51 protein-coding genes and 1 pseudogene (2 of these 52 cut by a window edge) are annotated in these 57,671 nt (G+C 56.2%); 17 read left to right on the forward strand and 35 right to left on the reverse strand.

Annotation, left to right across the window (positions count from 1 at the left end; translation table 11 throughout):
• From HP564_RS18645 to HP564_RS18655, 3 genes are all read left to right on the forward strand, one after another.
• A protein-coding gene (locus tag HP564_RS18645; RefSeq protein WP_371245327.1) for an MFS transporter crosses the window boundary here: on the forward strand, nt 1-1,068 show its 3' portion. 213 nt of this gene lie to the left of the window's left edge; only the last 1,068 of its 1,281 coding nucleotides appear in the window; its start codon lies off the left edge, out of view; its stop codon occupies nt 1,066-1,068.
• Between the two features lie 72 nt (nt 1,069-1,140).
• Complete coding sequence (ghrB, locus tag HP564_RS18650) at nt 1,141-2,112, forward strand: glyoxylate/hydroxypyruvate reductase GhrB (RefSeq protein WP_371245328.1); 972 nt, start codon at nt 1,141-1,143, stop codon at nt 2,110-2,112.
• Nucleotides 2,113-2,189: 77 nt separating this feature from the next.
• Complete coding sequence (locus tag HP564_RS18655; RefSeq protein ID WP_371245329.1) at nt 2,190-3,446, forward strand: valine--pyruvate transaminase; 1,257 nt, start codon at nt 2,190-2,192, stop codon at nt 3,444-3,446.
• A gap of 35 nt (nt 3,447-3,481) precedes the next feature.
• Here the strand turns inward: HP564_RS18655 and HP564_RS18660 are convergent, their stop codons facing one another.
• Nucleotides 3,482-4,906, reverse strand: coding sequence for a PLP-dependent aminotransferase family protein (locus HP564_RS18660; RefSeq protein WP_371245382.1), 1,425 nt, complete (start codon nt 4,904-4,906; stop codon nt 3,482-3,484).
• Between the two features lie 101 nt (nt 4,907-5,007).
• Here HP564_RS18660 and HP564_RS18665 point away from each other — a divergent pair, with 101 nt between their 5' ends.
• On the forward strand, nt 5,008-5,919 hold the full coding sequence (locus HP564_RS18665; protein WP_371245330.1) for an EamA family transporter: 912 nt from the start codon (nt 5,008-5,010) through the stop codon (nt 5,917-5,919).
• Between the two features lie 72 nt (nt 5,920-5,991).
• Here HP564_RS18665 and ibpA read toward each other — a convergent pair whose 3' ends face one another.
• A complete protein-coding gene (gene ibpA / locus HP564_RS18670) occupies nt 5,992-6,408 on the reverse strand; it encodes a small heat shock chaperone IbpA (protein ID WP_371245331.1) in 417 nt (138 codons plus the stop codon).
• 286 nt (nt 6,409-6,694) lie between these two features.
• On the opposite strand from ibpA, the gene HP564_RS18675 reads away from it, so the two are divergent.
• Nucleotides 6,695-7,060, forward strand: a complete 366-nt coding sequence (locus tag HP564_RS18675; protein ID WP_371245332.1) for a YceK/YidQ family lipoprotein — start codon at nt 6,695-6,697, stop codon at nt 7,058-7,060.
• On the opposite strand, the gene HP564_RS18680 is transcribed toward HP564_RS18675, so the two are convergent.
• The 6 genes from HP564_RS18680 to dnaA all read right to left on the reverse strand — a co-directional run bounded on the left by HP564_RS18680 (nt 7,044) and on the right by dnaA (nt 15,609).
• Nucleotides 7,044-8,294: a DUF3748 domain-containing protein gene (locus tag HP564_RS18680; RefSeq protein ID WP_371245333.1), complete on the reverse strand. Its 1,251-nt coding sequence runs from the start codon at nt 8,292-8,294 to the stop codon at nt 7,044-7,046. The two genes, HP564_RS18675 and HP564_RS18680, sit on opposite strands and share 17 nt — an antisense overlap.
• 67 nt (nt 8,295-8,361) lie before the next feature.
• Nucleotides 8,362-9,171, reverse strand: coding sequence for a sugar-phosphatase (gene yidA, locus HP564_RS18685; protein ID WP_371245334.1), 810 nt, complete (start codon nt 9,169-9,171; stop codon nt 8,362-8,364).
• Between the two features lie 239 nt (nt 9,172-9,410).
• The gene (gyrB, locus tag HP564_RS18690; RefSeq protein WP_371245335.1) at nt 9,411-11,819 is read right to left on the reverse strand and encodes a DNA topoisomerase (ATP-hydrolyzing) subunit B; all 2,409 of its coding nucleotides are present in this window, start codon (nt 11,817-11,819) and stop codon (nt 9,411-9,413) included.
• A gap of 17 nt (nt 11,820-11,836) precedes the next feature.
• On the reverse strand, nt 11,837-12,922 hold the full coding sequence (gene recF / locus HP564_RS18695; protein ID WP_371245336.1) for a DNA replication/repair protein RecF: 1,086 nt from the start codon (nt 12,920-12,922) through the stop codon (nt 11,837-11,839).
• 175 nt (nt 12,923-13,097) lie between these two features.
• On the reverse strand, nt 13,098-14,198 hold the full coding sequence (dnaN, locus tag HP564_RS18700) for a DNA polymerase III subunit beta (protein WP_371245337.1): 1,101 nt from the start codon (nt 14,196-14,198) through the stop codon (nt 13,098-13,100).
• A gap of 4 nt (nt 14,199-14,202) precedes the next feature.
• Nucleotides 14,203-15,609, reverse strand: a complete 1,407-nt coding sequence (dnaA, locus tag HP564_RS18705) for a chromosomal replication initiator protein DnaA (RefSeq protein ID WP_371245338.1) — start codon at nt 15,607-15,609, stop codon at nt 14,203-14,205.
• A 598-nt stretch (nt 15,610-16,207) separates the two neighbouring features.
• Between dnaA and rpmH the strand changes: the two genes are divergently transcribed.
• The 7 genes and pseudogenes from rpmH (at nt 16,208) to HP564_RS18740 (ending at nt 22,139) form a co-directional block, all read left to right on the forward strand.
• The gene (rpmH, locus tag HP564_RS18710) at nt 16,208-16,348 is read left to right on the forward strand and encodes a 50S ribosomal protein L34 (protein WP_003849659.1); all 141 of its coding nucleotides are present in this window, start codon (nt 16,208-16,210) and stop codon (nt 16,346-16,348) included.
• A 15-nt stretch (nt 16,349-16,363) separates the two neighbouring features.
• Entirely contained in the window at nt 16,364-16,723 is a 360-nt protein-coding gene (rnpA, locus tag HP564_RS18715; protein ID WP_123802169.1) for a ribonuclease P protein component, read from the forward strand.
• Nucleotides 16,687-16,945: pseudogene (gene yidD / locus HP564_RS18720) on the forward strand (membrane protein insertion efficiency factor YidD). Before rnpA ends, yidD begins: the two are co-directional and overlap by 37 nt.
• A gap of 2 nt (nt 16,946-16,947) precedes the next feature.
• Nucleotides 16,948-18,594 (forward strand): membrane protein insertase YidC, encoded by a 1,647-nt coding sequence (gene yidC, locus HP564_RS18725; RefSeq protein WP_371245339.1) that lies wholly within the window; start codon nt 16,948-16,950, stop codon nt 18,592-18,594.
• A gap of 81 nt (nt 18,595-18,675) precedes the next feature.
• Nucleotides 18,676-20,040, forward strand: a complete 1,365-nt coding sequence (gene mnmE / locus HP564_RS18730; protein ID WP_371245340.1) for a tRNA uridine-5-carboxymethylaminomethyl(34) synthesis GTPase MnmE — start codon at nt 18,676-18,678, stop codon at nt 20,038-20,040.
• Nucleotides 20,041-20,633: 593 nt separating this feature from the next.
• A complete protein-coding gene (locus HP564_RS18735; protein WP_371245341.1) occupies nt 20,634-21,224 on the forward strand; it encodes a malonic semialdehyde reductase in 591 nt (196 codons plus the stop codon).
• Nucleotides 21,225-21,389: 165 nt separating this feature from the next.
• Nucleotides 21,390-22,139, forward strand: a complete 750-nt coding sequence (locus HP564_RS18740) for a 4'-phosphopantetheinyl transferase superfamily protein (RefSeq protein ID WP_371245342.1) — start codon at nt 21,390-21,392, stop codon at nt 22,137-22,139.
• Nucleotides 22,140-22,164: 25 nt separating this feature from the next.
• Here HP564_RS18740 and HP564_RS18745 read toward each other — a convergent pair whose 3' ends face one another.
• Nucleotides 22,165-23,478, reverse strand: a complete 1,314-nt coding sequence (locus tag HP564_RS18745; RefSeq protein WP_371245343.1) for an NCS2 family permease — start codon at nt 23,476-23,478, stop codon at nt 22,165-22,167.
• A 148-nt stretch (nt 23,479-23,626) separates the two neighbouring features.
• Between HP564_RS18745 and yieH the strand changes: the two genes are divergently transcribed.
• Nucleotides 23,627-24,313: a 6-phosphogluconate phosphatase gene (yieH, locus tag HP564_RS18750; protein ID WP_371245344.1), complete on the forward strand. Its 687-nt coding sequence runs from the start codon at nt 23,627-23,629 to the stop codon at nt 24,311-24,313.
• Here the strand turns inward: yieH and HP564_RS18755 are convergent.
• The 24 genes from HP564_RS18755 to ravA form a co-directional block, all read right to left on the reverse strand.
• The gene (locus tag HP564_RS18755; protein WP_371245345.1) at nt 24,293-25,528 is read right to left on the reverse strand and encodes an MFS transporter; all 1,236 of its coding nucleotides are present in this window, start codon (nt 25,526-25,528) and stop codon (nt 24,293-24,295) included. The two genes, yieH and HP564_RS18755, sit on opposite strands and share 21 nt — an antisense overlap.
• A 108-nt stretch (nt 25,529-25,636) precedes the next feature.
• Nucleotides 25,637-26,371, reverse strand: coding sequence for a phosphate signaling complex protein PhoU (phoU, locus tag HP564_RS18760; RefSeq protein WP_371245346.1), 735 nt, complete (start codon nt 26,369-26,371; stop codon nt 25,637-25,639).
• A 17-nt stretch (nt 26,372-26,388) separates the two neighbouring features.
• Nucleotides 26,389-27,162, reverse strand: coding sequence for a phosphate ABC transporter ATP-binding protein PstB (gene pstB, locus HP564_RS18765; protein WP_371245347.1), 774 nt, complete (start codon nt 27,160-27,162; stop codon nt 26,389-26,391).
• Nucleotides 27,163-27,206: 44 nt separating this feature from the next.
• The gene (pstA, locus tag HP564_RS18770) at nt 27,207-28,097 is read right to left on the reverse strand and encodes a phosphate ABC transporter permease PstA (protein WP_371245348.1); all 891 of its coding nucleotides are present in this window, start codon (nt 28,095-28,097) and stop codon (nt 27,207-27,209) included.
• Nucleotides 28,094-29,056, reverse strand: coding sequence for a phosphate ABC transporter permease PstC (pstC, locus tag HP564_RS18775; protein WP_371245349.1), 963 nt, complete (start codon nt 29,054-29,056; stop codon nt 28,094-28,096). Before pstC ends, pstA begins: the two co-directional genes overlap by 4 nt.
• A gap of 83 nt (nt 29,057-29,139) precedes the next feature.
• The gene (gene pstS / locus HP564_RS18780; protein ID WP_371245350.1) at nt 29,140-30,183 is read right to left on the reverse strand and encodes a phosphate ABC transporter substrate-binding protein PstS; all 1,044 of its coding nucleotides are present in this window, start codon (nt 30,181-30,183) and stop codon (nt 29,140-29,142) included.
• A 231-nt stretch (nt 30,184-30,414) separates the two neighbouring features.
• A complete protein-coding gene (gene glmS / locus HP564_RS18785) occupies nt 30,415-32,244 on the reverse strand; it encodes a glutamine--fructose-6-phosphate transaminase (isomerizing) (protein ID WP_371245351.1) in 1,830 nt (609 codons plus the stop codon).
• Nucleotides 32,245-32,390: 146 nt separating this feature from the next.
• Nucleotides 32,391-33,761, reverse strand: coding sequence for a bifunctional UDP-N-acetylglucosamine diphosphorylase/glucosamine-1-phosphate N-acetyltransferase GlmU (gene glmU / locus HP564_RS18790; RefSeq protein ID WP_371245352.1), 1,371 nt, complete (start codon nt 33,759-33,761; stop codon nt 32,391-32,393).
• A 160-nt stretch (nt 33,762-33,921) separates the two neighbouring features.
• Nucleotides 33,922-34,341, reverse strand: coding sequence for a F0F1 ATP synthase subunit epsilon (locus HP564_RS18795; protein ID WP_371245353.1), 420 nt, complete (start codon nt 34,339-34,341; stop codon nt 33,922-33,924).
• A 24-nt stretch (nt 34,342-34,365) separates the two neighbouring features.
• Nucleotides 34,366-35,763 carry a F0F1 ATP synthase subunit beta gene (atpD, locus tag HP564_RS18800; protein ID WP_371245354.1) on the reverse strand — a complete coding sequence of 466 codons (1,398 nt, stop codon included), beginning with the start codon at nt 35,761-35,763 and terminating at the stop codon, nt 34,366-34,368.
• A gap of 29 nt (nt 35,764-35,792) precedes the next feature.
• The gene (atpG, locus tag HP564_RS18805) at nt 35,793-36,659 is read right to left on the reverse strand and encodes a F0F1 ATP synthase subunit gamma (RefSeq protein ID WP_371245355.1); all 867 of its coding nucleotides are present in this window, start codon (nt 36,657-36,659) and stop codon (nt 35,793-35,795) included.
• A gap of 52 nt (nt 36,660-36,711) precedes the next feature.
• Nucleotides 36,712-38,253 carry a F0F1 ATP synthase subunit alpha gene (gene atpA / locus HP564_RS18810; protein ID WP_371245356.1) on the reverse strand — a complete coding sequence of 514 codons (1,542 nt, stop codon included), beginning with the start codon at nt 38,251-38,253 and terminating at the stop codon, nt 36,712-36,714.
• A 14-nt stretch (nt 38,254-38,267) separates the two neighbouring features.
• Nucleotides 38,268-38,801, reverse strand: coding sequence for a F0F1 ATP synthase subunit delta (gene atpH / locus HP564_RS18815; RefSeq protein ID WP_371245357.1), 534 nt, complete (start codon nt 38,799-38,801; stop codon nt 38,268-38,270).
• A gap of 14 nt (nt 38,802-38,815) precedes the next feature.
• The gene (gene atpF, locus HP564_RS18820; protein WP_371245358.1) at nt 38,816-39,286 is read right to left on the reverse strand and encodes a F0F1 ATP synthase subunit B; all 471 of its coding nucleotides are present in this window, start codon (nt 39,284-39,286) and stop codon (nt 38,816-38,818) included.
• Between the two features lie 112 nt (nt 39,287-39,398).
• Nucleotides 39,399-39,638 (reverse strand): F0F1 ATP synthase subunit C, encoded by a 240-nt coding sequence (atpE, locus tag HP564_RS18825; protein WP_003849523.1) that lies wholly within the window; start codon nt 39,636-39,638, stop codon nt 39,399-39,401.
• A 48-nt stretch (nt 39,639-39,686) separates the two neighbouring features.
• Entirely contained in the window at nt 39,687-40,505 is an 819-nt protein-coding gene (gene atpB / locus HP564_RS18830) for a F0F1 ATP synthase subunit A (protein WP_371245359.1), read from the reverse strand.
• A gap of 8 nt (nt 40,506-40,513) precedes the next feature.
• Nucleotides 40,514-40,894: a F0F1 ATP synthase subunit I gene (gene atpI / locus HP564_RS18835; protein ID WP_371245360.1), complete on the reverse strand. Its 381-nt coding sequence runs from the start codon at nt 40,892-40,894 to the stop codon at nt 40,514-40,516.
• A 707-nt stretch (nt 40,895-41,601) separates the two neighbouring features.
• Entirely contained in the window at nt 41,602-42,225 is a 624-nt protein-coding gene (gene rsmG, locus HP564_RS18840) for a 16S rRNA (guanine(527)-N(7))-methyltransferase RsmG (protein WP_371245361.1), read from the reverse strand.
• Between the two features lie 48 nt (nt 42,226-42,273).
• The gene (gene mnmG, locus HP564_RS18845) at nt 42,274-44,163 is read right to left on the reverse strand and encodes a tRNA uridine-5-carboxymethylaminomethyl(34) synthesis enzyme MnmG (RefSeq protein WP_371245362.1); all 1,890 of its coding nucleotides are present in this window, start codon (nt 44,161-44,163) and stop codon (nt 42,274-42,276) included.
• A gap of 441 nt (nt 44,164-44,604) precedes the next feature.
• Nucleotides 44,605-45,045 (reverse strand): FMN-binding protein MioC, encoded by a 441-nt coding sequence (mioC, locus tag HP564_RS18850; protein WP_371245363.1) that lies wholly within the window; start codon nt 45,043-45,045, stop codon nt 44,605-44,607.
• A 153-nt stretch (nt 45,046-45,198) separates the two neighbouring features.
• Entirely contained in the window at nt 45,199-45,660 is a 462-nt protein-coding gene (gene asnC / locus HP564_RS18855; protein WP_033755376.1) for a transcriptional regulator AsnC, read from the reverse strand.
• 103 nt (nt 45,661-45,763) lie between these two features.
• A complete protein-coding gene (gene ovoA / locus HP564_RS18860) occupies nt 45,764-47,902 on the reverse strand; it encodes a 5-histidylcysteine sulfoxide synthase (protein ID WP_371245364.1) in 2,139 nt (712 codons plus the stop codon).
• Between the two features lie 70 nt (nt 47,903-47,972).
• Nucleotides 47,973-49,433 (reverse strand): ATPase RavA stimulator ViaA, encoded by a 1,461-nt coding sequence (gene viaA / locus HP564_RS18865; protein ID WP_371245365.1) that lies wholly within the window; start codon nt 49,431-49,433, stop codon nt 47,973-47,975.
• Nucleotides 49,430-50,926, reverse strand: coding sequence for an ATPase RavA (gene ravA, locus HP564_RS18870; RefSeq protein WP_371245366.1), 1,497 nt, complete (start codon nt 50,924-50,926; stop codon nt 49,430-49,432). The genes viaA and ravA overlap by 4 nt, the downstream gene beginning before the upstream one ends.
• Before the next feature lie 272 nt (nt 50,927-51,198).
• Here ravA and kup point away from each other — a divergent pair, with 272 nt between their 5' ends.
• Nucleotides 51,199-53,067, forward strand: coding sequence for a low affinity potassium transporter Kup (gene kup / locus HP564_RS18875; protein ID WP_371245367.1), 1,869 nt, complete (start codon nt 51,199-51,201; stop codon nt 53,065-53,067).
• 3 nt (nt 53,068-53,070) lie between these two features.
• Here the strand turns inward: kup and qseC are convergent, their stop codons facing one another.
• Together qseC and qseB are read right to left on the reverse strand one after the other, a co-directional pair.
• Nucleotides 53,071-54,402, reverse strand: coding sequence for a quorum sensing histidine kinase QseC (gene qseC, locus HP564_RS18880; protein ID WP_371245368.1), 1,332 nt, complete (start codon nt 54,400-54,402; stop codon nt 53,071-53,073).
• On the reverse strand, nt 54,399-55,061 hold the full coding sequence (gene qseB, locus HP564_RS18885; RefSeq protein WP_371245369.1) for a quorum sensing response regulator transcription factor QseB: 663 nt from the start codon (nt 55,059-55,061) through the stop codon (nt 54,399-54,401). The genes qseC and qseB overlap by 4 nt, the downstream gene beginning before the upstream one ends.
• Nucleotides 55,062-55,223: 162 nt before the next feature.
• Here qseB and HP564_RS18890 point away from each other — a divergent pair, with 162 nt between their 5' ends.
• From HP564_RS18890 to rbsA, 3 genes are all read left to right on the forward strand, one after another.
• Nucleotides 55,224-55,619: a YgiW/YdeI family stress tolerance OB fold protein gene (locus HP564_RS18890; RefSeq protein ID WP_371245370.1), complete on the forward strand. Its 396-nt coding sequence runs from the start codon at nt 55,224-55,226 to the stop codon at nt 55,617-55,619.
• A gap of 170 nt (nt 55,620-55,789) precedes the next feature.
• The gene (rbsD, locus tag HP564_RS18895; protein WP_371245371.1) at nt 55,790-56,209 is read left to right on the forward strand and encodes a D-ribose pyranase; all 420 of its coding nucleotides are present in this window, start codon (nt 55,790-55,792) and stop codon (nt 56,207-56,209) included.
• Nucleotides 56,210-56,216: 7 nt separating this feature from the next.
• On the forward strand, nt 56,217-57,671 hold the 5' portion of the coding sequence (gene rbsA / locus HP564_RS18900; RefSeq protein WP_371245372.1) for a ribose ABC transporter ATP-binding protein RbsA. It continues 54 nt past the right edge of the window; only the first 1,455 of its 1,509 coding nucleotides appear in the window; its start codon is at nt 56,217-56,219; its stop codon lies beyond the right edge, outside the window.

Genomic DNA, 57,671 nt, shown 5'->3' on the forward strand with positions numbered 1-57,671 from the left:
TACGCCGAACGCCGCAGCGTAAAAAAACTGATTTTCTGGTGCCTGATTTTATGGGGTGTTTGTGCCTCGCTGACCGGCGTGGTCAGCAATATTCCGATGCTGGCAGCCATCCGCTTTGCGCTTGGCGTGGTCGAAGCGGCCGTGATGCCCGCCATGCTGATCTACATCAGTAACTGGTTCACCAAATCAGAACGCTCACGCGCCAATACCTTTTTAATCCTCGGCAACCCGGTAACGGTCCTGTGGATGTCGGTGGTGTCGGGCTATCTGATTGACTCCTTTGGCTGGCGCGAGATGTTTATCATCGAAGGATTTCCGGCGGTGATCTGGGCCATCGCCTGGTGGTTCATGGTGCAGGATAAGCCAGAACAGTCGCGCTGGATGAGCACCGAAGAAAAAGCCGCGCTTGCTGCTCAGTTAAAAAAAGAGCAGGAGAATATCAAAGCCGTGCGTAACTACGGTGAGGCGTTCCGCAACCGCAATGTGATCCTGCTCTGTATGCAATATTTTGCCTGGAGCATCGGCGTATACGGTTTTGTACTGTGGCTGCCGTCGATTCTGCGTAACGGCACGCAGATGGGTATGGTAGAAGCAGGCTGGCTGTCGGCCGTGCCCTATCTGGTGGCGACCATTGCGATGATCGTGGTCTCCTGGGCGTCGGACAAAATGCAGAACCGTAAGCTGTTTGTCTGGCCACTGCTGCTGATTGGCGCACTGGCTTTCCTCGGCTCCTATCTGGTCGGCTCCAGCAACTTCTGGCTCTCCTATGGGCTGCTGGTGATTGCAGGGGGAGCGATGTATGCCCCTTATGGTCCCTTCTTCGCTATTATCCCGGAAATGCTGCCGCGCAACGTGTCGGGTGGCGCAATGGCGCTGATCAACAGCATGGGCGCGCTGGGTTCGTTCGTCGGCTCGTGGATTGTCGGCTATCTTAATGGAGCGACGGGCAGTCCGGCGGCCTCCTATATCTTTATGGGCACAGCGCTGCTGGTGTCGGTCTGGCTGACGTTGATCGTCAAGCCGGCTGAGAACAAAACGCCGCCGCTGCATGGCGCGAAACACGCCTGAAAGCGTAAGCGCTGACCCTCTTCTCCGGGCGACCTGTGTGTCGCCCGTCACACGTTTTACAGGGAGCGAACGATGAAACCATCCGTGATTCTGTATAAAAGCCTGCCGGACGATCTGCGTGCCCGGCTCGACGCGCAGTTTAACGTCACCGAAATTAAAGACCTGTCGCCGGAGAGCCAGCAGCAGCACGCTGACGCGCTGGCGCAGGCCGAAGGATTAATCGGTTCAGGCGGCAAGGTGGACGGGGATCTGCTGGCGAAAATGCCTAAATTGCGCGCCTGCTCTACCGTATCGGTGGGCTATGACAACTTCGACGTTGATGCGCTTAATCAGCGTCATGTGCTGCTGATGCATACGCCAACGGTGCTGACCGAAACGGTAGCGGATACCATGATGGCGCTGGTGCTGAGCAGCGCACGCCGCGTGACCGAGCTGGACGCCTGGGTCAAAGCGGGTCAGTGGAACAAGAGCATCGGGCCGGATAAGTTTGGCATCGACGTCCACCATAAGACGCTCGGCATTCTCGGTATGGGCCGCATCGGCATGGCGCTGGCGCAGCGCGCGCACTTCGGCTTCGGCATGAAGGTGCTCTATAACGCGCGCCGTGAACATGAAGAGGCGCAGTCGCGTTTTGGCGCACAGCGCTGCGATCTGGACACGCTGCTGAAAGAGAGTGATTTTGTCTGTATCAGCCTGCCGCTTACCGAGCAGACCCACCACCTGATTGGCGCGGCACAGCTTAAGCTGATGAAGCCGAGCGCTATTCTGATTAATGCCGGACGTGGCCCGGTGGTGGATGAAGAGGCGCTGATTGCGGCGCTGAAAGCGGGCACCATTCACGCCGCTGGCCTGGACGTGTTCGAGCAGGAGCCGCTGACTGAATCGCCGCTGTTCTCACTGCCAAACGTGGTGGCACTGCCCCATATCGGCTCTGCGACCCATGAAACGCGCTACGGCATGGCGCAGGATGCGGTAGAGAACCTGATTGCCGCGCTCACCGGTAAGGTAGAGAAGAACTGCGTTAACCCGGACATCCTTAAGTAATCCCCCCTTCCCATTGCGCCCGCCGCTGGCGGGCGTTATGGTTGATCTCCCATTCGTCACACGTTTTTAACTTTTATATGTCTTTTTCTCAGTTCGGCGACAAGTTTACCCAGCACACTGGCATCTCACGCCTGATGGAAGATATGGGCGCGGGCCTGCGCACGCCCGGCACCATTATGCTCGGCGGCGGCAATCCGGCGCAGATCCCGGCGATGAATGACTATTTTCAGCAGCTGCTACAGCAGATGCACAACGAAGGCAAGCTGAGCGAAGCGCTCTGCAACTATGACGGCCCGCGCGGCAAAGCCACGCTGCTTAACGCGCTATCGACGCTGCTCAGCAGTGAATTAGGCTGGCCGGTGACCGCGAAAAATATTGCCCTTACCAACGGTAGCCAGAGCGCCTTCTTCTATCTCTTCAATCTGTTCGCCGGGCGCCGCGCCGACGGCAGCAAAAAGCGCGTGCTGTTTCCGCTGGCCCCGGAGTATCTGGGCTATGCCGACGCCGGACTGGATGAAGAGCTCTTCGTTTCCGCTAAGCCGAATATTGAGCTGCTGCCGGAAGGCCAATTCAAATACCACGTCGATTTTGAGCATCTGCCGATGCATGAGGATATCGGCCTGATTTGCGTATCGCGCCCCACGAATCCTACCGGCAACGTGGTAACTGACGACGAGCTGATGCAGCTTGATGCGCTGGCGCAGCAGCACGATGTTCCGCTGTTGATCGATAATGCCTACGGTGTGCCTTTTCCCGGCATCATCTTTAGCGAAGCGCGTCCGCTGTGGAATCCCAACATTATTCTCTGCATGAGTTTGTCGAAGCTTGGCCTGCCGGGTGCGCGCTGCGGCATTATTGTTGCCGATGAGAAGATCATCAGCGCCATCAGCAATATGAACGGCATTATCAGCCTGGCGCCGGGCAGCATCGGCCCGGCCATCGCCGCCGAGATGATCCAGCGTGGCGACCTGCTGCGACTGTCGGAAGAGGTGATTAAGCCTTTTTACCAGGCGAAGGTCACTGAAACGATAGCGATTATTCGCCGCTATTTGTCGCAAGACCGCTGCCTGATCCACAAGCCGGAGGGCGCGATTTTTCTCTGGCTGTGGTTCCGTGAGCTGCCGATCACAACCGAAACGCTCTATCAGCGCCTTAAGGCGCGCGGCGTGTTAATGGTGCCGGGACACTTCTTTTTTCCTGGTCTGGAGCAGGCGTGGCCACACACCCACCAGTGCATGCGTATGAACTATGTGCCGGAGGCGGAGAATATTGAGCGTGCGGTGCAGATCCTGGCAGAAGAGGTCGAGAAGGCGTTTGCTGAACAGGCGCTGTAGTTTATGAGTCGGGCTCCATGCTGGAGCCCGATCGGCTAGAGCAGCGATTCCCGGCACCACTGCGCCAGCTGACGAATGGCCTGCGCAACCTCATCATTCCAGCCAAAACCCGCATTGAGCCGGAAACAGTGATCGTAGCGGTCATCGGTCGCAAAGATATGGCCTGGTGCAATACCGATCCCTGCCTCGCGCGCCTTCAAAAACAGCTCACGCACGTTAAGTGCCCCGCGCGGCATCTCGACCCACACCACATAGCCGCCTTCCGGCTCCGACACGCGCGTGCCTGGCGGAAATTCGCGCAGCAGTGCCTGACGCAAAGGCTGGATCTGAGCAGCCAGTTCGCGACGCAGCTTACGCAGGTGCGCGTCATAGCCGCCGCTGCGCAGCAGTTCAGCGACCGCTGCCTGAGACAACATGGAGGTGCCCATCGTGGAGGTATATTTGAGCGACGCGATCTTGCGCATAACGTTAACGCTGTGCACCCAACCGATGCGGATGCCGGGCGCAACGGTTTTGGAAAATCCGCTGCACAAAATGGCGTTTGGGCTGAAGGCGCGCAGGGGGAAAGGACGGCGCTCGCCAAAGGCGGTATCGCCAAAAATATCATCTTCAATCATGATCACATCGTTCTCATCCGCCTGACGAGCAATATGCGCCTTTTGCTCATTGGGAATCGATTTGCCAAGCGGATTATTAACGTTGCTGATGGTGAGAAATGCCTGCACAGCTTTACGGCGAAACAGCGCGGTAAGCTTTTCAACGTCAACATAGCCTTCGGGCCCGGCATCCACCTCAATCACGCGCAGATTAAGGTTATGCAGCATTTGCAGCAGCACAAAATAGCAGGGTGACTCAACGGCCACCACGTCGCCGGGCTTAAGGGTGGCTCGCAGCGACAGCGATACCGCTTCAATACAGCCGTTGGTGATCAGAATATCATCGGCGCGGATAGTGCAACCGTACGCTATCGCACGTCGCGCAATCTCCTGCTTTAGCGGCAGATAGCCCGTGCCTTTTACGGTCGTGCCCAGCAGCGCCGGTTTGCTGTATCCCATCTGACGCATCAGCAGCCCAATTTTTTTAACCGGATAGAGCGAACTGTCACCGTTCGCCAGATCGAGGCGTACCCGGCACTCCGAACCGAGGATCGCCAGATGCATCTCTGTCTGCTCATCCAGCGGGGCAATCAGACGCGGCTGAACCGCGCGCGGTGCCTGGATGTTTGCCTGACGCCGCGCAACAAAGAAGCCCGATTTTGGCTTTGCCACGGCAAAACGTTCATCTTCCAGCGTGCGTAGCGTTTTTAATGCCGTCGTCGGGCTGACGCTATACTGGACTGCCAGCGTGCGCACCGAGGGCAACCGGCTGTCTGGCAGCAGCGTGCCGTTGCGAATCGCCTGCTTAATCTGCTCAGCGATCTGGCGATAGCGACTGTGCTGATTTTCCCTTTCATCGGGCATCTGTTCCACCCCATATCCTGCCGATCTGTGCATATTCAAGAGAGTACATTCAAAGTAGTTTAGGGTGCAGCAGTTAATTGTGTCTGACACCGGGGAAATGTATGTCAGTCAAAGATATGTTGTTAGCGTTGTGCGTCGTGGTCGCCTGGGGCGTCAACTTTGTGGTCATTAAGCTCGGTTTACAGGGCATGCCACCCTTTCTGCTGGCGGGACTCCGCTTTGCGCTGGTTGCCTTTCCGGCGATCTTTTTTGTGCGTCGCCCCGCGATTCCGCTGCGCTGGCTGGTGGTCTATGCCATGACCATCAGCTTTGGCCAGTTTGCCTTTCTGTTCCTCGCCATTAAGCTGGGGATGCCCGCCGGGCTGGCGTCACTGGTGTTGCAGGCGCAGGCGTTTTTTACCCTGCTGCTGGGCGCACTGCTGCTGGAAGAAATGCTTCGCTGGAACCATATCGCCGGTATGCTGATTGCGACGCTCGGCCTGTTTACGCTGGCAACGGCAGGTATGGAGGGCCAGTCGGCGGCGGGTATTACGCTCACGACCATGATGCTGACGCTGGCGGCGGCGCTTTCCTGGGGAATGGGCAACATTACTAATAAAATTATTCTGCGTAACCGCAACGTGCCGGTGATGTCACTGGTGGTATGGAGCGCACTGGTGCCGGTGCTGCCATTTTTCGCCTGCTCGTGGCTGTTTGACGGCGGCAGCATCGTCGTTTCCAGCCTGGCGCATATCTCGCTGCAAACGGTACTGGCGCTGATCTATCTCGCCTTTTTTGCCACTATCATTGGCTACGGCATCTGGGGCAATTTACTCAGCCGCTATGAGACCTGGCGCGTGGCTCCGCTCTCGTTGCTGGTGCCGGTTGTCGGTATCCTTAGCGCCGTGCTGGTGCTGGATGAACGGCTGTCAGTTCAGCAGCTGCTGGGTGCGGTGGTGATCATCGCGGGATTGCTGGTTAACGTGTTTGGCGCGCGGTTAAGTCAACGCCTGACGATGCGCACGCCCTCTTAATGTGCGCAGGCTCCAGCCAGCGCACCCATAAAAAACGCCGCGACTGCGGCGTTTTCTTCTCGTTGATTCTGATTAGTTCAGAATTTCAATCCGACGTGGTTTCGCCTCTTCAGGGACGATACGCTCCAGATCGATGCTCAACAGGCCATTTTCCAGTTTCGCGTCGCGCACCACAATGTGATCCGCCAGCTGGAATTTACGCTCAAAGTTGCGTTCGGCAATGCCCTGATAGAGATATTTACGTTCGGTCTGCTCTTCAGGATGGGCACCGCGGACAATCAGTACGTTGTCGTGCGCCGTGATATCCAGTTCGCTCTGAGCAAAACCGGCCACCGCAATCGTGATGCGATAGTGGTTTTCGCTGACCAGTTCAACATTGTACGGAGGATAACCGCCGTTGCTCTGATTCTGGTTAGACTCCAGCAGGTTAAACAAGCGATCGAAACCGATAGCAGAACGATAAAGTGGAGCAAGATCAAAATTACGCATGGAATGACTCCTGATATTCAGCAAGTTTTGGCAACCTTCCACAATGGACAGGCTGTCGGACGTCCCGATGTCCCTGTCGGCGACAGCGGGTGCGTCCGTAGCTTAAAAATGGGTGCGCCTGCCTGGCTTTCAAGAGGAGGAACGCAATTTTTTTCACCAGTCTGCTGAAATGACATACACTCATGGGACCTTTCGTCTGGCATAGCTCACCTCGCCACAGAGTGAGGACGGTAACAGACGAGCCAACTCAGCTGGCGCAACGACGACAGCTGAAGGGATGATGAAGATGAAATTACTAAAGGCATTTCCTCTGGCAGGTGCGCTGGCATGCTGTTCCTTTATGACCACTGGATGTTCCAGCGTTATGTCGCATACGGGCCCCAGCCAGGGCTATTATCCTGGCACTCGCGCCAGTGCCAGTATCCTGGTCGATGAGCAGAGCAGCTGGGCGCTCAAACCGCTGGCATTAATCGATCTGCCCTTTTCCGCCGTTATGGATACGCTGCTGCTGCCGTGGGATTACGCGCGCAGCGACAACGACAAATCAGCGGACTCTCCGCGCGAGCGCATTCTCAGGAGCGAAAAGCTAAACCATACGCAGGAGAATCTGGCGCAGGCTACGCCCTATCCTGCCGCTACGCCAGCACCGTAAACAGCTGCCGCCAGCCGTTCACGTCGCGCATAAAGGCAACCTGTTTTCCGTCCGGCGACCAGACCACTGCATCGCCGCTCGGCGGCTGTGCGTGGCGCGCTGTCAGCGGCTGGCACGCGCCGCTGCTGATATCGCATCGCACTATCCGGTCGTCGCTCACAAAGGCGACCGCATCCCCCTGAGGATGCCAGCTAAAGGCCGACTGCACGGCGTGGGACAGCCGCGTAATCTGACGAGGTGTGCCGCCGTTGGGCGAGACCGTCCAGAGCTGAACCACACCCTGCTCATCCGCCATTAAGAAGGCAATCGCACTGCCGTCGGGCGAACTACGTAACCAGTGGCGCGGCTGCTGAGCGAGGCCGCGCGTAAAGGTGAGTCGACGCTGTTGCACGCCAGCGGGCGGCGCAGGCAGACGGTTTTCCGTGCCTTCCAGTGGTGCGTCACCTGGTCTGGCGTAATCCTCCAGTCTCTCGGGCAAATCAACAATGAAGACTTCCGGCTGCTTCTCGCCGTCAGCGGAAAGGGTGTCGCCGATAAAGGCGATGGCCCAGCGCTGCCAGCTACCATCGGGTTTCTGATAGCCGCGCGTGCCGATCCAGCCCTCTTCGTAAGCGCGATTAATCTCGTCGCTGCCGGGTCGTGGCGACACGGTGGTCTGGCTGATTAGCACACAGAAGTGGCTGCCGCTGTATTCACGCGGATGCGCTAATGCTGGCGTAACGGCGCGCAGCGGCACGGCGATGCCGACATTGCGCAAATCCTCGCTAACGTTTTTTTCGTGCATGACGTGATCGTTGTAGGTAAAGCTAACGCGCGAGCCATCAGGGCTAAAGAGATGCACATGCGACCCGCCGCGCAGCGCGCCGGGCGTAAAAGGGGGCGTGATGTCGCAGGCGTCGAGGTTTTGCGCACGGCCGTTCTGCACGATGACGCCGCGTCGATGATGAAAATCGTAATGCCATGTCTCATCAGGATGCTCCGGACCGTGAATGCACAGATAGCGCGGCGGCAGATCGGGGCTGACCGTGACGACGCCAACGTGCGCGCCGTCGGTAGCCCGATACAGCACGTCAACCTCACCGGTTATAACGTTTACGCGCTCAATGGTTTCGCTGGTAAAGGAGGCGCCGGACGGACGCACGTCAAACGCCAGCCACTGGCTGTCGGCCGTCCAGACCTGGCTGTTGGTAAGCTGATGATGACGCGGAGCAAAAGTCAGTTGTTTTTCGCGCATAGGGCAACCTGGCTAAATATGTTGCCCCACACGCTACGCCAAAAGCGTTAAAGATGCATCTCTGGTCTTACAGCACCAGCTCTTCAATGGCATGTGCAACGCCATCTTCCATATTAGTTTTGGTGACGAACTGCGCGATTTTCTTCACCGAGTCGATGGCGTTGCCCATCGCGACACCCATTCCGGCATACTCGATCATCGCCAGGTCATTCTCCTGATCGCCAATCGCCATTACCTCATCGCGCGCCAGCCCAAGCTTTTCCGCCAGCATTTTAACGCCCTGGCCCTTGTTAACGCGGCTATCGAGGATTTCCAGGTAATAAGGCGCGCTCTTGAGGATGGTGTAGCTCTGCTGCGCTCTGGCGGGCAGGCGCTGGATAGCCGCATCCAGTTTCTCAGGTTTGTCGATCATCATGAGCTTAGGAAAGCGCGTAGCGCGATCCATCTCCTCCACCGCGCGATAGCGTACCGGGATCCCGGTCAGGCTCGCCTCGTGAATGGTGTATTCGCTGATGTCTTTGTTTGGGGTGTAGAGAGAAGATTTATCGAACGCCTGAAAATGTACGCCCAGCTCGCGCGACAGCTGTTCGATATAGAGGTAGTCGTCAAAACCCAGCGTAATCTCCGCCACGCACTCGCCATCCCCCGCGCGCTGCACCAGCGCACCGTTGTAGCTGATGCAGTATTGCCCTTCATCGACCAGGCCAAGCTCCATCAGGTAGCGCTGGATCCCGATGTAGGGCCGTCCCGTTGCCAGCACCACGGCAACGCCTTTTTTATGCGCCCGATCGATAGCGGATTTTACGCCAGCCGTGATTTCGTGCTGCGGGTTAAGCAGCGTGCCATCCATATCAATGGCTACCAGTTTTATCGCCATAGCTTCCTCGTTGAGTCAGGGTGTGGTTTAAATGCTAGCGCGATCCTGCTCACAATGACCAGTTTCCCGCTGCTACAGGCATAAAAAAACCCTTCCGCACAGGAAGGGTCTGAAGCCACAGAGGACTAAAGAGGTGAAGGGCAGAAAGCAGTGGCAAAAGCCTCCCACGCCACAGATGACGCGGGACACAGGAGCTGCCCTGAACGACAATGCGGTTGGCCCCTGCCATTCAGCCCTGTTTAGATATCGATGTTCGCCGCTTTTAGCGCGTTCTCTTCGATAAAGGCGCGGCGCGGTTCAACCGCATCGCCCATCAGCGTAGTGAACAGCTGGTCGGCTGCGATCGCATCTTTGATAGTAACGCGCAGCATGCGGCGGCTGTCTGGATCCATGGTGGTTTCCCACAGCTGCTCGGCGTTCATCTCACCCAGGCCTTTATAGCGCTGAACAGACAAACCACGGCGTGACTCTTTCACCAGCCATTCGATAGCCTGCTCAAAGCTGGTTACCGGCTGACGGCGCTCACCGCGCTCAATGTAGGCGTCTTCTTCAATCAGGCCGCGCAGCTTCTCACCCAACGCGTTGATTTTGCGATACTCCGGCCCCTGAATGAAATCGGCATCCAGCACGTAATCCGTATCCACACCGTGCGTGCGCACGCGCAGTACAGGCTCGAAGATGTTCTCTTCGCGGTTGGCGCGAACCTGGGCAACGTAGGTGCTGCCGTGTGCTTCGCGCTCGCTCAGATAGGCCACCAGCCCTTCCAGCCAGCCTTGTACTTCCGCTTCCTCACTCAGATCACCCAGCGTCGGATGGTAAATCAGTCCGCGTAGCAGGGCGACCGGATAGCGACGCTCCATACGCTTGATCATCTTCTGCGTGCTGTTGAACTCAGCGACCAGGTTTTCCAGCGGCTCGCCACCCAGCGCAGGCGCGCTGGCGTTGGTGTGCAGCGTTGCGCCATCCAGTGCGATAGCGATCTGGTACTGATCCATCGCCTCATCGTCTTTGATGTACTGCTCCTGCTTACCCTTCTTCACCTTATAGAGTGGCGGCTGAGCGATATAAACATGCCCGCGTTCAATGATCTCTGGCATCTGGCGATAGAAGAAGGTCAACAGCAGCGTACGAATGTGCGAGCCATCGACGTCCGCATCGGTCATGATGATGATGCTGTGGTAGCGCAGCTTGTCCGGGTTATATTCGTCGCGGCCGATACCGCAGCCCAGTGCCGTAATCAGCGTGGCCACTTCCTGCGAAGAGAGCATCTTGTCGAAGCGCGCCTTCTCCACGTTAAGGATTTTACCTTTCAGTGGCAGAATCGCCTGATTCTTACGGTTACGCCCCTGCTTCGCTGACCCGCCTGCGGAGTCACCCTCCACCAGGTAAATTTCAGAGAGCGCCGGATCGCGCTCCTGGCAGTCAGCCAGCTTGCCAGGCAGACCGGCAAGATCAAGCGCGCCCTTACGGCGCGTCATTTCGCGTGCGCGACGCGCGGCTTCACGGGCACGTGCCGCATCGATGATCTTGCCCACAACGATTTTCGCGTCGCTCGGGTTTTCCAGCAGGTATTCGCTCAGCAGCTCGTTCATCTGCTGTTCGACCGCGGACTTCACCTCAGAGGAGACCAGCTTGTCTTTGGTCTGTGAGGAGAATTTCGGGTCCGGAACTTTCACCGAGACTACCGCTACCAGGCCTTCGCGTGCATCATCGCCGGTTGCGCTGACTTTCGCCTTCTTGCTGTAGCCTTCTTTATCCATATAGGCGTTCAGCGTACGCGTCATCGCCGCACGGAAACCAGCAAGGTGCGTGCCACCATCGCGCTGCGGAATGTTGTTGGTGAAGCAGTAGATGTTCTCCTGGAAGCCGTCATTCCACTGCAATGCAACCTCCACGCCGATGCCGTCTTTCTCAGTAGAGAAGTAGAACACGTTCGGATGGATCGGGGTTTTGTTCTTGTTAAGGTACTCAACAAACGCCTTGATGCCGCCTTCATAGTGGAAATGATCGGCTTTATCATCACGCTTGTCTTCCAGACGAATCGACACGCCTGAGTTGAGGAACGACAGTTCACGCAGGCGCTTCGCCAGGATGTCGTACTCAAACTCAACCACGTTGGTAAAGGTTTCATGGCTTGGCCAGAAACGCACGCGCGTACCGGTCAGCTCGGTTTCGCCCGTGACATTCAGCGGCGCCTGCGGCACGCCATGTACGTAGGTCTGCTGATGCACTTTGCCTTCGCGGCGAATGGTCAGCTCTAACTTCTGCGACAGGGCGTTGACTACCGATACGCCGACGCCGTGCAGACCACCCGACACTTTATAGGAGTTATCATCAAACTTACCGCCCGCGTGCAGCACGGTCATGATAACTTCCGCAGCAGAAACGCCCTCTTCTTCATGAATACCCGTGGGGATGCCACGGCCATCATCCTGAACAGAAACGGAATTATCGGCATGAATGGTCACGACAATATCACTACAGTGACCGGCGAGCGCTTCGTCGATTGCGTTATCCACGACCTCGAATACCATGTGGTGTAGACCGGTGCCGTCATCCGTATCGCCGATATACATACCCGGGCGTTTGCGTACCGCATCCAGCCCTTTCAATACTTTGATACTTGAGGAGTCATAAGAATTCGACATCAACGTTTCTCGCTCATTTAATCTTCAGGTTGAACCGCTATTTTACCCTGTTCCACGCGGAACATCTTGCCCTTTTCATCGCTCATGTCGATGACATGATCTACAGCAATGGCGCTGACAAACACCTGAGCCCGCGTGGCTTTCAGTCGCTGCGCCAGCAGGCGTCGGCGGCTGTCATCCAGCTCGGAGGCGAAGTCATCAATCAGGTAAAGACAGCGGCGTCCGCTCTGGCGCGTCAGGAATTCTCCCTGCGCCAGTCGCAATGCACACATCAATAGTTTTAACTGGCCGCGCGACAGCAAATCTTCGACCGGCGTGCCGTCGGCACGGATGCGAAAATCCGCTTTATGCGGGCCACTGGCGGTATAGGTTAACGCGCGGTCGCGTTCGAAATTACGTTCCAGTAATTCGGCATAAGCACTCTCTTTGTCCCAGCCGCGCTGGAAAGAGAAATTGAGCGCAAATTCAGGCAAAAACTGCGCGCAGGTCGCGACGATCTCGGCAGAAATGGCCGCGCTGTACTCGGCGCGCCACTGGCTAATTTGTTCGGCTAAAGGCACCAGCTCCTGATCCCAGGGACGGATCTGGCTGTAGCGTGTCACCTGGCGCAGCGCAGCGTTACGCTGCTTCAGCAGCCGCCGCAAGTTGCTCCAGGCGTTAAAGAAGCCGGGGGTATTATGAAAGCAGCCCCAGTCTACATAGGCTCTACGGTATTTGGGGCCGCCGTTGAGCAAAGTAAACCCCTCAGGCGTAATTAACTGCATCGGTAGCAGCTGCGCCAGTTCAGCCACTTTGTGACCGTCGCTGCCGTCGATGCGCACCTTGCTGTCCCCTGCGCGATTTTTCGTCAGGCCCACCGAGGTTTCACGCTCGCTGCCTTCAATACGGCCATGCAGCACAAAAGCCGCCTCATCGTGACGGATGACGCGTCCAGCCTGCAAACTACGAAACGCACGGCCGTGGCCCAGCGTATAGATCGCCTCCAGCACGCTGGTTTTGCCGCTGCCGTTTGCTCCTACCAGGAAATTAAAGCCCGGCGAGAGCGCCAGATCGGCCTGCTCGATATTACGAAAGTCTTTGATAAGGAGGCGGGTTAAAGCCATGAATCAGTCCAGCGTGAAGGGCAAAAGAGGTCTCGTTTTGCAACGATCCCGGCCGTCGGCATCTTCGCCACTCGGGTTCCGCCCGGCGCGCAGGCCCTGAACGCATACGGGAGTATGGGATCAGGGACGAGCACCGCCCGGAATCAGAGTGGCAAGTCAGCCAGACCGATACAGTCTACAGGCGCATAGGCATCACAACATAGGCCGCCGCAGGGCTGGCCAGATCTTCAATCTGCACGCTCGACACTGAATCCGTCAGCAGCAGGCGCACATTCTCGCACTTCAGCGCATTCAGCACGTCCAGCACATAGCTGACGTTGAAGCCGATCTCGAGTTCAGTGCCGCCGTAGGTAACATCCAGCATCTCTTCCGCCTCTTCCTGTTCCGGGTTATTGGCGGTGATCTTCAGCTGATTCTCGGTGATGTAGAGGCGAACACCGCGGAATTTCTCATTCGACAGAATAGCCGCACGTGCAAATGCCTGCTTCAGGATATCGCAGCCTGCCTCCAGCACTTTGTCCGGATTTTTCGGCAGTACGCGGCGATAGTCGGGGAAGCGGCCATCCACCAGCTTTGAGGTAAAAATAAAGTCGCCGACGTGCGCACGGATGTTGCTGCTGCCAATCTGCACCTGCAGCGGCGTTTCGCCACCGTCCAGCAGACGGAGCAGCTCGATGACGCCTTTACGCGGCACGATCACCGAATGGTTCGGCAGCGCCTGACCAACAGGCATCGAACAGACCGCCAGACGATGGCCGTCGGTTGCCACCGTGCGCAGCTCTTCGCCTTCGGTCTCAAACAGCATACCGTTGAGGTAGTAACGCACATCCTGATGCGCCATGGAGAACTGCGTCGCTTCGATCAGGCGTTTCAGCGTCGCCTGCGGCAGCGTGAATTCCACCTCGCTCTGCCAGTCATCCAGATTGGGGAAGTCGCTGGCCGGCAGCGTTGAAAGCGAGAAGCGGCTGCGACCGGAGCGCACCAGCATCCGCTCGCCTTCCAGCGTCACGTTGATCTCGGCCCCCTCCGGCAGCCCGCGACAGATGTCGAGGAACTTACGCGCCGGTACCGTGGTTGCGCCTGGCTCATGCGGCTGGGTCAGCGCAACGCGCGCCACCATCTCCATTTCCAGGTCGGTGCCGGTCAGCAACAGCGTGCCGTCATTAACCTGCATCAGCAGATTTCCCAGGATTGGCAGCGTCGGGCGACCGCCTAACGGACCGCTGACTTGCTGCAGCGGCTTTAGCAACTGTTCACGTTCAACAATAAATTTCATAGCGTCAGGAGGATAATGTTCGGATGAGATTAGAAAAATCTTCTTTTATGTCGTGGCTCTCTTCGCGCAGCTGCTCAATTTTCCGGCAGGCGTGAAGCACCGTGGTATGGTCGCGGCCGCCAAAGGCGTCGCCAATTTCCGGCAGACTGTGGTTCGTCAGCTCTTTCGCCATTGCCATCGCCATCTGGCGTGGGCGCGCGACAGAGCGCGAACGGCGCTTGGAGAGCAGATCCGCGACCTTAATTTTGTAGTACTCGGCTACCGTCTTCTGAATATTGTCGATAGTGACCAGCTTTTCCTGTAGCGCCAGCAGATCGCGCAGCGCTTCGCGCACGAAATCGATGGTAATTGCGCGACCGGTAAAGTTCGCGTTAGCGATAACGCGGTTCAGCGCTCCTTCCAGCTCGCGCACATTGGAGCGCAGACGCTTGGCAATAAAGAACGCCACTTCACCCGGCAGACGAATGTCATTCTCATCCGCCTTTTTCATCAGGATTGCCACGCGCGTTTCCAGCTCTGGCGGCTCGATGGCAACCGTCAGTCCCCAGCCGAAGCGCGATTTCAGGCGATCTTCAACGCCGTTAATCTCTTTCGGATAGCGATCTGATGTCAGGATGATTTGCTGATTACCTTCCAGCAACGCATTGAAGGTGTGAAAAAACTCCTCCTGCGAGCGCTCTTTGTTGGCAAAGAACTGAATATCATCGATCAGCAACGCATCGACGGAACGGTAGTAGCGCTTGAACTCTTCAATGGCGTTGTTTTGCAGGGCTTTCACCATGTCCTGCACAAAACGTTCGGAATGCATGTAGACCACTTTGGCATTGGGCTTGCGCGCAATAATGCCGTTGCCGACCGCATGCAGCAGGTGCGTTTTACCCAGGCCGGTGCCGCCATAGAGAAAGAGCGGGTTATACGCGCCGCCAGGGTTATCCGCCACCTGACGCGCCGCCGCGCGCGCCAGCTGGTTAGACTTACCTTCAACGAAGTTATCGAAGTTATGGCGGTTATTGACATTGGAGCGGTAGGTCACATCTGCCGGTGCCGGAACGTTGTCCCAGCTTGGGCGCAAAGGCTGGGCGGGCGCAGGACGACTCTCTACCGGCGCAGGCGCATTGAAGCTCGCCATCGCTGGCTGGCTCATGGCAACCGGCTGCTGCTGCACGGGACGCGTCCCCACTTCAAAACGCAGCAAAGGCACATCCACCCCGCAGAACTCGTTCAACAGGCCATTAATATTGTTGATGTATTTATCTCGTACCCAGTCGAGCACAAACCGATTCGGAGCATACAAGGCCAGCGTATTGTCGTTTAACTCCGCCTGGAGCGGTCGAATCCACATGCTGAATTCGGTGGCAGGAAGCTCATCCTGCAAACGGGCAAGACACTGTTGCCAGAGCGTAAGTGACACGGCGGACTCCACTTGTACAAAATCGATAAGAAATAGTAGGCGCTAATAAAGAAACGTTCATTTTTGACACAGACGGTAGAAAGCGCCTGCGACCGCTATCAGCGGTTTCCGTCCTTACGATCGCGACCGGATCGTCAGAGGAAGGGCGGATCATAGCGCAAAGCGAGGCAGAGATCTTCACTTTCTACACAGTTTTGATCCTTTTTATCCACAGGCCGTGGACAGGTAAAACAGTTTACGCCTGCTGACGAAAAAAGATGCAGGGATCGTCCGGAAAAGGGTGATTTTTCAGGCGACCTCTCGTTTTGCCTGTGAATAAAGGCCTGGCGATCGCAATAAGATCCCGAACGATCCTTGCGCTTTAAAGCGGAGACCGTATAATTCTTCCCCCGGCGTTGTCGCGCTATGCCCAATGCCCGGACTCAGCGGGCTGTATCCGGGTTTCCAGGTACCGCGACCAGCGAAGTAAATTGACTCCGGACTGTACAATTATTACAATCCCGCCTCTTTATTAAAGACACATTGAGGCGTCGGTCGTTTTACTGGCCCACAAAACGCGTCACCCAGTGAAATTTTTCAAGTTTAGGTAGAAATCGCCATGAAACGCACTTTTCAACCGTCCGTACTGAAGCGCAACCGTTCACACGGCTTCCGTGCTCGTATGGCAACTAAAAATGGTCGTCAGGTTCTGGCACGTCGTCGTGCTAAAGGCCGTTCTCGTCTGACCGTTTCTAAGTAATAAAAGCTAACCCTGGTGGGTAAGCTCGCATTTCCCAGGGAGTTACGTTTGTTAACTCCCACTCATTTCACTTTCGTCTTCCAGCAGCCACAACGGGCTGGCACGCCGCAAATCACCATCCTCGGCCGCCTTAATTCGCTGGGGCATCCCCGCATCGGTCTTACCGTCGCTAAAAAGCACGTCAAGCGCGCGCATGAACGCAACCGGATCAAACGTCTGACCCGGGAAAGCTTTCGTCTGCGTCAGCATGAATTGCCAGCGATGGATTTTGTCGTTGTGGCTAAAAAGGGGATTGCCGATCTCGACAACCGTACGTTGGCGGAAGCGTTGGAGAAGTTATGGCGTCGTCACTGTCGCCTGGCGCGCGGTTCCTGATCGTCCTGATACGCGTTTACCAGCGCGGCATCAGCCCTTTGCTGGGGCCGCACTGTCGGTTTCAGCCAACCTGCTCTCATTATGGAATTGAGGCGTTACGCAGGTTTGGCCTGATAAAAGGCAGTTGGTTGACACTCAAACGCGTATTAAAATGCCACCCTTTGAACCCGGGTGGTGACGATCCTGTACCGCCAAAAAACCCTTGATACCAGAGAACATTAACGATGGATTCGCAACGCAATCTCTTTCTCATCGCTTTTCTGTTCGTGTCTTTCATGATCTGGCAAGCCTGGCAGACGGACCACGCTCCGCAGCCGCAGCAGACCCAGACCACGCAGAACACCAACAGCGCAGCAGGTGATGCCGCCAGCCAGGGCGTACCGGCCAGCGGCCAGGGCAAAACGATCACCGTTAAGACTGATGTCCTGTCATTGAATATCAACACCCGCGGTGGCGATGTCGAGCAAGCACAGCTGCTGACCTACCCGGATAAACTGGGTTCCGACCAGCCGTTCCAGCTGCTGGAAACCACGCCGTCCTTCGTTTATCAGGCACAGAGCGGGCTGACTGGCCGCAACGGTCCGGATAATCCGAACAACGGCGCACGTCCTCTGTTCACTGCCGCGCAGGATCACTTCGAAATGGCTGATGGCCAGACCGAGCTGCGCGTGCCGATGACCTACACCGCTGAAAATGGCGTAGTCTATACCAAGACTTTCGTCTTCAAGCGTGGTGAGTTCGCGGTTGATGTGAACTACAACGTCAATAACACTACCCAGCAGCCGCTGGAATTGTCGCTGTTTGGCCAGCTAAAGCAGACGATCGATCTGCCGAAACATCGCGACACCGGCAGCAATAACTTTGCGTTGCATACCTTCCGCGGTGCCGCCTACTCCACCAGCGAAGAGAAGTACGAAAAGTACAAGTTCGATACCATCGCGGATAACGAAAACCTGAGCGCCACCACCAGCAACGGTTGGGTAGCGATGTTGCAGCAGTATTTCGCCACCGCATGGGTGCCGCGTACCGCTGGTAATAACTCGCTCTACACCAGCAACCTGGGCAACGGTATGGCGGCGATTGGCTATAAGTCTGCGCCGGTGACCGTCGCGGCAGGCCAGCAGCAGGATCTGGGTGCCACGCTGTGGGTCGGCCCGGAAATTCAGGACAAGATGGCTGCCGTCGCGCCGCATCTCGACCTGACCGTTGACTACGGCTGGCTGTGGTTTATCTCTCAGCCGCTGTTTAAACTGCTGAAATTTATCCACAGCTTTATCGGTAACTGGGGCTTCTCCATTATCGTCATCACCTTCATCGTGCGCGGCATCATGTACCCGCTGACCAAAGCGCAGTACACCTCGATGGCGAAAATGCGCATGCTACAGCCGAAGATTCAGGCAATGCGTGAGCGCCTGGGTGACGACAAGCAGAAGCAGAGCCAGGAGATGATGGCGCTGTACAAAGCCGAGAAGGTTAACCCGCTGGGTGGCTGTCTGCCGCTGGTTATCCAGATGCCTATCTTCCTTGCGCTTTACTACATGCTGTCTGGTTCGGTTGAACTGCGCCATGCGCCGTTTGTTCTCTGGATCCATGACCTGTCAGCGCAGGACCCGTACTATATCCTGCCGATTCTGATGGGCATCACGATGTTCTTCATCCAGAAGATGTCACCGACCACCGTGACCGATCCGATGCAGCAGAAGATCATGACCTATATGCCGGTTATCTTTACCGTGTTCTTCCTCTGGTTCCCGTCAGGTCTGGTGCTGTACTACATCGTCAGCAACCTGGTCACCATTCTTCAGCAGCAGCTGATTTATCGCGGGCTGGAAAAACGTGGTCTGCACAGCCGCGACAAGAAGAAGGCGTAACGCGCTTACGCCTTTCTGACAATCTGGTTTACCCTGAGGCGGTCATTAGACCGCCTTATTTTTTTAGCGAGAGAAAAACCCATGAGCCACAGCGATACTATCGTCGCCCAGGCGACGCCTCCCGGACGCGGCGGCGTCGGTATTTTGCGTATCTCCGGCGCGCGCGCCGCTGAGGTGGCGCAGCAGGTGCTCGGCAAGCTGCCGAAGGCACGCTACGCCGACTATCTGCCGTTCAGGGATGCCGATGGCAGCGTACTGGATCAGGGCATTGCGCTGTGGTTTCCCGGCCCAAACTCCTTTACCGGAGAAGATGTGCTGGAGCTACAGGGGCATGGCGGCCCGGTGATCCTCGATCTGTTGCTGAAACGCATCGTGGCGCTGTCCGGCGTGCGCATCGCCCAGCCGGGCGAGTTTTCCGAGCGTGCCTTTCTTAACGATAAGCTCGATCTGGCACAGGCTGAAGCGATTGCCGATCTGATTGATGCCAGCTCTGAACAGGCGGCACGCTCAGCGGTTAATTCGCTTCAGGGCGCGTTTTCACTGCGCGTTAACCAGCTGGTTGAAGCGCTGACCCACCTGCGTATCTATGTTGAAGCCGCTATCGACTTTCCCGATGAGGAGATCGATTTTCTCTCTGACGGCAAAATCGAAGCGCAGCTTGATGAGGTGATCAACGATCTGGACGGCGTGCGCGCCGAAGCGCGTCAGGGCAGCCTGCTGCGTGAAGGCATGAAAGTGGTGATTGCCGGTCGTCCCAACGCCGGAAAATCGAGCCTGCTGAATGCGCTGGCTGGACGCGAAGCGGCGATTGTGACCGATATTGCAGGCACCACGCGTGACGTGCTGCGCGAGCATATCCACATCGACGGTATGCCGCTGCATATCATTGATACCGCCGGGCTGCGCGAGGCCAGTGATGAAGTTGAGCGTATTGGCATTGAGCGTGCCTGGCAGGAGATTGAGCAGGCCGATCGCGTGCTGTTTATGGTTGATGGCACCACCACTGACGCCACCGAAGCCGCACAGATATGGCCCGATTTTGTTTCACGCCTGCCTGCGGCATTACCCATTACGGTAGTGCGCAATAAAGCAGACGTGACCGGCGAAACGCTGGGCCTGACAGAAGTAAACAGCCACTCACTGATTCGCCTGTCAGCGCGCACCGGTGAAGGGGTGGATGTGCTGCGCGATCACCTGAAACAGTCGATGGGCTTCTCCGGCAACATGGAAGGAGGCTTTCTTGCGCGCCGTCGTCATCTTCAGGCGCTGGAGTTAGCGGCGACTCACTTACAGCAGGGCAAAGCGCAGCTGCTGGGTGCCTGGGCGGGTGAACTGCTGGCCGAAGAGCTGCGCCTGGCGCAGCAGGCGCTGAGCGAGATCACCGGCGAGTTTACCTCAGATGATTTGCTGGGGCGGATTTTCTCCAGCTTCTGTATTGGTAAATAAGTACTTACACGCGAACGCTTTTCACTTTCCGCGCCGGACATGCGCGTTTTCTTCCGCACATGTCCGGTGCTGCACATCCCAAAGCACGACTTCACGTGGACTATTCAGCCAGAACCCGGCTGTGTTTCCAGACGCCGCCGCAAGCCCCTGGCCACCGGAGCGGTAGGTCTCCTTTGTCATACACCCTTCGAGTTCAGGTGTTTCGGTGAACCCTCATCGCCAGCAGGCTCAGCAATGCCGCTATCGCGTGACGTCAGGAAGCTGGCTTTAAGCCTCTCCCGTCAATACCACGATGTTGTTTCTCAGCAGCGCATAACGTTACAAATTAGCCCTCTTCTGCTGCGAATATGATGACGCCGGAGCTTTTTAACATAAGGACGCACGCAAAATCCGCGGCGGTGCCGTCAGATTTTTACCACACCAGGAGCACGTGTACAGCGAAGCGGTGCCCGATTATTTGCACCTTTGTCATTTGGCGGCGGTAAGCCATTGGGGTATAACAGGTAAAGCAAAAAACCGCACCGGCTATCCCGGCTGCGCCTTTACTACGGTAAGCCTTAGGCGGCCGCTTCCGCCTGACAAAGGAGAGTAGAATGCATACCCCGCTCGACAAAAACGCACTGGATCAGCTATTTAACGAAGCCCGCACCCACAGCTACTGGCAGGATAAACCGCTGGAAGAGGGTGTGCTGGAGCAGCTCTATGCCCTGACGGCGCTGGGCCCAACGTCAGCCAACTGCTCACCAGGCCGCTTTGTCTTTGTTACCTCGCAGGAAGGCAAGGAGAAGCTAAAGCCCGCGCTCTCCTCTGGCAACCTCGAAAAGACCATGACCGCACCGGTTACCGTGATCGTTGCCCATGACATGACCTTTTATGAGCAGCTGCCGCAGCTCTTTCCTCACGCCGACGCGCGTAGCTGGTTTACCGGTAGCCCGGAGCTGGCCAAAGAGACTGCATTCCGCAACAGCAGCCTGGAGGCGGGGTATTTGATTATGGCCGCGCGCGCGCTGGGTCTGGACGCCGGTCCGATGTCAGGTTTCGATCCGTCAAAAATCAACGAGGCCTTTTTTGCTGGCAGCAGCTGGCAGGTAAACATGCTGATCAACCTCGGCTACGGCAATCACGAAAAACTGCATCCGCGCCTGCCGCGCCTGCGTTTTGAACAGGCCTGTAAATTCGCCTGATGACAAAAAGCCGCTGTATCCTCATGCAGCGGCCCCTCCGCTTTCAGCTCTTTATCAGCCAATTCTGAATATTGCATTATTCTGTTTCATGCCGGATGCAATATGCTCAGAAAATTCTTACAATGCGCTTCTGATGATTAAGTGACCATTTTCACGGAGCGACAGATGGCGGGTCATTTTGTACGTTGGATGGGCGATCCTGGCATTGTTGCCGACGCCATGCGCATGCCACAGGATGTGCTCGATCAGGCGCGGCAGCTTCCTGATAAACGACGCGGACGCTTCCTGATTGCCCGCCTGATGCTGGCTCAGCTAATGCTGCGCGTCTACGGCATTCATACCCTTCCTGCCCTGATTACCCACAGTAATGGCCGTCCTGCCTTTGCCGATCGCGATCTGCCTGACTTTAGCATTGCGTATGCCGGAAATATCGTTGGCGTATTGCTGGCCGAGGAAGGGGGGCGTGCCGGGCTGGATATGGAGATTGTCCGCGCCCACAGCCGACAGACTCAGGAACAGTTGATGCAGTCGCTGACCTCAGGCGAACGGGCCTGGATCAACGCGCAGCAGGATTTTATGGAGGCGGTGACGCAAATCTGGACGCTGCGCCAGAGCATTCTCAAGCTGACCGGCGAAGGGAGCGACCCTATGGACTCGCTAAGGCTGCAACCTGCGGCTGGTCGCCTGCGTTCGACAAGCTATCCCGATATCCAGGCAGTGTGTGACGCTGAGCCGACGCTGGTCTGGTCATGCGCCCTGTCGCCCGCTACCCAGCGTCTCCATTTATGGGAAGTAGATGCCTCACATCAGTGGCATGCGCTGCGCGACGTTGAGATGAGCAAGCCGAATATCGGGCCGCGCACGCTGCGGCTGACCAGCTCGCCGCTGGAGCGTAGCACCCATCCTCAGATGTAAAAAAGGCCGCGTAAGCGGCCTTTTTTTAATGTGCGTCGATAAACGCGATTTTCAATACAAACAGCAGCGCTACGACGACCACGCAGGGGCTGATCTCACGCCAGCGTCCGGTACCCAGCTTCATGATGCAGTAAGCAATAAAGCCCAATGCGATCCCTTCGGTAATGGAGAAGCTGAACGGCATCATGGCGGCGGTAACAAAGGCTGGTACCGCTTCAGTCAGATCGTCCCAGCGCACGCGCGACAGGCTGGCCGTCATCAGCACGCCAACGTAAATCAGCGCGCCTGCGGCCGCGTAGCCAGGCACCATCGCCGCCAGCGGCGACAGGAACATCACCAGCAGAAACAGCACGCCGGTGACGACTGCCATCAGGCCGGTCCGCCCGCCAATGGCGACGCCAGACGAGCTTTCGATGTAAGCGGTCACTGACGACGTCCCCGCCAGCGCGCCAGTGACTGAACTTACGCTGTCAACAAACAGCGCCTGCTTCATGCGTGGGAACGTGCCCTTCTCATCAGTCAGACCCGCTTTATCGGTCACGCCGATCAGGGTGCCGGAAGAGTCAAACAGGTTTACCAGCATAAAGGAGAAGATGATACCCGCCATACCAATATTGAACGCGCCTTTGATATCAACCTGCCCGACCACACTGGTAATGGCGGGAGGAGCAGAGAAAAGGCCCACATACTTTACGTCACCCAGCGCCCAGCCGATTGCCGTGGTGATCACCATGGAGATCAGCACCGCTGCATGAATATTGCGTGATGCCAGAATCGCGATAATAAAGAAGCCAAGTGCCCCGAGCAGGACGCTGTGCGAAGTCAGATTCCCCACGGCAGCGATGGTATCGGGATTGGCCACGATAATACCGGCGTTTTTCAACCCCATCATGGCGATAAACAGGCCGATACCCGCCGTAATGCCGACGCGCAGGCTCAGCGGAATATTGGCAATCATCCAGTAGCGCACGCGCAGCAGCGTCAGAATCAACAGGCCCAGTGCTCCCCAGAAGATGGCCCCCATGCCGACCTGCCAGGAGTAGCCCATTGCCCCGACGACCACAAAGGCAAAAAAGGCGTTTAGCCCCATCGCGGGTGCCAGCGCAACCGGCAGGTTAGCAAACAATCCCATCAGGATGCTGCCAAAGGCGGCGATCAGGCAGGTGGTGACAAATACCGCCTGCGTATCCATGCCCGCCACGCCAAGGATCTGCGGGTTAACAAAGACGATGTAAACCATCGTCAGAAAAGTAGTGATACCCGCAATAACTTCGGTACGCACCGTGGTGCCATGTTCCTGCAGCCTGAATATGCGCTGCAAAAAGCCTTGTTTACTCATGCCAACGACCCTGATGAAAAGAAACCGGCGCGTATCCTGACCGCTTTACTGAACCAATACAATGATTTTTCGCAACCGTTTCCGGGATAGCAATCGACGATGATTAGGTTAAAGTGTGGGCTGTCCCGCAATAAAAGGATCCCGAAAAATGTCAGTAGCGTGTGTATTTTTTGACTGCGACGGTACGCTGGTGGACAGCGAACGGCTCTGTACCCAGGCGTATGTAAATACCTTTGTCCACTATGGTATTACCTGCTCGTTGCAGGAGATGTTCGAGAAGTACAAAGGTGTACAGCTTTACGACATTATTCGCGATATGGCGGAGACACATCAGACTACGCTGCCCCAGGAAACATTTGAAACCGACTACCGCGCCGAGGTGGCTCGCCTGTTTGACGCGTCGCTGACGGCGATCCCTGGCGCAAAAGCATTGGTTGAGAAAATCACCGTTCCGATGTGCGTTGTCTCTAACGGCACGGTTAAAAAGATGCAGCATTCGCTGGGCCTGACCGGAATGCTGCCCTGGTTTACCAGCCACCTCTACAGCGGTTACGACATTTCAAGCTGGAAGCCCGCGCCTGAACTGATGTATTACGCCGCCGAACAGATGCAGGTGCCCATTGAGCAGTGCATTCTGGTGGATGACTCTGAAGCGGGTGCCCGTGCCGGCATTGCGGCGGGCATCCCGGTATTTTACTACTGCGCCGATGCGCATAACCCTGCGATCGACCATCCGCTGGTGACGCCCTTTACCAGTATGGGGCAGCTACCGGCGCTGTGGCAGGCGCGCGGCTGGCAGCTGACAGGCCAGGCGTCAGCCAATCGCGCCGAGTGAATCTTCGTTGCCCTGCTTTTTCGGTAGTAAAAAGAGCGTGGCGAAAATATCCAGCAGGTAGATTAGCGCCAGCAGCGTGATCGCCGCCACGAAGGAGATTTTCGCCACCAGCAGGCCAATCACCAGCGGACCAAAACCGCCGACGCCGCGGCCGAGGTTAAACAGGACGTTCTGCGCCGTGGCGCGCGCCTGCGGCGGAAAGGTATCAGAGATCAGCGCGCCGTAGCCGCCAATCATGCCGTTGACAAACATGCCCATCAGCGCACCGGTAAACAGCATCACCGTGGGATCGCGCAGCTGGGCGTAGATCACCACCATCGCTACTGCGCCAAACTGATAAAGCAGAAAAATTTTCCAGCGCGCAAAGCGGTCTGCCAGCACGCCAAACAGCCAGATGCCAAAGGTCATTCCCACGACCGTCACCGCCGTCCACAATCCCGATTTGGTCAGGCTGAAACCAAAGTTAGTGGAGAGATAGCTCGGCATCCAGATCATCAGGCCGTAATAGCCAAAATTCTGCACCGAGGTGAGGATAAAGATACCCAGACTGGCTTTTGCCGTGGCGCGATCCTGCACCAGCATTTTCAGGCGCGCTGGAAAGGAGAGTGACGGCGTCTGCTTCGCCTGACGGGTAAAGGCTTCGGGTTCACCCATGCTACGGCGCAGCACAAAAGAGAACAGCGCAGGCAGCAGGCCGACCAGAAACATGCCGCGCCAGCCAATCACGCCCAGCAGCGCTGGCGTAATAAAGGCCGCCAGCAGTACGCCAAGCTGCCAGCCGATGCCCACCCATGCCGAGGCGCGATTGCGCTTCTCCACGGGCCAGGCTTCGGCAATCAGCGCCATACCGATACCAAATTCACCGCCCAGGCCCATGCCAGCCAGCGTACGGTATGCCAGCAGATCCCAGTAGCCCTGCGCCACCGCACACAGGCCGGTGAAGAGGGAGAACATCAGGATCGTCACGGTAAGGATGCGGATACGCCCGAAGCGATCGCTAAGATGACCAAACAGAATGCCCCCAACCACTGCGCCAGTCAGCGTCCAGGTCACCAGCGAGCCCGCCTGTGATGAGTCCAGCGCCAGCGACACGCTAATGGCTGGCAGCATAAATCCCAGGATCAGCAGATCGAATCCATCCATTGCGTAACCACTGACCGCGGCCAGCATCGCCTTTGCAGGCGTGACGCTCTGCTTACTGCGGGAAAGAGACATGAATCAGCACCTTAATAAGAAAATGTGCGCCGATTATATAAAGGAAACGGTTGCGTATAACAGAAAAAGCGGTAGTCCGTGCGCCAGATGGCGCACGGTGGGAGAGCCTCAGGAAGGTTTACTGGAGCCGTCATCGCCGGACAGCAGCTCATCCAGCCGGTCGCCGCCCACATGACGGAAATCCTGTCCTTTAACGAAATAAAAGATGATTTCACAGATGTTCTGGCAGCGATCGCCGATACGCTCAATGGCGCGGGCGCAGAACAGCGCGGTCAGCACGCTGGGAATTGTGCGCGGATCTTCCATCATATAGGTCATTAGCTGACGCACGATGCCTTCGTACTCTTTATCGACCTTTTTATCTTCACGGTAGATATTAATGGCTTCGTTAAGATCCATACGCGCGAACGCATCCAGCACATCGTGCAGCATCTCTACAGTATGGCGGCCAAGTGACTCCAGGCTCACCAGCAGTGGCATATGCTGCTGGCCAAATTTCTCCAGCGCGGTGCGGCTGATTTTCTCTGCCACATCGCCGATGCGTTCCAGTTCTGAGATGGTTTTGATGATCGCCATGACCAGACGCAGGTCGCTGGCGGTCGGCTGACGCTTGGCGATGATGCGCACGCAGGCTTCATCTATTTCCACTTCCATCATGTTGACCTTCTGGTCGCCGTCGATAACGCGCTGCGCCAGTTCGCCGTCAAGGTTGTGCATCGCGGTAATGGCGTCGGTAAGCTGCTGTTCAACCATGCCGCCCATGATCATTACCTGGGTGCGAATATGTTCCAGCTCCGCATTGAACTGACCGGAGATATGTTTGTTCAGGTTTAAGTTATCCATGGTTATCTCCTGATAAATCAGCCGTAGCGGCCCGTAATATAGTCTTCTGTCTGCTTCTGTGCAGGCTTGGTGAAGAGTCTGTCCGTATCGCTGAACTCAATCAGCTCGCCCATATACATAAAGGCGGTATGGTCAGAGCAGCGCGCCGCCTGCTGCATATTGTGGGTGACGATCACCACGGTATAGTCCTGCTTCAGCTCGGTGATCAGCTCTTCGATGCGGCCAGTGGAAATGGGGTCGAGCGCGGAACAAGGCTCGTCCAGCAGCAGAACTTCCGGGCGGATCGCGATGCCGCGCGCAATGCACAGGCGCTGCTGCTGGCCGCCGGACAGACTGTACCCGCTCTGATGCAGCTTGTCTTTGGTTTCATTCCACAGCGCGGCTTTGCTCAGCGCCCACTGTACGCGCTCGTCCATGTCGGCACGTGACAGCTTTTCGAACAGACGCACGCCAAAGGCAATATTGTCATAAATCGACATTGGAAACGGCGTCGGCTTCTGGAAGACCATGCCGACGCGCGCGCGCAGCAGGGCGATATCCTGATGTGACGCCAGGATGTTTTCGCCGTCCAGCAAGATGTCCCCTTCGGCTCGCTGCTCAGGATAGAGCGAATACATCTTATTAAAGGTACGCAGCAGCGTGGATTTGCCACAGCCTGACGGCCCGATGAAGGCGGTGACCTGATTTTTCGCAATATCCAGGCTGATATTCTTCAGCGCGTGGAACTTGCCGTAATAAAAGTTCAGGTTACGCACCTGGATTTTACCGCTGTTTGAAGTCGCAATACTCATTGCTTGTCTCTCATAAACAACGCCGCACAGGGCAGCGCCGAAGGTTATCCGTGTTTGCTTTTGGTGAAGATGACGCGCGCCAGAATGTTCAGCAGCAGCACACAAAGCGTGATAATCAGCACGCCCGCCCAGGCCAGGCTTTGCCACTCGGCAAAGGGGCTCATGGCGAACTTAAAGATGGTGACCGGCAGGTTCGCCAGCGGCTGCATCATGTCGGTAGACCAGAACTGATTCGACAGCGCGGTAAACAGCAGCGGCGCGGTTTCACCTGCGATGCGGGCGATCGCCAGCAATACGCCAGTGAGGATGCCCGATACCGACGCTTTCAGCGTGATCGCGGAGATCATTTTCCACTTCGGCGTGCCCAGTGCGTAAGCCGCTTCACGCATACTGTCTGGTACCAGGCGCAGCATGTTTTCAGTGGTGCGGATAACAATAGGGATTTGCAGCAGCGCCAGCGCGATGACGCCCGCCCAGCCGGAAAAGTGCTGCATCTGCGCCACCACAATGGTGTAGACAAACAGCCCAACCACAATCGACGGTGCCGAGAGCAGAATGTCATTAATGAAGCGAATCACTTCGGCCAGCGCTGATTTACGGCCATATTCCGCCAGGTAGACGCCAGCCAGAATACCCAGCGGCGTACCGACAACCGTGGACCAGAAGATCAGCAACCCGCTACCCGCCAGGGCGTTAGCCAGTCCGCCGCCAGCCGTATTAGGCGGAGGGGTCGATTCGGTAAACAGCGACCAGCTCAGCCCGTCAATGCCGCGCGTAACGGTGGTAAAGAGGATCCACACCAGCCAGAACAGGCCAAAGGCCATTGTCAGCAGCGACAGCGTCAGGGCAATTTTGTTTTTGGTGCTGCGCCAGGACTGCATTTTACGGCGTGACGCATCCAGTTCGGCGCGTGCCTGTAATTCAATGGTCGTCATGAGCGCGCTCCTTCATTTTTGGACAGGCGCAGGATCATCAGCCTGGAGATCGCCAGCACGATAAAGGTGATGACAAACAGGATCAGCCCCAGCTCCATCAGCGCGGCAACGTGGACGCCCGACTCGGCTTCAGCAAACTCATTCGCCAGTGCAGAGGTAATGCTGTTGCCCGGCATAAACAGCGAGGCGCTGTCGAGCTGGTAGGTGTTGCCGATAATAAAGGTCACCGCCATGGTTTCGCCCAGCGCACGTCCCAGGCCCAGCATCACGCCGCCAATCACGCCGTTTTTGGTAAACGGCAGCACGATGCGCCAGATCACTTCCCATGTGGTGCAGCCAATACCGTAGGCCGACTCTTTCATCATGACTGGCGTCTGCTCGAACACGTCACGCATCACCGACGCAATGTAGGGGATGATCATAATTGCCAGGATCACACCTGCCGCGAGGATACCGATACCAAACGCAGGACCAGAGAAGAGTGCCCCGACAAACGGGATAGCTGACATCACGTTCCCCACCGGCGTCTGAAAATATTCAGCAAACAGCGGTGCGAAGATAAACAGGCCCCACATGCCGTACACGATGCTGGGGATCGCCGCCAGTAGCTCAATCGCGGTGCCGAGCGGACGACGCAGCCAGCCCGGGGCCAGCTCGGTCAGAAACAGCGCGATGCCGAAGCTCACCGGCACAGCAATGATTAACGCAATCAGTGAGGTCACGAGCGTGCCGTAAATCGGCACCAGCGCACCAAACTCTTCATTTGGCGCATCCCAGGTTTTCGACCACAGGAAGGAGAAACCAAATTTCTGGATGCTCGGCCAGGAGGAGAAGATCAGGGAAACGATAATGCCCCCCAACAGCAACAGCACAATCAGCGCTGCCAGCTTAACCAGCGCGCCGAAAATCATGTCACCTTGCTTACCCGGAGCTTTGAATGCCGGCTTCGTTGCAGCCATAGAAGTTTCATTCTCAGAAGGTTGTAGAGCGACCGCCAGTCACCCGTCGATCTGGCCGGACATCTGTCCGGCCCGGTTTTTCGTTACTGGTATAGCGCTTTGCCTGAGCTGTCCTTGATGCTGGCTTTCCACGCCTCGCGGATCTGTGCAGTCACGCTGTCTGGCAGCGTGGCATAATCCAGGCTGGTGGCCGTTTTGCTGCCGTTTTTATAGGCCCAGTCGAAGAACTTCAGCACTTCACTGCCTTTCTCAGCGTTAGCCTGATCCTTGTAAATCAGAATGAAAGTGGTGGAGGTGATTGGCCACGCATCATTGCCTTTCTGGAACGTCAGGTCCTGGGCAAAGGATTTGCTCCAGTCTGCGCCTTTCGCCGCGTTGGAGAAGCTGGTTTCGCTCGGTGCTACCGGCTTACCGTCAGCATCAACCAGTTTGGTATAGGTCAGGTTGTTCTGTTTGGCGTAAGCGTATTCCACGTAACCAATTGAGCCCGGCAGACGCTGAACAAAGGCCGCCACGCCATCGTTGCCTTTACCGCCCAGACCGGTCGGCCAGTTAACCGTATTGCCTTTGCCGATTTTGCTGTTCCACTCTTCGTTCACTTTCGCCAGGTAGCTGGTGAAGACGAATGAAGTGCCGGAGCCGTCAGCGCGACGCACCACGTTGATATTGCTGTCAGGCAGTTTTACGCCAGGGTTCAGCTTAGTGATGGCGGCATCGTTCCACTTTTTGATGTTGCCCAGGTAGATGTCACCCACGGTTTTGCCGTCGAGCGTCAGCTCGCCTGATTTTACGCCCGGAATGTTGACGGCCAGTACGACGCCACCGATCACTGTCGGGAACTGAAACAGACCGTTTTTCTGCAGGTCTTCCTCTTTCATCGGCGCATCTGACGCACCGAAATCCACGGTTTTCGCAATAATCTGCTTCACGCCGCCCGATGAGCCAATGCCCTGGTAGTTGATTTTGCTACCGGTAGCTTGCTGATATTCTGCTGCCCACTTGGCATAAACCGGTGCCGGGAAAGTCCCGCCCGCGCCCGTCAAATCGGTCGCTGCAAAGGCAGAAACCGCGCTTACGGCGAGCGTGGCGGTAAGGATTCGGGCTACGGTGCTACGCATCAGTGTCATATTCCCTCCAGGGGAGTTTATTTCAGGCTTGAAGCCGTTGTAGTCGGAGTCAGTGATTGCTGCTGGAGGGAAAATAGGACAGTTTGATGACAGTGAAATGTAGAAAATGTGACAGATTTATGACAAAGCGCAGAGTGAAAAAGTAGCGAAAAGGCATGACGGGCGGGAGAGATAATAAAAAACCCGGCAAATTCACCGGGTCTGTTATTCGTTAACTGTGACGCTATGCTGTTACTCGACCGTTACCGACTTCGCCAGGTTTCGTGGCTGATCAACGTCAGTGCCTTTAATCAGCGCGACATGGTAAGAGAGCAGCTGTAACGGCACGGTATAGAAGATCGGTGCAATGACCTCTTCTACATGCGGCAGAGAAATAATCTTCATGCCGTCGCTGTCGCTGAAGCCCGCATCCTGATCGGCAAATACATACAGCAAGCCGCCGCGCGCACGTACCTCTTCAATATTTGATTTCAGCTTCTCCAGCAGCTCGTTGTTCGGTGCCACAACGATAACCGGCATATCAGCGTCAATCAGCGCCAGCGGGCCATGCTTCAGCTCGCCAGCAGCATAGGCTTCGGCGTGAATGTAGGAGATCTCTTTCAGCTTCAGAGCCCCTTCCAGGGCGATCGGGTATTGGTCGCCGCGTCCGAGGAACAGCGCGTGGTGCTTATCGGAGAAATCCTCCGCCAGCAGCTCAATGCGTTTGTCCTGTGCCAGCATCTGCTCGATGCGGCTCGGCAGCGCCTGTAGGCCATGCACAATCTCGTGCTCAATGTCGGCTGACATTCCCCGCAGTCGACCCAGCTTCGCCACCAGCATCAGCAGCACGGTCAGCTGTGTGGTAAACGCTTTGGTGGACGCGACGCCGATTTCAGTCCCGGCTTTGGTCATCAGCGCCAGATCTGACTCGCGCACCAGTGAAGAACCGGCCACGTTACAGATCGCCAGTGAACCGAGGTAACCCAGCTCTTTGGTCAGGCGCAGCGCCGCCAGCGTATCAGCGGTTTCGCCAGATTGCGACAGCGTGATCAGCAGGCTGTTTTTGCGCACCGCCGATTTGCGATAGCGGAATTCAGAGGCGATTTCGACATCGCAGGGGATGTTTGCCAGTGATTCGAACCAGTAACGGGCAACCATGCCTGAGTTATAGGAGGTGCCACAGGCAATAATCTGGATATGTTCGACCTGGCTCAGCAGCGTTTCGGCACCCGGACCCAGTTCGCTGAGATCGACTTCACCATGGCTGAAACGACCGGTCAGGGTGTTTTTGATCGCCATCGGCTGTTCATAGATCTCTTTCTGCATATAGTGGCGGTAAACGCCCTTGTCGCCCGCGTCATACTGCACGCTGGATTCAATCTCAGCGCGCTGCACTTTATTGCCTTCGCGATCGACGATGGTAACGTCACGGCGGCTGACTTCAGCAATATCGCCCTCTTCCAGATAGATAAAGCGACGCGTGACCGGCAGCAGCGCCAGCTGATCGGAAGCAATAAAATTCTCACCGACGCCACGGCCAATCACCAGGGGGCTACCGGAACGTGCGGCCACCAGCAGCGACGGATCGCGGCTGTCCATAATGACCATGCCATAGGCACCGCGCAGCTGAGGAATGACGCGCAGCACGACGTCGCGCAGCGAGCCGCCCTGTTTCTGCTCCCAGTGCACCAGATGTGCGACCACTTCGGTATCGGTCTCAGAGGTAAAGCGATAACCCCGGGCGATCAGCACTTCACGCAGTGGCTCGTGGTTTTCAATGATGCCGTTATGCACCACGATAATCTGCTCTGAGACGTGCGGGTGCGCGTTGGCTTCCGACGGTTCACCGTGCGTTGCCCAGCGCGTGTGCGCAATACCCGTGCCGCCAATCAGCGGCTGCTGCTCAGCGGCCTCCGCCAGCATCTGTACTTTGCCAACGCGACGCAGACGCGTCACGTGGCCCTGACGATCGACCACGGCCAGACCGGCCGAATCGTATCCGCGATACTCAAGACGACGCAGACCTTCCAGCAGAATCTCTGCGATATCGCGTTGTGCTACTGCACCTACAATTCCACACATAAATGTTATTCCTGACCTGATGGCTTTCGGCCATCTTGCGTTGCCATACAACCTGATAACCGGCTTTGCCGGGCTCCCCGAGCCTTGTAGAGAGTGGGGATTATTATTGTGTTACTGCAACGGCCAGCACCTGGCTGGCCGTAAAATTACGCTTTTTTTACCGGACGCTGCCAGTCTGCTTTGCTGTTCTGATCTTTGCGGTTATAAACCAGCGCCGCCTCAGTCACATCTTTCATCACCGTGGTGCCCGCTGCAATTGTTGCGCCTGCTGCCACGCTGACCGGCGCCACCAGCTGGGTATCGGAGCCGACAAAGACATTATCGCCGATAAGGGTTTTTGATTTGTTCGCGCCGTCGTAGTTGCAGGTAATGGTACCCGCGCCGATGTTGACGTTCGCACCAATCTCCGCGTCGCCAAGATAACTCAGATGCCCGGCCTTAGAGCCTTTGCCCAGCGTCGCCTTTTTCATCTCAACAAAGTTGCCAACGTGAGCGGCCTGCGCCAGCTCGCTGCCGGGACGCAGACGCGCGAAGGGGCCAACGGTACAGTCAGCGGCAAGATTTGCCTGCTCGATCACCGAATAGGGGCTAATTTCACAGTCATCGCCAATGATGCTGTTCTTAATGATGCAGCCTGCGCCAATTTTAACGCGGTTGCCCAGCGTGACGTTGCCTTCAATAATCACATTGGTATCGATTTCAACATCACGGCCGTGGCTGAGCGTCCCGCGCAGATCGAAGCGCGCCGGATCGCGCAGCATAACACCTGCCAGCAGCAGGTTTTCGGCCTGTTCGCGCTGATAGACGCGTTCCAGCGTCGCCAGCTGAAGACGATTATTAACGCCGTCGGTTTCGCTGGCGCGCGCCGGATGCACCGCGTTAATCTGTCGCCCTTCCTGGTGCGCCAGCGCAATGATATCGGTGATGTAGTATTCGCCCTGGGCGTTGTTATTGGTTAGCTGCGCCAGCCAGCGCTTCAGGTCGCCGCCGTTGGCGATCAGAATGCCGGTATTAATTTCCGCTATTTTCAGCTGTTCAGGGCTGGCGTCTTTCTGCTCAACAATGCCAGTAATGGTGTCATTCTCACGCACGATGCGCCCGTAGCCCGTGGGATCGTCCAGCACTACCGTCAACAGGCCAATGCCGCCCTGTGGTCTGGCTTCGCGCAGGCGCTGTAGCGTTTGCTGGGAGATAAGCGGCACATCGCCGTAGAGCATCAGGATCTCTTCATCGTCAGCGAACGCGGGAGCAGCCTGCTGCATTGCGTGACCGGTTCCCAACTGTTCCGCCTGCAATACCCAGTTAAGCGACGGTTCGGTCAACGTGGCCTTCAGCTGGTCACCACCGTGGCCATACACCAGATGAATATGCTGCGCACCGAGGCCGGTTGCGGCGTCGATTACGTGCTGGACCATGGGTTTACCTGCAAGCGTGTGCAGAACTTTGGGCAGATCGGAGTACATGCGGGTTCCCTTGCCGGCAGCAAGGATCACCACGCTCATTGCGCTGTTAGTCATAACCATCCTGACACTGTTTTTGACATGCGAAAGTTAAACGGTTTACCCCTGAGATTACTACATTTTTCTCAGGTCGAAATTAGGCGCGCTCTGGTATCCATGCGCAGATAAAAAAAATGCCAGCCCTGTGGGCTGGCATTTCGTGACGCATAAAGCCTGATTACATCGCTTTTTTGGTCAGCTCGATCACGCGCAGTTTAGCAATGGCTTTCGCCAGCTCTGCAGAGGCCTGAGCGTAGTCCACGTCGCCGTGGCTGCTGTTCATATGCTCTTCTGCTTTGCGTTTTGCTTCCAGAGCCAGCGCTTCGTCAAGGTCGGTACCGCGGATGGCGGTATCGGCCAGAACGGTGGTGCTGCCCGGCTGCACTTCCAGCACGCCGCCAGAGAGGTAAATATACTCCTCTTCGCCGTGCTGTTTCACGATACGGATCATTCCAGGCTTAATGGCAGTCAGCAGCGGGGCGTGACCCGGGAAAATACCCAGTTCACCTTCGCTACCTGACACCTGAATTTTCTGCACCAGACCAGAGAACAGCTGTTTCTCTGCGCTGACGACGTCCAGGTGATAAGTCATAGCCATATCTGTTCTCCCGGGAAACCGTTATTACAGTTTCTTCGCTTTTTCCACGGCTTCTTCGATCGGGCCGACCATGTAGAAAGCCTGCTCTGGCAGATGGTCGAACTCGCCGTCCATAATACCTTTAAAGCCACGGATGGTGTCTTTCAGCGTAACGTATTTGCCTGGCGCACCAGTGAAGACTTCTGCAACGAAGAACGGCTGAGACAGGAAGCGCTGAATCTTACGTGCGCGAGCCACCAGCAGTTTGTCGTCTTCAGACAGCTCGTCCATACCCAGGATGGCGATGATGTCTTTCAGTTCCTGGTAACGCTGCAGCAGAGACTGCACGCCACGCGCAACGTCATAGTGCTCCTGGCCAACAATCAGCGGATCCAGCTGACGGCTGGTTGAGTCCAGCGGGTCAACGGCCGGGTAGATACCCAGAGAAGCGATCTGACGGCTCAGGGTAACGGTTGAGTCCAGGTGGGCGAAGGTGGTCGCCGGAGACGGGTCAGTCAAGTCATCCGCAGGAACGTAAACGGCCTGTACAGAGGTGATTGAACCTGTCTTGGTGGAGGTAATACGCTCCTGCAATACACCCATCTCTTCAGCCAGCGTCGGCTGATAACCTACCGCAGACGGCATACGGCCCAGCAGTGCGGAAACTTCCGTACCGGCCAGGGTATAGCGATAGATGTTATCGATGAACAGCAGAACGTCACGGCCTTCATCACGGAATTTTTCCGCCATGGTCAGACCGGTCAGAGCGACGCGCAGACGGTTACCCGGCGGCTCGTTCATCTGGCCGTACACCAGCGCAACTTTGTCGATTACGTTAGAGTCGGTCATTTCGTGGTAGAAGTCGTTACCCTCACGAGTACGCTCACCCACGCCAGCAAATACCGAATAACCTGAGTGCTCAGCCGCGATGTTACGGATCAGCTCCATCATGTTTACGGTTTTACCTACACCCGCGCCGCCGAACAGGCCGACTTTACCGCCTTTCGCAAACGGACACATCAGGTCGATAACCTTGATGCCGGTTTCCAGCAGTTCCTGCGAGTTGGACTGGTCTTCATAAGAAGGCGCCGCGCGGTGAATAGAGGAGATCTCTACTGCACTGCCGTCTTCTTCTTTGATGTCGCCTTTCATGTCGATCGGCTCGCCCAGCACGTTCATAATACGGCCGAGGGTGGCTTTACCCACCGGAACCTGGATCGGTTTTTTCAGGTCAGCAACTTCCAGACCGCGCTTCAGGCCGTCAGAAGAACCCATGGCGATGGTACGAACCACGCCACCGCCCAGCTGCTGCTGAACTTCCAGCACCAGACGAGCATCACCATTCTTAACCTCAAGGGCGTTGTACACTTGCGGTACCGCGTCCTGAGGGAATTCGACGTCAACTACGGCGCCGATAATCTGGACAATCTTTCCAGCTGCCATCTTGAATCCTCTACCTAATTCTTACCTGGTTAAACCGCGGAGGCTCCCGAGACGATCTCGGTGAGTTCCTGGGTGATGCTGGCCTGACGAGCTTTGTTGTACACCAACTGCAGCTCTTTGATCAGGTTTCCGCCGTTATCGGTTGCGGCTTTCATCGCGACCATACGTGCGGCCTGCTCACTGGCCAGGTTTTCCACCACACCCTGATAAACCTGCGATTCGACATAACGACGCAGCAGGGTATCCAGCAGCGCTTTCGGATCGGGTTCGTACAGGTAATCCCAGGTCTTCGCCTTCATCTCTTCTTCACCTTCCGCTGGCGGTAACGGCAGCAGTTGGGTAATGGTCGGAGTCTGAGACATGGTGTTGTTAAACTTGTTGCTGACGACATACAGCTTGTCGATACGACCTTCATCGTATGCCTGCAACATCACTTTTACCGGGCCAATCAGATCGGACAGGGTCGGTTTGTCGCCCATGCCAGTGACCTGCGCCACGACGTTGCCACCTACAGAGCTGAAGAACGCCAGACCTTTGGAGCCGATAATCGACAGATCGCTCTGTACGCCTTTATCAGACCAGGCTTTCATATCTGCCAGCAACTTTTTGAACAGGTTAATGTTCAAACCACCACAAAGCCCGCGGTCAGTCGAAACGACCAGGTAGCCGACGCGCTTAACGTCACGCTCTTCCAGGTAAGGGTGCTTGTATTCCAGATTACCCAGCGCAAGGTGACCAATCACTTTGCGCATGGTGTCTGCATACGGACGGCTGGCCGCCATGCGTTCCTGCGTTTTACGCATTTTGGAGGCGGCGACCATTTCCATCGCTTTGGTGATCTTCTGCGTGTTTTTCACGCTTCCGATCTTGTTACGTATCTCTTTTGCGCCGGCCATTAGCTTCTCCTCAAAGCCTTGCGGCCTGTCCTTTCAGACAAGCCGCCAGACATTACCAGGACTGGGTTGCTTTAAACGTATCGAGCAGCGCTTTCAGCTTCGCTTCGATGTCGTTGTTGTAGTTACCAGTTTGGTTGATTTCCTGCATCAGGTCAGCGTGTTCGCGGTCCGCGAACGCCAGCAGTGCAGCTTCGAAGCTAAGGATTTTCGCCAGATCAACGTCGTTCAGATAGCCGCGCTCAGCCGCAAACAGCACCAGACCCTGCTGCGCGACAGACATCGGCGCATACTGTTTCTGCTTCAGCAGCTCGGTGACTTTCTGACCGTGGCTCAGCTGTTTACGGGTTGCATCGTCCAGATCAGACGCGAACTGTGAGAACGCAGCTAGTTCACGATACTGTGCCAGAGCGGTACGGATACCACCGGACAGTTTCTTGATGATCTTGGTCTGCGCTGCACCACCAACACGCGATACGGAGATACCCGGGTTAACGGCCGGACGAATACCGGAGTTAAACAGGTTCGATTCCAGGAAGATCTGACCATCGGTAATCGAGATTACGTTGGTCGGAACGAACGCAGAAACGTCACCCGCCTGGGTTTCGATGATCGGCAGCGCGGTCAGTGAACCGGTTTTACCTTTAACTTCGCCTTTGGTGAAACGCTCAACGTATTCAGCGCTTACGCGTGATGCACGCTCCAGCAGACGAGAGTGGAGATAGAACACGTCGCCCGGGAATGCTTCACGGCCCGGCGGACGGCGCAGCAGCAGAGAAATCTGACGGTATGCAACAGCCTGCTTAGACAGATCATCGTATACAATCAGTGCATCTTCACCACGGTCACGGAAGTATTCACCCATGGCACAGCCGGAGTAGGGCGCCAGGTACTGCAGTGCAGCAGATTCAGACGCAGACGCGACGACCACGATGGTGTTCGACAGTGCGCCGTGCTCTTCCAGCTTACGTACCACGTTAGCAATGGTAGAGGCTTTCTGGCCAATAGCGACGTAAACGCATTTGATGCCGGAGTCACGCTGGTTGATGATGGCATCAATTGCCATCGCCGTTTTACCTGTCTGGCGGTCACCGATGAGCAGCTCACGCTGGCCACGACCGATTGGAATCATCGCATCGACAGATTTATAACCGGTCTGAACCGGCTCGTCGACTGACTGGCGATCGATAACGCCCGGTGCGATCACTTCAACCGGCGAGAAGCCGTCGTTGTCGATCGCGCCTTTGCCGTCGATAGGTTCACCCAGGGTGTTCACCACGCGGCCCAGCAGGCCACGACCAACCGGCACTTCCAGGATACGACCAGTACACTTAACCTTCATGCCTTCGGCGAGGTCAGCATACGGACCCATGACCACTGCGCCAACAGAGTCGCGCTCGAGGTTCAGGGCGATAGCGTAACGGTTACCCGGCAGGGCAATCATTTCACCCTGCATTACATCGGCCAGGCCGTGTACGCGGATGATACCGTCACTTACAGAGACGATAGTACCTTCGTTGTGAGCTTCGCTCACGACATTGAACTGAGCAATGCGCTGCTTGATCAGTTCGCTGATTTCGGTGGAATTCAGTTGCATATGCTCCAGTCCCCTTAAGACTGCAAGGCGTCTGCCAGACGCTCAAGACGGCCGCGCACGCTGCCATCAATCACCAGATCACCCGCACGGATGATCACGCCTGCCATGACAGACTTATCAATTTTGCAATTCAGCTTAACTTTGCGTGACAGACGTTTTTCCATTGCGGCGCTGATGTTGGTCAGCTGGCCGTCACTCAGTGTACTGGCAGAAATTACCTCCACTTCCGCAGTCGCCTCATGGGCGTCGCGCAAGTGAATAAACTGCTCCAGTACAGCCGGAAGCGCTGTCAAACGTCCGTTCTCAGCCATCACCTTAATCAGGTTCTGACCGTGTTCATCTAATTGATCGCCGCAGACGGCAATGAAAGAAGCCGATAACGCTTCCGGCGCCAGTGCGCCAGAAAGTAGATCGGCCATTTGCTCATTGCGTGCTACGGTCGCAGCGAACGCCAGCATCTGCTGCCAACGTTCAATACTTTGATGTTCAACAGCAAAGTCAAAAGCTGCTTTGGCGTAGGGGCGAGCTACAGTAATCAGTTCAGACATCAGCCCCTCCCTCCTTACAGTTCAGCGACCAGTTTATCAACGATGTCGCTGTTAGCAGCTTCATCCACGGAACGTTCGATGATCTTCTCGGCACCGGCCATTGCCAGCAACGCGACTTGCTTACGCAGCTCTTCGCGAGCACGTTTACGCTCGGCGTCAATCTCTGCCTGCGCCTGTGTCACGATGCGGTTACGTTCGGTCTCGGCTTCAGTTTTCGCTTCGTCCAGAATCTGAGAACGGCGTTTGTTCGCCTGCTCGATAATGACCTGGGCTTCTTCTTTAGCTTTCTTCAGCTGGTCGGTCGCATTAGCCTGCGCGAGATCCAAATCTTTCTTCGCGCGTTCAGCAGAAGCAAGGCCTTCAGCAATTTCTTTCTGGCGCTTTTCGATGGCAGCCATAATCGGCGGCCATACGTACTTCATGCAGAACGCGACAAACAGGATGAACGCGATGGCCTGGCCGAGGATTGTTGCATTAATGTTCACAGCACAATGCCTCTAATTAAGTTGTTAACTTATCTGCCGTTATCAGAGTGATAAGCGGCAGAACCGTTCATCCTTACACGTCGTGTGCGGGATGAACAAAGAGCGACAGGCTTTAGGCGACAGCAAACATCACGTAGAGACCCAGACCAACAGCGATCATCGGGATTGCATCCACCAGACCCATTACAACAAAGAACTGCGTACGCAGCAGAGGAATCAGATCCGGCTGGCGCGCGGCGCCTTCCAGGAATTTACCTCCGAGGATGCCGATACCGATCGCAGCACCGATTGCCGCCAGGCCCATCATCACAGCGGCAGCCATGTACAGCAGATCCATATTCAGGTTTTCCATGACAGTCTCCAGTTTGTTTCAGTTAAACGCTTAGTGTTGAGAAAAAAATCAATGTTCTTCAGATGCCATCGACAGATAGACAATCGTGAGGACCATGAAAATGAAAGCCTGCAACGAGATGATCAGGATGTGGAAAATGGCCCACGGCACATTCAGCACCCACTGCGACCACCACGGCAACAGACCGGCAATAAGGATAAAGATCAGCTCACCCGCATACATGTTACCGAACAGTCGCAGACCGAGTGAAACCGGTTTGGACAGCAGGCTAACACCTTCAAGAATCAGGTTGATGGGGATGAAGATCGGGTGATTAAAAGGTTGCAGCGTCAGCTCTTTTGCGAAGCCGCCTACACCTTTCATTTTGATGCTGTAGAACAGAATCAAAATAAAGACGCCCAACGCCATAGACAGCGTGATGTTCACGTCTGCGGACGGCACGACGCGCAGCGCCGGCAGGCCTAACCACTGCTCGCCGATATAAGGCAGCAGGTCGATAGGCAGCAGATCCATGAAGTTCATCAGGAAGACCCAGACAAAAATCGTCAGAGCCAGCGGGGCGATAAGTTTGCTTTTACCGTGGTACATGTCGCGCACGTTGCTGTCAACGAAGCCGACAACCAGTTCGATAGCCGCCTGCATTTTCCCTGGCACACCGCTGGTGACGCTTTTCGCCACTTTGCGGAACAACACCAGGAAGATCACTCCCAGCACCAGAGAGAAAAACATGGAATCGATATTTAATACCCAAAACGTCGCGGGAGCGTCGTGAGCATTCACTAACTCGAAGGTACGCAGGTCCAACTGAAGATGCGTCAGGTGGTGACCGATGTACTCTTGCGGAGTTTGAGTTTCTCCTGCAGCCATGATGCTTTTTACCCTTTGTTGTTAATTACCGCCGGTGCCAACATCTGAACCACCAGCACCGATAACCAGGTTACCCCGAGCGGCCAGAAGACCACTCTGAAAACACCTAACGCCACAATGAGCAACACGATGGTTGCGATGACTTTGCCAATTTCGCCAAGAGCGAAACTCCACGCAACCCGTCCGGAAGCCGGGGATTGCCCTTGCAGGCGCCAGGCTAAAAACATAAACAATACGTTTGGCAGCCAGGCTGCCGCTCCGCCAGCAAGAGCAGAGACGCCCAGGGTGACATCTTTCAGAGCAAATAAGGCACCGATGATGACAACGGTCACCAGCTGGATAGCCAGCACGGTTCGGGCGAATTTTACACTGTAAAGAGACACTGACATGGCGCTGTTACTCTCCTGCCCCATTAGGGGTATGTCGCGTGTCGTATAAGACTGCCTTTGCTCGTTTGAGTCAAGCAGCAAAAGCCGTGCAAATTATACGGGCCGCACCTGCGATTTCAATCCGTAAGTAGCCAAAAGGTGAACAATTATTTAAATTTCTTTCCAAAAGGCTATTTTTCCAAAGATGACCAGGTGGAATTATTGGCCTGTCAGCGTGAAATTCCGCACCGACCTTACCTTTAAAGCGTGCTTTAGATCACATTCTAAACAGCATTTCACCACTCAAATATCATGACAGGCGCTAGCAATCGCTATTAGATCTCTGGTTAAATCTGAAAAATCATAAGGTTAAAATTAACTTTCCCTTTTGCCGCGTCCGTTTTCGATAAAAACAGCAGATTGACATCTCAGAGTGAGGCAACAACGTTAAAGTGATATTACGCACGCAGAGTTATTATCCCGATATATTTTCCAGCGTGATTATCTGGCCTGTCGTTGATGTGCCAGAAAGTGATCTTGGTGATAAACAAATGTGAATTAAACGTTAAATGTAACAGCGTTTTTCAGATAATTTCCGCCGCCTTTGTTAACGTAATTCAGTGGCCGTCACGTTAATAAAGACGACCTGATGAGTTAATCAACCGGCTATTTTTTATTCAGCCTTCTGGCTTGATCACACCTGAGTAATCCATGCTGTTTTTACGGGTTTAACCTTTCTGCCGGCCGATCACCACCAGATGGCGTTCACCCTCAAGCTCCGGTACGTTAAGCGCCTCTACCCTTATCAGGTGAAAACCTGCAGGCAGGCTAGCTATTTCGTCATCAGGACGCACACCCTTCAGCGCGTAAAAGGCACCCTGTTCAGAAGGCAGATGATGGCACCAGTTCACCATATCCTCCAGCGAAGCAAATGCGCGGCTAATGACGCCGTCGAAGGGAGGCTCAGCAGGAAACACCTCTACCCTGCTCTGCACCGGCGTAATGTTGGTTAACCCCAGCTCGTGCTGCACCTGACGCAAAAATCGTACGCGCTTGCCCAGGCTATCGAGCAGCGTAAAGTGCGCCTGCGGCATCACAATCGCCAGCGGTATTCCCGGCAGACCCGGCCCGGTACCAACATCGATAAAGCGCTCTCCCTTGAGGTGCGGCGCCACTACAATACTGTCGAGAATATGACGCACCAGCATCTGCTGGGGATCGCGCACCGACGTCAGATTGTAGGCTTTGTTCCATTTGTCCAGCAGGCCCACATAGGCAACCAGCTGCTCTTTTTGTTGATCGGAGAGGGAAATACCGGCTGCCTTAAGCAGCGAAGTGAGTTTTGTGATCACAGCATACGTCCAGTCAGGTGGGGCGAGTAAACTCGCCCCGTTTTAAGGTCAGGCGCTTTTGCGCAGCAGTCCTTGCTTTTTCAGGTAAATCAGCAAAATGGAAATCGCTGCCGGCGTAATACCGGAAATGCGAGAGGCCTGGCCAATTGAAGAGGGTTTGTGATCGTTAAGTTTAGCGATCACTTCATTCGACAGGCCGCTGACCTGGCGATAATCCAGGTCGGCTGGCAGCAGCGTGTTTTCGTTACGCTGCTGGCGATCGATCTCTTCCTGCTGGCGCGCGATATAACCTTCGTATTTCACCTGAATCTCTACCTGCTCGGCGGCCTGGGCGTCGGCAAGTGCCGGACCAAAGCTCGGCAGCGTGGTGAGCTGAGCGTAAGTGAGTTCCGGGCGGCGCAGCAGGTCTTCACCGCTTGCCTCTTTGGTGAGTGGCGCGTTGAGCAGCGTATTCACCTCAGCGACGTTATCTGACTTCGGATGGATCCAGAGATCGCGCAGACGCTGACGCTCCTGCTCGATCGCTTCCAGCTTCTGGTTGAAACGCGCCCAGCGGACATCATCGACCAGGCCCAGTTCGCGACCCGTTTCGGTCAGACGTAAATCGGCATTGTCTTCACGCAGCATCAGACGATATTCAGCGCGTGAGGTAAACATGCGGTAAGGCTCTTTGGTGCCCAGCGTGCAGAGATCGTCGACCAGAACGCCGAGGTAAGCCTGATCGCGACGCGGTGCCCAGCCTTCTTTATCGGCGGACTGACGTGCGGCGTTAAGCCCCGCCAGCAGACCCTGCGCGGCGGCTTCCTCATAACCTGTCGTGCCGTTGATCTGACCGGCAAAGAAAAGGCCGTGGATATATTTGCTTTCCAGCGTGGGCTTCAGATCGCGTGGATCGAAGAAGTCATACTCGATCGCATAACCCGGGCGAACGATTTTGGCGTTCTCCATGCCTTTCATCGAGCGCACGATCTGCATCTGCACATCGAACGGCAGGCTGGTGGAGATACCGTTCGGATAGATTTCGTTGCTGGTCAGCCCTTCCGGTTCAAGGAAAATCTGGTGCGCATTGCGATCGGCAAAGCGCATCACTTTATCTTCAATTGAGGGGCAGTAGCGCGGGCCAATGCCTTCAATGATGCCGGCATACATCGGGCTGCGATCGAGGTTGTTTCGGATCACCTCATGGGTCTGCTCGTTGGTATGGGTAATCCAGCAGGGAACCTGCTGTGGATGCTGCGAAGCATCGCCCATGAAAGAGAAGACCGGCATCGGGTTATCGCCATGCTGGGGTGTGAGCACCGAAAAATCGATAGTACGCGCATCGATACGTGGCGGCGTACCAGTTTTCAGACGGCTGACGCGCAGCGGCAGCGCACGCAGACGTTTTGCCAGTGGCACAGAAGGCGGATCGCCTGCACGACCACCGCTGTAGTTATCCAGGCCGATATGAATTTTGCCGTCCAGGAACGTCCCGACGGTAAGCACCACGCTTTTGGCGCGGAACTTCAGGCCCATCTGGGTGACGGCACCGACAACACGATCGTTTTCAACAATAAGATCGTCTACCGCCTGCTGGAAGATCATCAGGTTGGGCTGGTTTTCCAGCGCTGTGCGCACCGCCTGACGATAGAGCACGCGATCCGCCTGCGCACGCGTCGCGCGCACCGCCGGACCTTTACTGCTGTTTAGTATCCTAAACTGAATACCGGCTTTGTCGATAGCGCTGGCCATCAGGCCACCTAAGGCATCCACTTCCTTAACCAGATGTCCTTTTCCAATGCCACCGATCGCCGGGTTGCAGGACATTTGTCCAAGCGTATCAATGTTATGGGTCAGTAACAGAGTTTGCTGACCCATTCGGGCAGCGGCCATAGCGGCTTCTGTGCCCGCATGACCACCACCAATTACGATGACGTCAAAAGGATCTGGATAAAACATGAAGTGGTACCTCGTTGATGAACTGGCAGGGATCGTTGCCCTGGGCGGTGGATTCTACTGAAATTCCGCCAAGGGTGAAAGCAGCGGGATCCGTGGGTTTAAAAGAAAGGATCTTTATTCTGTATATGATCTTCTTGTTAGATCTCTTTATTAGGATCGCCGTCTTCTGTGGATAACCGGGAAAAGTGGCCGGTTATCAGCGCGATAAAGAGGATCCTTTGCTGTGAACGATCGGTGATCCTGATCCGTATAAGCTGAGATCAAAATAGCGAGTTATTCACAGCTCAGAAAAGCAACAGCGGTTGTTCTTTGGATAACTACCGGTTTTACGCAGCATTTGGGTATAGTTATCCACAAAAAAAGCGACTGCGATCGTAAAAAAACAGACGTTTTAACTGGGGATCGAGCCAAATACCCGATCCCCTGTGGCAAAGGATCCGCTTAAAGATGGGCGGTCCAGCCGCTTAGCCAGGCCTCGGCCGGATCTTCGGGGATCTCATGCTCAAGCACGTCGATTTCCAGCCGATCGCCAATGCGCTGTGCGCCACGTGCGATCAACAGCGCGTCCAGAGAGCGAATTGCACCGCAAAACAGATCGTATTCATGATTACCAAGGCCGATCGCGCCAAAACGTACCCCTGAGAGATCGGGCTGAGTTTCCGTAATCGCGTCATATAAAGGCTGCAAATTGTCAGGCAGTTCGCCTGCACCGTGCGTCGAGCTTACCACCAGCCAGATACCCTGCTGTGGCAACGCATCCAGCGCTGGCCCGTGAAGCAGTTCGGTAGAAAAGCCCGCTTCCTGTAACTTCTCTTCCAGATGTTCGGCCACATATTCGGCGCTGCCCAGCGTGCTACCACTGATTAAGGTAATGTCGGCCATGATGCTCTCCCGGAATAAAGGCGAGCATTGTACGCTGTGATCAAGCCGTGATCCACCTGTGGAAAACAGGGTTAATAAAAATAGAAAGGTGAACGCACCCGTTGCAACGGGCGGCGTTCGGCGTGGATAACATTGTGCACAGAAAAATAAGGATCAGGGCTTGATGGTGCGCATGATCGGGTTTTGCAGTGAGATCAGCGTCTCGGTGGACTGGATTTCGTCAATCGTCTGGATCTTGTTGATTAACACCTGTTGCAGGGCATCAATGGATCGACACATAACCTTGATAAAGATGCTGTAGTGGCCGGTGGTATACCAGGCTTCAACCACCTCATCCAGCGCCTCCAGCTTGCTCAGCGCCGCCGGATAGTCGCGCGCGCTTTTCAGAATGATGCCGATAAAGCAACAGACGTCGAATCCCAGCTGACGCGGGTCGATCTCTACGCGCGTGCCAAGAATAATACCGGCCTGCTTCATCTTCTCTACGCGAACATGGATGGTGCCCGGACTGACATTGAACTGCTTCGCCAGTTCGGCATAAGCGGTGCGGGCATTATCCAGCAGCGCATTCAGGATCCCGCGATCCAGATTGTCCAGTTGCAGTGATTCGGCCATATCATCCTCGTGTCAGCTCTTCTTGTTTTGAACAGAGGAGAATGTGCAGCAAAAAGGGACGGCAGGCAATCTCCGGCAGCGGCAAACGCCGCTGCCGTTTCGCTTAGCGCTTACGCCACAGCGTAACCTGCGCCAGCGAATGCTGATATTTGCGGGCCGTCTCGCGGATCACAAAAGGCACATCCTGCGGCGCGGCAACGGGTTCAAAATCGGCTGCCAGCAGTCGCTGTAGCGCCTGTAGGGTGGTCAGCGCCTCACCGTTTTCGCGAATGCCGCCCAGCCAGTTTTCCTTCGGCGTAAATTCCTCCAGCCAGGTATAAGGTGAAGAGAGCAGCAACAGCCCCCCTGAACGGATCATCGGCGCGATATCCTGCAAAAAGCGTTGTGGCTGGCGCAGGCGATCGATCAGGTTGGCAGCCAGCACCAAATCATATCGATCAGGCTGTGGTTTCAGGTTGCAGGCGTCACCCTGAACGAACTGAATGCGCTGTGCCTGTTCGCTATCAAGACCAAAATCTTTCAGTCGCACCTGACGATACTCCACCAGCTCGCCTTCTTCTGGCACCACATAGCGGAAATCCTCACCGGAGGTGAGCTGCAGCGCCACGTCAATAAAGCGTGCTGAATAATCCATCCCGATCACCTGTTCGAAATGGCGCGCCAGTTCGAAACTGGCGCGGCCGGTGGCGCAACCAATGTCGAGTGCGGTACCGCGCGCCGGGCAATGGGGGAGCGCCAGCGCAACCAGCGCCTCGGCGTAGTTATCGACGCCGAAATAGCGCGGGCCATACTGGAAGTCGAGATACTGCGAAACCATGCTGTCGGTTTCGTAGGGATTTAGCGTCATCGACTCCTGGTGTGAAGAAACAACGTAGCGGAACCCGGCATGCTGGAAAAAGTGGCGGCGAAATGCATAGCGTGATGATTTCAGCGCTTCGTTACCGGTAGCGATCCAGCTGCCGCCCTTGATGAGGGTGTGTTTACCGTCAAAGGTTGGTGTAGAGAAGTCGTCATAGAGCGGATGCACGCGGAAACCTTCAAACCCGTTGATCGGCGTCGTGGTCCACTGCCAGACATTGCCCACTACATCGTAAAACTCGCCCTGAGCAAAGCGGTCGACGGCACAGGAAGAGGCCCAGTAAGCCAGATTGATATTACCGGGTGCCTGCTGCCAGTCAGGCTGATCGCCTTCTACCCCATCACGCAGCTGCATCCATTCCGCTTCGCTCGGGAGCTGAATCGACAGACCGGTTTGCTGCGATTTCCAGCGGCAGAAGGCTGCGGCTTCCAGCTGATTTACCTCGGCTGGCCAGTCCCAGGGCATTGCCACTTCTTCCGTCATCAGGCGAAGCCTGAGCGACTCCGGGCGTTGTGCTTCGCCGCGCCAGAAGGTTGGCATCTGCGCCTCGGCAAAGCTGCGCCAGCCCCAGCCTTCTTCATCCCAGTACTGGCGCTGCTGATAACCGCCCGCCGCAACGAATTGATAAAATTCAGCATTGCTGACCAGCATTTTGCTGGCTTTAAAGGGCTTAAGCTCCAGGGTCTGCTGGCCATATTCATTGTCCCAGCCGTAGGTATCATCGCGTTTACCCTGTACGACGGTGCCACCGGGCATGGCGATCAGGCTGTTAGCCGGTACGCTTTCGCGCGTATAACGCGCTTCCTGACAGGCCGGCCACTGCGGCTGCGGGGTTACCCACTCCAGGGGGAGCTGGCGTATCAGTACGCTCGACGTTTCCAGATGGATGCGCTCATGTTCGATGCCCATCAGGATCACCCATGCCGGGCTCTCCCAGTCAATGGGTAACGTCAGCGGCATGGTCTCGATAAACTGCATCACCAGGCTTTTTACCTTGCCCCGGTAATCGCGCACCTCTTCAACGGAGGGCCAGGCGTAATGGCTGTCGTCGAGATCGTCCCAGCTCATCTCATCAACGCCGATGGCCATCATGGCCTCAATGCGGTCGTCAACGCGCGCATCAATATAGCGGCCCGCCATCAGCTTATTGATATAGAAAGAGGCGGTATGGCCAAAATAGAAGATTAAAGGATGGCGCAGCGAGATCGCTTTATTGAACCAGGCACGACTGTCAGCAAGACAGTCGAACAGGCTTTCATACAGTTCCCAGGTTTGCGTGAAATAAGCCAGCAACTCCGCACGTTTCTCTGCGACGTTGCTGCCAGAAAGGCGTACCGTACGGGTCGGTGCCGGAAGATGTTGATGTTGTTGTGCAGTGGCCACAGTGAACTCCATTAGCTGATTAAACACAGCGGGTAATTCACTATAGCAAATAAGGATTTCTGCCCGGTGGCTAACGCCGCCAGCGGCGCAGCAAGCGGCTTTTCATACCGGTATCAAAACGCCAGATATGATCGAAGATGCGCAGGATGCCGGGTTTACCGTGCGCTGACATGGCGACCGCGTGAAAGCGCTGCTGCTGATGCTGCTGACGCTGCTTCACCACGTTGACAATCTCGTCCGGCAGGCGCTGGGCGATAAAGTCTGAAACGATGACGGCGTCAGCGTCCTGCCACAGCGTCCCCTCCATTCGCTTGACCACTGCTGACAGGCAGGCAGCAAGATCGGTGCCGCCGCGAAAGCGCTGGCTGAGGAAGCGGATAGCCTGCTCCAGTCCGTCATCACCCGTCAGCTCGTAGCCAATCACGTCGTGTGCAAACAGCATAATGTAACAGCGACGGCGATCGGCCAGTGCCACTTTGAGCAATGCCAGACAGAACGCTTTAGCGCAGCGCTCATTAAAACCGCCCATGGAGCCTGAAGTATCGACGCAGACGATAAAGGGACCGCGCGGCTGCTCTTCATGCTGCTGATGGCTGACCGGGCGCAGCGTGACTTTTTCATGCCAGGCATCGCCCTGCAGTTTGTAAGTCAGCAGCCGCTTTTCAACCAGGCGGCGGTAGAACTCCAGCTCCAGCTCGCTGATGCTGATGGTGGCCAGCTCTGGCGGCAACAGGCGCAGTACATCGTCGCTCTGATGAACGCCGCTGACCTCTTCTGGCACGGCATCTGGCTCACGCACCAGCTGGTGAAAGGCTTCCAGCGGCGCATCCTGTGAAGGCACCGATTTTGCCTCGCGGCTGCGTCCCAGCTGCTGTGCCAGCGCCAGCAGTTCCGGCTGCTGCGCGAGAAAATCACCATACTCCAGCATCAGCTGATAGTCGCCATGCTGGAGCGGGGCTTTGCTCATGTCCCACAGACGCCCCGCGGCAGCCTCATCGTCGTCGCTCAGCAGCGGGGCTAGCTGACCGCTCAGCGCCATACGCTGTTGCAGCTCCGCCATGAGCCGCTCGCGCTGCTGTTCAAGTAACTCTTCATTAAGCGTCAGCGTTTGCAGCGTCAGGCTAAGACGCCAGCGCTGGAGAAACAGCGTATGCTGCGCGGCGCTCAGCTGATGCGCATCGGTGTGCTGCAGCAGGCGGTGCGCCTCTTCCAGAAAAGGAGAAGGCAACCGGGTGAGTGCGGCAAGGATCGTCGGTAGCTGCTGGCTGAAATCATGATGGCTGAGCAGCTGGGCGCGCTGGAAGAGTTGAAATTCGCTGGCCAGGTTTTCTGGTACGGGGGTGGCCTTTAGCTCAGCATTTATTTCCGCTTTCCAGCGAGGCACGTCGCGCAGCATTGCCTGTTTCAGGCCAGGGAATTTTTCAAAAAAGATCGCCAGCTGCGGTGAGGCCAGCAACGCCAGGATTAGCTCCTCAATCAGCTCGGCTTCGCCAACAGAGAGCAGCGCGCTGAGCGTCTCCAGTGAAATCATTTACGTGCCTGTTTCAACTGATCGGCCACGTCCTGCAGGCTGGTTTCAATCCGCGCCAGCCAGTCGTCGCTGATAAACAGGCAGCGCTGATGCTGGCTAAACAGATGGCGCTGCGCACGCAGCCGGGAATCGAGCTCATCCAGCGCCTCACTGATTTCTGCTGGCATATCGCTGTGGGCGGTGGCACCGGGCAGCGTCAGACGCACGGTCTGCAGGCTGACATCGCGCAGCGCCAGACAGTGCTGCGCATCCACCAGCAGATCCAGCGTCTGGGCAAAGCCAATACCGTTAAGTTTGCCGCGAATGTCGCCGCTTTTGAGTAACCACTGCTCCAGCGCATCGCGCGCGATAACGACATGCGTCACCTGCATATCGTGCAGCGTCAGCGGCTGCTGTAGCATCAGGGTCAGCTGTTCATCGGTCAGGCTGGTGGGAAGTTCATAGTGTGGTTTGCGGCTGAACATGCCGCTGTGTTTCTCCAGCGTGATTGCCTGCGCGACGCTCTGCTGCTGCTGGAGCGCCAGACGCCGCGCCTTGATCTGCTGAAGTTTGAGCAGCAGCGTCTGCTGTTGCCAGGCCTGCTGTGTCATCAGCTGATCGATACTGCGCTCCAGCAGCTGCATAGAGGCAACATCGTGCCACAGGCAATCTTTCAGCAGAATCAGATCGATGGGCGCGATAGCGGTGCGGCCGCTGTAAAAGGCGCTTGCCTGCAGCAGATGAATGGCCTTTTTCCAGCGACGGTCGGAAATATAGGGCGCATCGGGCAGCGTTTCCAGCTGCTGACGCAGCTGATAGATCAGCTCAAAGACGTTATCCGGCAGCGCCACCTGCGTAATACCCTGCTGCCACTGGTGATACTCTTCGTCGCTGATGCGAAGCGCTTCCGCCACCGGGTTAGCATTTTCATCCTGGTGATGGGTCAGCATGCTGCGGAAATTTTGCTTCTCATGCACATTATCGAGCCACAGGCGAATCAGCATGCGGTCATAGAGGGCTTCCAGCCCGCTGTCAGCTTCTGGCAGTTCGTTTGAGGCCGTCACCAGCAGGCGCATCGGAATTTTTTCTTCGCAGTCGCCGTTGCGAAAGCGCCGCTCATTGATGGCGGTCAGCAGGGTATTCAGAATGGCTGGGCCAGCTTTCCAGATCTCATCCAGGAAGACGATTTCTGCATCAGGCAGATAACCTTTTGTCAGACGCTGATAGCGGCCTTCGTCTTTCAGGGCCTGAATCGACAGCGGACCAAACACCTCCTCCGGCGTCGAGAAGCGCGTCATCAGATATTCAAAGGCGCGGGCATTCTGGAAAGCATATTTGAGGCGGCGGGCAATCAGGCTTTTGGCAATACCCGGCGGGCCAAGCAGAAACACGCTTTCACCACTCAGCGCCGCCAGCAGGCAAAGACGAATCGCATCGTGGCGTTCGTAGAGGCCTTTCTCAAGCGCATTACTGAGACGAGAAATTCTTTCAGCCAAAAGATGGGGTTGAGCCATAATCACTTCATTGTCCTTCTGATTCAGCTGCCGTCGCATTCTGGCAGGCGCACTACTCTACTGACTATCATGCGGGAAAGCGTTGATTGCCGTCCGCTTTTTTATGTCACAAAATTCAATCATTGCACAACGCCGCAAAAAAATCGGCAGCGGGCAAACCCTGCGATCCAGCCCAGGGATAGGCTTTTCAGTAAATACGTGCATACTGTGCGCTTTTTGATGGCAAGAGCGATGAGGTGTGATGCCTCTCGGCTCCAACAAAAGATAACTCTATGAGCTCGGATAATAAGCAATCACTTAGTGCGTTAACGCTGGCCGCAATTGGCGTTGTGTATGGCGATATCGGGACCAGCCCGCTCTATACCCTGCGTGAATGTCTCTCCGGTCAGTTTGGTTTTGGCGTGGAACGGGAAGCTGTTTTTGGCTTTCTGTCACTGATCTTCTGGCTGCTGCTGCTGGTGGTATCGCTGAAATATATCAGCTACGTCATGCGTGCAGATAATGCGGGCGAGGGCGGTATTTTAACGCTGATGTCGCTGGCGGGACGCAATACCGGCGCACGTGCCACATCCATACTGGTCATCATGGGCCTTATCGGTGGCAGTTTCTTTTATGGCGAGGTCGTCATCACCCCCGCGATATCGGTCATGTCAGCCATTGAAGGCCTTGAGATCGCCGCGCCGTCACTCGACCCCTTTATCGTTCCGCTCTCTATCGCCGTGCTGACGCTGCTGTTTATGATCCAGAAGCACGGCACTGGCATCGTCGGCAAACTTTTTGCGCCGGTCATGCTGGTATGGTTTCTGACGCTGGCGGTGCTGGGCGTAAGCGGCATTATGAAGAATCCGGACGTACTGCAGGCGCTTAATCCTGCCTATGCGGTCAGCTTCTTCGTGCATTACAAAACCATCTCATTTTTTGCGCTGGGTGCGGTGGTGCTGGCGATTACCGGTGTGGAAGCGCTCTATGCCGATATGGGGCACTTCGGTAAAATGCCGATTCGTATTGCCTGGTTTATCGTGGTGCTGCCGTCGCTGGTACTGAACTATTTCGGCCAGGGCGCGCTGCTGCTCAGCGATCCCAAAGCGATTAAAAACCCCTTCTTCCTGCTGGCTCCAGACTGGGCGCTGATCCCTTTGCTGATTCTTGCCACGCTGGCAACGGTCATTGCGTCGCAGGCGGTTATCTCCGGCGTGTTCTCGCTGACACGTCAGGCGGTACGTCTGGGCTATTTACCGGGGATGCGTATTATCCATACGTCGGAGATGGAGTCAGGCCAGATCTATGTGCCAATGATTAACTGGGTGCTCTATTTTGCCGTGCTGATCGTCATTATCAGCTTTGAACATTCGAGCAATCTGGCGGCCGCTTACGGCATTGCGGTTACCGGTACAATGGTGCTGACGTCAATTCTCTCCTGCACCGTTGCCGTTAAAAACTGGCACTGGAACAAAATAGCAGTGGGGCTGATCCTGACGCTGTTTCTCTGCATCGACGTGCCGCTCTTTTCTGCCAACCTGGTTAAGCTTTTTTCCGGCGGCTGGCTGCCCCTCTGTCTCGGCCTGATGATGTTCCTGATCATGACCACCTGGAAGAGCGAACGCTTTCGCCTGCTGCGCCGGATGCACGAGCACGGCAATTCACTGGAGGCGATGATCGCCTCGCTGGAAAAATCGCCGCCGGTGCGTGTGCCGGGCACCGCCGTCTATATGTCGCGCGCCCTGAACGTGATCCCCTTTGCGCTGCTGCATAACCTCAAACACAACAAAGTGCTACACGAGCGCGTGGTCTTTCTGACGTTGCGTACCGAAGATGCGCCTTATGTGCATAATGTGCGTCGCGTCGCCATCGAACAGCTGTCGCCAACCTTCTGGCGCGTGGTAGCCAGCTACGGCTGGCGCGAAACGCCGAATGTCGAGGAGATTTTCCACCGCTGCGGGCTGGAAGGGCTTAACTGTCGGATGATGGAGACCTCGTTCTTTATGTCGCACGAGTCGCTGATCATAGGTAAACGTCCTTGGTATCTGCGTCTGCGCGGCAAGCTCTTCCTGGCGCTCCAGCGTAACGCTTTACGCGCGCCCGACCAGTTTGAGATCCCACCCAACCGGGTGATTGAACTGGGGACGCAGGTAGAGATCTGACGTTTACCAGCGCAGGGTGACGCAAAGGCCGCCGCCCTGCCGCTGGCTAAAGCTGAGCTGCATGTCATGCAGCTGCGCAACATTGCGCACTATCGACAGCCCAAGGCCGCTGCCGCTTTTTTCCTGCCCCGGCGGTCGCCAGAAGCGCTCACCCAGCCGCTGCATCTCCGCCTCGCTCAGTCCCGATCCGTTATCCTCAACGCACAAGCTGCGGCTCTCCAGCATGACGCTGACTTCGCTGCCCTCAGGCGTGTAACGAATGGCGTTATCCAGCAGGTTGCGCACCAACAGCGACAGCAGCAGCGCATGGCCCTGAATCACCGGTTCGGCGTGGCGCTTCAGGCGCAGCGTCACCCCGGCGCGATCGGCCTGCGCCAGCTGCTCGACCAGTGCCTCCTGCAACAGGTTATGCAGAGCAACCGGCTGAAACGCGCTGCGTGCATCTTCCGCTTCAGCGCGCGAAAGCGTCAACAGCTGGTCGACCAGCCGCGTGGCGCGCTGAATGCCGGCATCCAGCTGGCGTAACCCGTGCTGGCGCATTGCTTCGTCATCGGCGGCAAGCTGCACGACCTCGCTCTGGACGCGCAGGGCCGCCAGCGGGCTGCGCAGTTCATGCGCGGCGTCGGACGTAAAGCGACGCTCGCGCTGCATCATCGCGCTGATCCGACTGAACAGCCCGTTGAGCGCGGTCACCAGCGGTTTTACCTCCTGCGGAACACGCCCGGCAGCCAGCGGCCTGTCATCATCTGGCGCGCGCTGTGCCAGCAGCTGCGCGATCTGTTTTAGCGGGCGCAGTTCACGCCACACCAGACCGAGCAGCAGTAGCAGCATCAGCGGCAGCGCGATCAGCCAGGGCACAATACTGCTGGCGACCAGCGCTTGTGTCATATCGTCGCGATATTCCCACTCCTGGCCTACCACGATGCGGTGCTGGCCATCGGGCGTCGTCAGCCAGACAAAGCGCCAGGCATCATCATCATCAGTAAGCTGGCCGTCGTGAAACCCCTGGGCATCAGCGTCAAACGGCAGCTTGCGGCCATTTTCGCCATCGTTAAGCACTGGCTTGCCATCACGGGTAAAAACCGCAAACGCCAGCGCATCGTCATCCTGATCGCCACGATGATGATGCAGCAGCGCTTTATTTCTGGGGAGGGTAGCGTTATCGGGTGCACTCAGCTCAAGCGCCATCAGGCGCTTGGCAAACAGCAGCTGCTGGGTATCAAACAGTTCATTAATCGTTTCACGCGTTTTTATCCAGGCACTGATGCTGGCGCTGCCCCAGCACAGGCCCAGCAGCAGGACAAAACCGATGCCGAGCCGCAGAAACAGGCTCATTCTGACGCTCCCAGCCTGTACCCGACGCCGTGTACGGTGCGGATAAAGGCGGCGCCAAGCTTTTTACGCAGATGGTGAATGTGCACTTCTACAGCGTTGCTGGAAACATCAGCATCCCAGCTGTAGAGCTTCTCCTCAAGCTGGGCGCGCGTCAGCACGCGTTCGGGATTGCGCAGGAAAAGCTCAAGCAGCGCCAGCTCGCGGCTTTTAAGCGTAACGATCTCGCCATCCAGCGTTACGCTGTGGCTGGCGGGCTGCATAATAAGATTTCCGTGGCGCAGTTCAGGCTGAAGCTGCCCATGACGGCGGCGAATCAGCGCCTGTAGTCGCGCGGCGACCTCTGTCAGGGCGAAAGGCTTGCAGAGATAATCATCGGCGCCCCGCTGTAAACCCTCAACGCGCTGGTCGAGCGCATCGCGTGCGGTCAGGATGAGTACCGGCACGTCCGCACCCTGCTGCCGCCAGTCGCGCAGAATCTCCAGCCCGTCACGTTGAGGCAGGGAAAGATCAAGGATGACTGCATCCCAGGGCGCAGCCTGCAGCGCGGCGGCTCCCTCATCGCCAGAGATAAACCAGTCTACGCTGAATCCCAGCTTGCCCAGGCCAGCTTTAAGGCCGTCGCCAATGAGCCGATCGTCCTCAATCAGTAAAATGCGCATGATTTCTCCTTAGGTCCCCTGGGTTTTATACGAAGCAGAATGCAGCTTGTACAGGCAATATCGCGTCATTTCGCTTATTTTTATCTCTTAAGATCCTGTTAAGAACTCTTTGTTTTAATCAACGACGTACCAGACACACATTCATGGAAAAGAGGTGAACAAATGAAAAAACATGCCGCACTTTTAGCGATCTTAGCGCTGACGACTGCACCGGTTTTTGCTGCATCCCAGGGCGGATTTGTCGATACGAATGCGCCTGCTGCTCAGGCGAAACAGGGAGGGTTTCAAAACAATCAGACCAGCGTCGTGACGGTTAAACAGGCCGAGGAGATGAAGGATGACAGCTGGATCACCGTGCGCGGCCAGCTGGAGAAGCAGGTTGGTGATGAAGATTACCTGTTTCGCGATGCTACTGGCACGATGAAGGTGGAGATCGATCATAAACGCTGGGATGGCCTGACGATCACGCCAAAAGATCGTGTTGAGCTGACGGGGGAGCTGGACAAGGATTTCAACAGCATTGAACTCGACGTTAAGCAGGTCCGTAAGCTGCCTTAACATGCCTCTCTCCGGGCCGCTTCTGCGGCCCGGATTTGTTTCTGCCCCATATTTTTACCAGCGAAAGCGAAACGTTTCGATAGCGATCACACTTCTTCATTTCCCTCGTTGAGTTACTGAGGCCATTTCATACACTGCCGCTAGCGAAACGTTTCGCTCTGGAGCAGAAAATGAAAAAAGGTCGTCTGATAAACGCTGAACTCTCTTACGTGATTGCCCGCCTGGGCCATACGGATACGCTAACCATCGCCGATGCTGGCTTACCGATTCCGGCCGGACCGCAGCGCATCGATTTGGCGCTGACGCCAGGTACGCCCGACTTTATGCAGGTGGTGAAGGCCGTCACGCTGGAGATGCAGGTGGAAAGCGCCCTGATTGCAGAGGAGATCAGGCAGCATAATCCGACGCTCCACAGCGGACTTCTCGCCGTGCTCGAAGCCTTGCAACAGCACCAGGGAAATACCATTGCCGTTCACTACACCAGTCATGAACAGTTCAAACAACAGACTCAGCGTAGTCAGGCGATCATTCGCAGCGGAGAGTGTTCTCCGTATGCGAATGTCATCCTGAGCGCTGGCGTTACCTTCTGAGGCCGTTATGCAACCGTTATTGCAGCTGCAGGGGATTGAGAAATCCTTTCCCGGCGTCAAGGCGTTAAAGAGCGCGTCGCTGGCCGTTTATCCCGGGCGGGTTATGGCGCTGGTAGGCGAGAATGGCGCGGGTAAATCCACCATGATGAAGGTGCTGACCGGTATTTACAGCCGCGACGCAGGTTCACTGCGCTGGCTGGGTGAAGAAACGACCTTCAGCGGTCCTAAAGCGTCACAGGAAGCGGGGATCGGCATTATTCATCAGGAGTTAAACCTGATCCCGCAACTCTCTGTGGCGGAGAACATTTTTCTGGGCCGTGAATTTGTTAACCGCTTTGGCCGTATCGCGTGGAAACGCATGTATGCCGAAGCGGATGCGCTGCTGAAGCGTCTTAACCTGCGCTTCAACAGCCACAAGCTGGTGGGCGATCTCTCGATCGGCGATCAGCAGATGGTAGAAATTGCCAGGGTGCTGAGCTTTAAGTCGCAGGTGATCATCATGGATGAGCCCACCGATGCGCTCACTGATACCGAAACGCTGTCGCTGTTTCGCGCCATTAACGAGCTGAAAGCGCAGGGCTGCGGCATCGTCTATATCTCCCACCGGATGAAAGAGATCTTCGAGATTTGCGATGACGTCACGGTGTTTCGCGACGGGCAGTTTATTGCCGAACGTCCGGTACAGGATCTGACAGAAGAGAGCCTGATCGAGATGATGGTCGGCCGCAAGCTGGAAGATCAATATCCACGCCTTGATCGCGCCCCCGGAGACGTCCGCCTGAAGGTCGAGAATCTTAGCGGGCCGGGCGTACACGATGTCAGCTTCGTACTGCGCAAAGGCGAGATCCTGGGGGTCTCCGGGCTGATGGGGGCCGGGCGCACTGAGCTGATGAAGCTGCTGTATGGCGCACTGCCGCGCAGTAAAGGCCAGATCTGGCTCGACGGTCGCGACGTTATCACGCGCGCGCCACAGGATGGGCTGGCCAACGGTATCGTCTACATCTCCGAAGATCGTAAACGCGATGGCCTGGTGCTGGGCATGTCAGTGAAAGAGAACATGTCGCTCACGGCGCTGCGCTATTTCAGTAACGGTAGCGGCACGTTAAAACACGCTGCTGAGCAGCTGGCGGTCGGTGACTTTATTCGTCTCTTTAATATCAAGACACCCTCCATGGAACAGGCGATTGGTCTGCTGTCGGGCGGAAATCAGCAAAAGGTGGCCATCGCGCGCGGCCTGATGACGCGTCCCAACGTGCTGATTCTGGACGAACCGACGCGCGGTGTTGATGTCGGCGCAAAGAAAGAGATTTACCAGCTCATCAATCAGTTCAAGGCCGAAGGACTGAGCATCATTTTAGTCTCATCAGAGATGCCGGAGGTGCTGGGCATGAGCGATCGTATTCTGGTGATGCATGAAGGCCGCTGCGGCGGTGAATTCACCCGTGAACAGGCAACGCAGGAA

Origin of the sequence: Pantoea sp. KPR_PJ (assembly GCF_041386365.1) — a bacterium.
In the GTDB taxonomy this organism is placed as follows: domain Bacteria; phylum Pseudomonadota; class Gammaproteobacteria; order Enterobacterales; family Enterobacteriaceae; genus Pantoea.

Coding starts and splice junctions, on each gene's coding strand:
- ghrB (WP_371245328.1), top strand. CDS start 1,141: ATGAAACCATCCGTGATTCTGTATAAAAGCCTGCCGGACGATCTGCGT.
- HP564_RS18655 (WP_371245329.1), top strand. CDS start 2,190: ATGTCTTTTTCTCAGTTCGGCGACAAGTTTACCCAGCACACTGGCATC.
- HP564_RS18660 (WP_371245382.1), bottom strand. CDS start 4,906: ATGCCCGATGAAAGGGAAAATCAGCACAGTCGCTATCGCCAGATCGCT.
- HP564_RS18665 (WP_371245330.1), top strand. CDS start 5,008: ATGTCAGTCAAAGATATGTTGTTAGCGTTGTGCGTCGTGGTCGCCTGG.
- ibpA (WP_371245331.1), bottom strand. CDS start 6,408: ATGCGTAATTTTGATCTTGCTCCACTTTATCGTTCTGCTATCGGTTTC.
- HP564_RS18675 (WP_371245332.1), top strand. CDS start 6,695: ATGAAATTACTAAAGGCATTTCCTCTGGCAGGTGCGCTGGCATGCTGT.
- HP564_RS18680 (WP_371245333.1), bottom strand. CDS start 8,294: ATGCGCGAAAAACAACTGACTTTTGCTCCGCGTCATCATCAGCTTACC.
- yidA (WP_371245334.1), bottom strand. CDS start 9,171: ATGGCGATAAAACTGGTAGCCATTGATATGGATGGCACGCTGCTTAAC.
- gyrB (WP_371245335.1), bottom strand. CDS start 11,819: ATGTCGAATTCTTATGACTCCTCAAGTATCAAAGTATTGAAAGGGCTG.
- recF (WP_371245336.1), bottom strand. CDS start 12,922: ATGGCTTTAACCCGCCTCCTTATCAAAGACTTTCGTAATATCGAGCAG.
- dnaN (WP_371245337.1), bottom strand. CDS start 14,198: ATGAAATTTATTGTTGAACGTGAACAGTTGCTAAAGCCGCTGCAGCAA.
- rpmH (WP_003849659.1), top strand. CDS start 16,208: ATGAAACGCACTTTTCAACCGTCCGTACTGAAGCGCAACCGTTCACAC.
- yidC (WP_371245339.1), top strand. CDS start 16,948: ATGGATTCGCAACGCAATCTCTTTCTCATCGCTTTTCTGTTCGTGTCT.
- mnmE (WP_371245340.1), top strand. CDS start 18,676: ATGAGCCACAGCGATACTATCGTCGCCCAGGCGACGCCTCCCGGACGC.
- HP564_RS18735 (WP_371245341.1), top strand. CDS start 20,634: ATGCATACCCCGCTCGACAAAAACGCACTGGATCAGCTATTTAACGAA.
- HP564_RS18740 (WP_371245342.1), top strand. CDS start 21,390: ATGGCGGGTCATTTTGTACGTTGGATGGGCGATCCTGGCATTGTTGCC.
- HP564_RS18745 (WP_371245343.1), bottom strand. CDS start 23,478: ATGAGTAAACAAGGCTTTTTGCAGCGCATATTCAGGCTGCAGGAACAT.
- yieH (WP_371245344.1), top strand. CDS start 23,627: ATGTCAGTAGCGTGTGTATTTTTTGACTGCGACGGTACGCTGGTGGAC.
- HP564_RS18755 (WP_371245345.1), bottom strand. CDS start 25,528: ATGTCTCTTTCCCGCAGTAAGCAGAGCGTCACGCCTGCAAAGGCGATG.
- phoU (WP_371245346.1), bottom strand. CDS start 26,371: ATGGATAACTTAAACCTGAACAAACATATCTCCGGTCAGTTCAATGCG.
- pstB (WP_371245347.1), bottom strand. CDS start 27,162: ATGAGTATTGCGACTTCAAACAGCGGTAAAATCCAGGTGCGTAACCTG.
- pstA (WP_371245348.1), bottom strand. CDS start 28,097: ATGACGACCATTGAATTACAGGCACGCGCCGAACTGGATGCGTCACGC.
- pstC (WP_371245349.1), bottom strand. CDS start 29,056: ATGGCTGCAACGAAGCCGGCATTCAAAGCTCCGGGTAAGCAAGGTGAC.
- pstS (WP_371245350.1), bottom strand. CDS start 30,183: ATGACACTGATGCGTAGCACCGTAGCCCGAATCCTTACCGCCACGCTC.
- glmS (WP_371245351.1), bottom strand. CDS start 32,244: ATGTGTGGAATTGTAGGTGCAGTAGCACAACGCGATATCGCAGAGATT.
- glmU (WP_371245352.1), bottom strand. CDS start 33,761: ATGACTAACAGCGCAATGAGCGTGGTGATCCTTGCTGCCGGCAAGGGA.
- HP564_RS18795 (WP_371245353.1), bottom strand. CDS start 34,341: ATGGCTATGACTTATCACCTGGACGTCGTCAGCGCAGAGAAACAGCTG.
- atpD (WP_371245354.1), bottom strand. CDS start 35,763: ATGGCAGCTGGAAAGATTGTCCAGATTATCGGCGCCGTAGTTGACGTC.
- atpG (WP_371245355.1), bottom strand. CDS start 36,659: ATGGCCGGCGCAAAAGAGATACGTAACAAGATCGGAAGCGTGAAAAAC.
- atpA (WP_371245356.1), bottom strand. CDS start 38,253: ATGCAACTGAATTCCACCGAAATCAGCGAACTGATCAAGCAGCGCATT.
- atpH (WP_371245357.1), bottom strand. CDS start 38,801: ATGTCTGAACTGATTACTGTAGCTCGCCCCTACGCCAAAGCAGCTTTT.
- atpE (WP_003849523.1), bottom strand. CDS start 39,638: ATGGAAAACCTGAATATGGATCTGCTGTACATGGCTGCCGCTGTGATG.
- atpB (WP_371245359.1), bottom strand. CDS start 40,505: ATGGCTGCAGGAGAAACTCAAACTCCGCAAGAGTACATCGGTCACCAC.
- atpI (WP_371245360.1), bottom strand. CDS start 40,894: ATGTCAGTGTCTCTTTACAGTGTAAAATTCGCCCGAACCGTGCTGGCT.
- mnmG (WP_371245362.1), bottom strand. CDS start 44,163: ATGTTTTATCCAGATCCTTTTGACGTCATCGTAATTGGTGGTGGTCAT.
- mioC (WP_371245363.1), bottom strand. CDS start 45,045: ATGGCCGACATTACCTTAATCAGTGGTAGCACGCTGGGCAGCGCCGAA.
- asnC (WP_033755376.1), bottom strand. CDS start 45,660: ATGGCCGAATCACTGCAACTGGACAATCTGGATCGCGGGATCCTGAAT.
- viaA (WP_371245365.1), bottom strand. CDS start 49,433: ATGATTTCACTGGAGACGCTCAGCGCGCTGCTCTCTGTTGGCGAAGCC.
- ravA (WP_371245366.1), bottom strand. CDS start 50,926: ATGGCTCAACCCCATCTTTTGGCTGAAAGAATTTCTCGTCTCAGTAAT.
- kup (WP_371245367.1), top strand. CDS start 51,199: ATGAGCTCGGATAATAAGCAATCACTTAGTGCGTTAACGCTGGCCGCA.
- qseC (WP_371245368.1), bottom strand. CDS start 54,402: ATGAGCCTGTTTCTGCGGCTCGGCATCGGTTTTGTCCTGCTGCTGGGC.
- qseB (WP_371245369.1), bottom strand. CDS start 55,061: ATGCGCATTTTACTGATTGAGGACGATCGGCTCATTGGCGACGGCCTT.
- HP564_RS18890 (WP_371245370.1), top strand. CDS start 55,224: ATGAAAAAACATGCCGCACTTTTAGCGATCTTAGCGCTGACGACTGCA.
- rbsD (WP_371245371.1), top strand. CDS start 55,790: ATGAAAAAAGGTCGTCTGATAAACGCTGAACTCTCTTACGTGATTGCC.